The organism is Enterobacter cloacae complex sp. 394I7 (genome assembly GCF_057320345.1).
Window position 1 is genome coordinate 1 of sequence record NZ_JBXWCR010000010.1, and the last position, 57,671, is coordinate 57,671.

Annotated in this window: 45 protein-coding genes, 13 pseudogenes and 1 other annotated feature (1 of these 59 running past the window's edge); of the genes and pseudogenes, 13 read left to right on the plus strand and 45 right to left on the minus strand. The window is 55.6% G+C overall.

What is annotated here, in order from left to right; all coding sequences use genetic code 11:
* Window positions 1-372: 372 nt before the first annotated feature.
* The gene (locus AC2FAP_RS21460; protein ID WP_172686931.1) at window positions 373-1,329 is read right to left on the minus strand and encodes a GlxA family transcriptional regulator; all 957 of its coding nucleotides are present in this window, start codon (window positions 1,327-1,329) and stop codon (window positions 373-375) included.
* Between the two features lie 115 nt (window positions 1,330-1,444).
* Here AC2FAP_RS21460 and AC2FAP_RS21465 point away from each other — a divergent pair, with 115 nt between their 5' ends.
* Window positions 1,445-2,449, plus strand: a complete 1,005-nt coding sequence (locus AC2FAP_RS21465) for an SLAC1 anion channel family protein (protein WP_172686930.1) — start codon at window positions 1,445-1,447, stop codon at window positions 2,447-2,449.
* Window positions 2,450-2,511: 62 nt separating this feature from the next.
* Window positions 2,512-2,838: a DMT family transporter gene (locus AC2FAP_RS21470; protein WP_172686929.1), complete on the plus strand. Its 327-nt coding sequence runs from the start codon at window positions 2,512-2,514 to the stop codon at window positions 2,836-2,838.
* Between the two features lie 60 nt (window positions 2,839-2,898).
* Here the strand turns inward: AC2FAP_RS21470 and AC2FAP_RS21475 are convergent, their stop codons facing one another.
* Window positions 2,899-3,204, minus strand: coding sequence for a type II toxin-antitoxin system YafO family toxin (locus tag AC2FAP_RS21475; RefSeq protein ID WP_172687046.1), 306 nt, complete (start codon window positions 3,202-3,204; stop codon window positions 2,899-2,901).
* Between AC2FAP_RS21475 and AC2FAP_RS21480 the strand changes: the two genes are divergently transcribed.
* The 4 genes from AC2FAP_RS21480 (at window position 3,203) to AC2FAP_RS21495 (ending at window position 5,352) form a co-directional block, all read left to right on the plus strand.
* Window positions 3,203-3,550 (plus strand): glycosyltransferase family 2 protein, encoded by a 348-nt coding sequence (locus AC2FAP_RS21480; protein ID WP_172686928.1) that lies wholly within the window; start codon window positions 3,203-3,205, stop codon window positions 3,548-3,550. The two genes, AC2FAP_RS21475 and AC2FAP_RS21480, sit on opposite strands and share 2 nt — an antisense overlap.
* Before the next feature lie 88 nt (window positions 3,551-3,638).
* Window positions 3,639-3,923: a hypothetical protein gene (locus AC2FAP_RS21485; protein WP_172686927.1), complete on the plus strand. Its 285-nt coding sequence runs from the start codon at window positions 3,639-3,641 to the stop codon at window positions 3,921-3,923.
* A gap of 201 nt (window positions 3,924-4,124) precedes the next feature.
* Window positions 4,125-4,934, plus strand: a complete 810-nt coding sequence (locus AC2FAP_RS21490; protein WP_172687045.1) for an oligosaccharide flippase family protein — start codon at window positions 4,125-4,127, stop codon at window positions 4,932-4,934.
* The gene (locus tag AC2FAP_RS21495) at window positions 4,873-5,352 is read left to right on the plus strand and encodes an oligosaccharide flippase family protein (RefSeq protein ID WP_237363382.1); all 480 of its coding nucleotides are present in this window, start codon (window positions 4,873-4,875) and stop codon (window positions 5,350-5,352) included. The genes AC2FAP_RS21490 and AC2FAP_RS21495 overlap by 62 nt, the downstream gene beginning before the upstream one ends.
* A gap of 1,127 nt (window positions 5,353-6,479) precedes the next feature.
* On the opposite strand, the pseudogene AC2FAP_RS21500 reads toward AC2FAP_RS21495, so the two are convergent.
* The 3 genes and pseudogenes from AC2FAP_RS21500 to AC2FAP_RS21510 all read right to left on the minus strand — a co-directional run.
* Window positions 6,480-6,584, minus strand: a pseudogene (locus tag AC2FAP_RS21500) (integrase core domain-containing protein); the annotation flags it as partial.
* A 593-nt stretch (window positions 6,585-7,177) separates the two neighbouring features.
* A pseudogene (locus tag AC2FAP_RS21505) lies at window positions 7,178-7,756 on the minus strand (hypothetical protein); the annotation flags it as partial.
* Window positions 7,753-7,998 (minus strand): hypothetical protein, encoded by a 246-nt coding sequence (locus AC2FAP_RS21510; RefSeq protein ID WP_331394638.1) that lies wholly within the window; start codon window positions 7,996-7,998, stop codon window positions 7,753-7,755. The pseudogene AC2FAP_RS21505 and the gene AC2FAP_RS21510, both read right to left, overlap by 4 nt.
* A gap of 202 nt (window positions 7,999-8,200) precedes the next feature.
* Here AC2FAP_RS21510 and AC2FAP_RS21515 point away from each other — a divergent pair, with 202 nt between their 5' ends.
* A complete protein-coding gene (locus AC2FAP_RS21515) occupies window positions 8,201-9,004 on the plus strand; it encodes a hypothetical protein (RefSeq protein ID WP_172687043.1) in 804 nt (267 codons plus the stop codon).
* Entirely contained in the window at window positions 8,994-9,551 is a 558-nt protein-coding gene (locus AC2FAP_RS21520; protein WP_172687042.1) for a hypothetical protein, read from the plus strand. Before AC2FAP_RS21515 ends, AC2FAP_RS21520 begins: the two co-directional genes overlap by 11 nt.
* On the opposite strand, the pseudogene AC2FAP_RS21525 reads toward AC2FAP_RS21520, so the two are convergent.
* A pseudogene (locus tag AC2FAP_RS21525) lies at window positions 9,515-10,728 on the minus strand (IS3 family transposase). The gene AC2FAP_RS21520 and the pseudogene AC2FAP_RS21525 overlap by 37 nt on opposite strands.
* Window positions 10,331-10,447: a sequence feature (AL1L pseudoknot), on the minus strand. (Overlaps the previous pseudogene by 117 nt.)
* 51 nt (window positions 10,729-10,779) lie before the next feature.
* Here AC2FAP_RS21525 and AC2FAP_RS21530 point away from each other — a divergent pair.
* A pseudogene (locus tag AC2FAP_RS21530) lies at window positions 10,780-11,007 on the plus strand (Tn3 family transposase); the annotation flags it as partial.
* A 163-nt stretch (window positions 11,008-11,170) separates the two neighbouring features.
* On the opposite strand, the gene AC2FAP_RS21535 reads toward AC2FAP_RS21530, so the two are convergent.
* From AC2FAP_RS21535 to tssJ, 26 genes and pseudogenes are all read right to left on the minus strand, one after another.
* The gene (locus AC2FAP_RS21535; protein WP_172687041.1) at window positions 11,171-11,563 is read right to left on the minus strand and encodes a DUF4150 domain-containing protein; all 393 of its coding nucleotides are present in this window, start codon (window positions 11,561-11,563) and stop codon (window positions 11,171-11,173) included.
* Window positions 11,564-11,572: 9 nt separating this feature from the next.
* Window positions 11,573-12,178, minus strand: a complete 606-nt coding sequence (locus tag AC2FAP_RS21540; protein ID WP_172687040.1) for a DUF3540 domain-containing protein — start codon at window positions 12,176-12,178, stop codon at window positions 11,573-11,575.
* A gap of 9 nt (window positions 12,179-12,187) precedes the next feature.
* Entirely contained in the window at window positions 12,188-13,249 is a 1,062-nt protein-coding gene (locus tag AC2FAP_RS21545) for a pentapeptide repeat-containing protein (RefSeq protein WP_172687039.1), read from the minus strand.
* A complete protein-coding gene (locus AC2FAP_RS21550) occupies window positions 13,246-15,786 on the minus strand; it encodes a DUF2169 family type VI secretion system accessory protein (RefSeq protein WP_172687038.1) in 2,541 nt (846 codons plus the stop codon). The genes AC2FAP_RS21545 and AC2FAP_RS21550 overlap by 4 nt, the downstream gene beginning before the upstream one ends.
* Window positions 15,787-16,326: 540 nt before the next feature.
* A complete protein-coding gene (locus AC2FAP_RS21555; RefSeq protein WP_172687037.1) occupies window positions 16,327-16,716 on the minus strand; it encodes a hypothetical protein in 390 nt (129 codons plus the stop codon).
* Between the two features lie 7 nt (window positions 16,717-16,723).
* Entirely contained in the window at window positions 16,724-19,009 is a 2,286-nt protein-coding gene (locus AC2FAP_RS21560; protein WP_172687036.1) for a type VI secretion system Vgr family protein, read from the minus strand.
* Window positions 19,010-19,223: 214 nt separating this feature from the next.
* Window positions 19,224-19,815 (minus strand): annotated as a pseudogene (locus AC2FAP_RS21565) (protein kinase domain-containing protein); the annotation flags it as partial.
* Between the two features lie 3 nt (window positions 19,816-19,818).
* The gene (tssH, locus tag AC2FAP_RS21570) at window positions 19,819-22,431 is read right to left on the minus strand and encodes a type VI secretion system ATPase TssH (protein WP_172687035.1); all 2,613 of its coding nucleotides are present in this window, start codon (window positions 22,429-22,431) and stop codon (window positions 19,819-19,821) included.
* Window positions 22,432-22,488: 57 nt separating this feature from the next.
* Window positions 22,489-23,541 (minus strand): type VI secretion system baseplate subunit TssG, encoded by a 1,053-nt coding sequence (gene tssG, locus AC2FAP_RS21575; RefSeq protein WP_172687034.1) that lies wholly within the window; start codon window positions 23,539-23,541, stop codon window positions 22,489-22,491.
* Window positions 23,538-25,412, minus strand: coding sequence for a type VI secretion system baseplate subunit TssF (tssF, locus tag AC2FAP_RS21580; protein WP_172687033.1), 1,875 nt, complete (start codon window positions 25,410-25,412; stop codon window positions 23,538-23,540). The genes tssG and tssF overlap by 4 nt, the downstream gene beginning before the upstream one ends.
* Window positions 25,413-25,429: 17 nt before the next feature.
* Window positions 25,430-25,993 carry a type VI secretion system baseplate subunit TssE gene (tssE, locus tag AC2FAP_RS21585; protein ID WP_172687032.1) on the minus strand — a complete coding sequence of 188 codons (564 nt, stop codon included), beginning with the start codon at window positions 25,991-25,993 and terminating at the stop codon, window positions 25,430-25,432.
* Entirely contained in the window at window positions 25,990-26,442 is a 453-nt protein-coding gene (locus AC2FAP_RS21590; protein ID WP_172687060.1) for a type VI secretion system accessory protein TagJ, read from the minus strand. Before AC2FAP_RS21590 ends, tssE begins: the two co-directional genes overlap by 4 nt.
* 134 nt (window positions 26,443-26,576) lie before the next feature.
* Complete coding sequence (locus AC2FAP_RS21595) at window positions 26,577-26,771, minus strand: hypothetical protein (RefSeq protein ID WP_228718944.1); 195 nt, start codon at window positions 26,769-26,771, stop codon at window positions 26,577-26,579.
* Window positions 26,772-26,860: 89 nt separating this feature from the next.
* Window positions 26,861-27,300: pseudogene (locus tag AC2FAP_RS21600) on the minus strand (hypothetical protein).
* A 20-nt stretch (window positions 27,301-27,320) separates the two neighbouring features.
* Window positions 27,321-29,054 (minus strand): type VI secretion system-associated FHA domain protein TagH, encoded by a 1,734-nt coding sequence (gene tagH / locus AC2FAP_RS21605; RefSeq protein ID WP_172687059.1) that lies wholly within the window; start codon window positions 29,052-29,054, stop codon window positions 27,321-27,323.
* An 865-nt stretch (window positions 29,055-29,919) separates the two neighbouring features.
* Window positions 29,920-30,240 (minus strand): annotated as a pseudogene (locus AC2FAP_RS21610) (T6SS amidase immunity protein Tai4 family protein); the annotation flags it as partial.
* 2 nt (window positions 30,241-30,242) lie between these two features.
* On the minus strand, window positions 30,243-30,698 hold the full coding sequence (locus AC2FAP_RS21615) for a T6SS effector amidase Tae4 family protein (RefSeq protein WP_320711375.1): 456 nt from the start codon (window positions 30,696-30,698) through the stop codon (window positions 30,243-30,245).
* On the minus strand, window positions 30,698-31,180 hold the full coding sequence (locus tag AC2FAP_RS21620) for an Hcp family type VI secretion system effector (RefSeq protein WP_172687031.1): 483 nt from the start codon (window positions 31,178-31,180) through the stop codon (window positions 30,698-30,700). Before AC2FAP_RS21620 ends, AC2FAP_RS21615 begins: the two co-directional genes overlap by 1 nt.
* A 1,498-nt stretch (window positions 31,181-32,678) precedes the next feature.
* Window positions 32,679-34,178: a type VI secretion system contractile sheath large subunit gene (gene tssC / locus AC2FAP_RS21625; protein ID WP_172687029.1), complete on the minus strand. Its 1,500-nt coding sequence runs from the start codon at window positions 34,176-34,178 to the stop codon at window positions 32,679-32,681.
* Window positions 34,179-34,181: 3 nt separating this feature from the next.
* Entirely contained in the window at window positions 34,182-34,718 is a 537-nt protein-coding gene (gene tssB, locus AC2FAP_RS21630; protein WP_172687058.1) for a type VI secretion system contractile sheath small subunit, read from the minus strand.
* Between the two features lie 46 nt (window positions 34,719-34,764).
* Window positions 34,765-35,766 (minus strand): type VI secretion system protein TssA, encoded by a 1,002-nt coding sequence (gene tssA, locus AC2FAP_RS21635; RefSeq protein WP_172687028.1) that lies wholly within the window; start codon window positions 35,764-35,766, stop codon window positions 34,765-34,767.
* 8 nt (window positions 35,767-35,774) lie between these two features.
* Window positions 35,775-36,147 (minus strand): annotated as a pseudogene (gene tagF, locus AC2FAP_RS21640) (type VI secretion system-associated protein TagF).
* A 16-nt stretch (window positions 36,148-36,163) separates the two neighbouring features.
* The gene (gene tssM / locus AC2FAP_RS21645) at window positions 36,164-39,790 is read right to left on the minus strand and encodes a type VI secretion system membrane subunit TssM (protein WP_172687027.1); all 3,627 of its coding nucleotides are present in this window, start codon (window positions 39,788-39,790) and stop codon (window positions 36,164-36,166) included.
* Window positions 39,790-41,031 (minus strand): DotU family type VI secretion system protein, encoded by a 1,242-nt coding sequence (locus AC2FAP_RS21650; protein WP_172687026.1) that lies wholly within the window; start codon window positions 41,029-41,031, stop codon window positions 39,790-39,792. The genes tssM and AC2FAP_RS21650 overlap by 1 nt, the downstream gene beginning before the upstream one ends.
* 17 nt (window positions 41,032-41,048) lie before the next feature.
* Entirely contained in the window at window positions 41,049-42,392 is a 1,344-nt protein-coding gene (tssK, locus tag AC2FAP_RS21655) for a type VI secretion system baseplate subunit TssK (RefSeq protein WP_172687025.1), read from the minus strand.
* A complete protein-coding gene (gene tssJ / locus AC2FAP_RS21660; protein ID WP_172687024.1) occupies window positions 42,389-42,922 on the minus strand; it encodes a type VI secretion system lipoprotein TssJ in 534 nt (177 codons plus the stop codon). Before tssJ ends, tssK begins: the two co-directional genes overlap by 4 nt.
* Before the next feature lie 594 nt (window positions 42,923-43,516).
* Here tssJ and AC2FAP_RS21665 point away from each other — a divergent pair.
* From AC2FAP_RS21665 to AC2FAP_RS21675, 3 pseudogenes are all read left to right on the plus strand, one after another.
* Window positions 43,517-43,811 (plus strand): annotated as a pseudogene (locus tag AC2FAP_RS21665) (transposase); the annotation flags it as partial.
* 116 nt (window positions 43,812-43,927) lie between these two features.
* A pseudogene (locus AC2FAP_RS21670) lies at window positions 43,928-43,993 on the plus strand (hypothetical protein); the annotation flags it as partial.
* Window positions 43,994-44,112: 119 nt separating this feature from the next.
* Window positions 44,113-45,243, plus strand: a pseudogene (locus tag AC2FAP_RS21675) (IS91 family transposase).
* Window positions 45,244-45,432: 189 nt separating this feature from the next.
* Here the strand turns inward: AC2FAP_RS21675 and AC2FAP_RS21680 are convergent.
* The 7 genes and pseudogenes from AC2FAP_RS21680 to tap all read right to left on the minus strand — a co-directional run bounded on the left by AC2FAP_RS21680 (window position 45,433) and on the right by tap (window position 49,884).
* Window positions 45,433-46,008, minus strand: a complete 576-nt coding sequence (locus tag AC2FAP_RS21680) for a PIN domain-containing protein (RefSeq protein ID WP_172687023.1) — start codon at window positions 46,006-46,008, stop codon at window positions 45,433-45,435.
* Window positions 46,008-46,469, minus strand: a complete 462-nt coding sequence (locus AC2FAP_RS21685; RefSeq protein ID WP_172687022.1) for a helix-turn-helix domain-containing protein — start codon at window positions 46,467-46,469, stop codon at window positions 46,008-46,010. Before AC2FAP_RS21685 ends, AC2FAP_RS21680 begins: the two co-directional genes overlap by 1 nt.
* Window positions 46,470-46,803: 334 nt before the next feature.
* Window positions 46,804-47,385, minus strand: a complete 582-nt coding sequence (locus tag AC2FAP_RS21690) for a DUF2913 family protein (protein WP_172687021.1) — start codon at window positions 47,383-47,385, stop codon at window positions 46,804-46,806.
* Between the two features lie 68 nt (window positions 47,386-47,453).
* Window positions 47,454-47,777: pseudogene (locus AC2FAP_RS21695) on the minus strand (NIPSNAP family protein); the annotation flags it as partial.
* Window positions 47,725-48,033, minus strand: coding sequence for a DUF2767 family protein (locus AC2FAP_RS21700; RefSeq protein ID WP_172687020.1), 309 nt, complete (start codon window positions 48,031-48,033; stop codon window positions 47,725-47,727). The gene AC2FAP_RS21700 and the pseudogene AC2FAP_RS21695, both read right to left, overlap by 53 nt.
* A gap of 917 nt (window positions 48,034-48,950) precedes the next feature.
* On the minus strand, window positions 48,951-49,826 hold the full coding sequence (gene repA / locus AC2FAP_RS21705; RefSeq protein ID WP_172687019.1) for an incFII family plasmid replication initiator RepA: 876 nt from the start codon (window positions 49,824-49,826) through the stop codon (window positions 48,951-48,953).
* Window positions 49,807-49,884, minus strand: coding sequence for a RepA leader peptide Tap (tap, locus tag AC2FAP_RS21710; RefSeq protein ID WP_011201829.1), 78 nt, complete (start codon window positions 49,882-49,884; stop codon window positions 49,807-49,809). The genes repA and tap overlap by 20 nt, the downstream gene beginning before the upstream one ends.
* Window positions 49,885-49,963: 79 nt before the next feature.
* On the opposite strand from tap, the pseudogene AC2FAP_RS21715 reads away from it, so the two are divergent.
* Window positions 49,964-50,067, plus strand: a pseudogene (locus AC2FAP_RS21715) (replication protein RepA).
* Window positions 50,068-50,102: 35 nt separating this feature from the next.
* Here the strand turns inward: AC2FAP_RS21715 and AC2FAP_RS21720 are convergent.
* From AC2FAP_RS21720 to traI, 6 genes are all read right to left on the minus strand, one after another.
* Window positions 50,103-50,381 carry a replication regulatory protein RepA gene (locus tag AC2FAP_RS21720; protein WP_008324932.1) on the minus strand — a complete coding sequence of 93 codons (279 nt, stop codon included), beginning with the start codon at window positions 50,379-50,381 and terminating at the stop codon, window positions 50,103-50,105.
* A gap of 151 nt (window positions 50,382-50,532) precedes the next feature.
* Window positions 50,533-51,078 (minus strand): phospholipase D family nuclease, encoded by a 546-nt coding sequence (locus tag AC2FAP_RS21725; protein WP_016589852.1) that lies wholly within the window; start codon window positions 51,076-51,078, stop codon window positions 50,533-50,535.
* 147 nt (window positions 51,079-51,225) lie between these two features.
* Window positions 51,226-52,017 (minus strand): DsbA family protein, encoded by a 792-nt coding sequence (locus tag AC2FAP_RS21730; RefSeq protein ID WP_008324924.1) that lies wholly within the window; start codon window positions 52,015-52,017, stop codon window positions 51,226-51,228.
* Complete coding sequence (gene finO / locus AC2FAP_RS21735) at window positions 52,010-52,729, minus strand: fertility inhibition protein FinO (RefSeq protein ID WP_172687018.1); 720 nt, start codon at window positions 52,727-52,729, stop codon at window positions 52,010-52,012. The genes AC2FAP_RS21730 and finO overlap by 8 nt, the downstream gene beginning before the upstream one ends.
* A gap of 66 nt (window positions 52,730-52,795) precedes the next feature.
* Window positions 52,796-53,533, minus strand: coding sequence for a type-F conjugative transfer system pilin acetylase TraX (gene traX, locus AC2FAP_RS21740; protein WP_172687017.1), 738 nt, complete (start codon window positions 53,531-53,533; stop codon window positions 52,796-52,798).
* A gap of 1 nt (window position 53,534) precedes the next feature.
* Window positions 53,535-57,671, minus strand: partial view of a conjugative transfer relaxase/helicase TraI gene (traI, locus tag AC2FAP_RS21745; protein ID WP_172687016.1) — the 3' portion only. 1,104 nt of this gene lie beyond the right edge of the window; the window shows 4,137 of its 5,241 coding nt (coding positions 1,105-5,241); its start codon lies beyond the right edge, outside the window — the gene reads right to left on this strand; it ends in the stop codon at window positions 53,535-53,537.

A 57,671-nucleotide genomic window follows, 5' to 3' on the forward strand; every position in this document is an offset into this window, starting at 1 on the left:
CTCAAAATTAGAACCAGTATTAGACATATGTTTAAGCCTATCTCTTATTTTAAGATACATCTACTGTCTGGTGTTTCTCGGGGCCGCCCCAATCCGGGGGAAGGGAGACCAGAAAACTCTTCGGATACTAAGGTCACGAGCGTCGGGGCATACCAATGGTTTACTCAGAAAATTAACATACGGCAGAGTGTAACGCGGTGCTAAGACATGCGCCACCGAAACCGCGAAGCGGTGACGATCGCCCTGAAAGGGCGCTACGTTCCAGTAATCCACCTTTGTGATACAGGGAGGAGTGTATGGGCACACCAAGATTTACAGCTAAATTCAATCCGTCATATACCGGAAAGCTGTTATTGCGTTGCCGCAGTAACATCACACTGATGAAAAACGCTTTCGATAATCACGTGGATTCACTCCGATACGCCGCATAAATGCCCTTCTGAACCCATCCGTATTTGTATAACCGACTATATTGGCCAGGCGTTTAAGTGATACGCCAGTATCTTCAATTACCCGTCTGGCCGCATCGATGCGCGCCAGTTCGACAAATTCTGCCGGAGTCAAACCCACTTCGGTCTTAAAGATACGTGCAAAGTTTCGCTCGCTCATACCAGCGCGAGCGGCCAGCGTGGGTACACTCAAATCGGACTTCAGGTGCTCTACAACATAATCCTGCACCTCTCTGATTACACTGCGCTCGGCGGTTTGTGCCCACAATTGTGCGCTGAACTGTGATTGTCCACCAGGCCGTTTGAAGAACATCACCATTTCACGGGCAACGCTGAGCGCCAGTTTTCTCCCATGGTCTTCTTCGACCATTGCCAACGCAAGATCCATCCCCGCCGTCACTCCGGCTGAAGTGTAGATATTGCCATCCTTAATATAGATGCTGTCCGGATGAACGTGAGTTTGAGGGTGTTCCTTTGCGAGTTTTGCGCTGGAGCTCCAGTGAGTGGTGACATGTCGTCCGTCGAGCAGGCCAGCGGCGGCCAGAAGAAAAGCACCGCTACAGACCGACCCGATACGACGTACGGATTTCACCTGCCGACGTAGCCAATCTTGCAGTGCAGGATCAAGAGCAATTTCGTCGATGTGTGGACTGCCAGCCACGAGTAAGGTGTCTATCTTACCTTTATACGTTTCGAAGGTTTTGTCGATGCCAATCTTTAAACCGTTTGAGCCTTTGAGCATTCCCTTACAAGTTCCGATCACTTCGACCCTATAGGCTGCTGGATTAGCCAATTGTCTGGCTGCTTCGGCGAAGACGTCGGCAGGGCCGACAACGTCCAACAGCTGGACACGGGGGAATGCCAGGAAGGTTATGCGCATGATGTCTGTCCTCGTCGAATTATTGTCTGAATACGTCGCATAATGACTATTTCAGCCTAAATTTATTTGGCTGATAATAGCTTCAACAGCAAATTCAGTCAAACTGGAGACTACCATGAAAACTTTCACCAATCCCCCCACCGTCGCAGCTTCTCAACTGGAACAAACCAGCAAGGCGTCCATCAAAAACCTGCCTGTTAATCTGTTCGGCTCAGTCATGGGCCTTGCCGGTCTGTCGCTGGCATGGCGCCTAAGTGGTCACTATTACGGCGTCGGCGGCTTGTTAGGTGAAGCGATTGCTGCGCTGGCCGGGATGGTATTTGCGCTGCTATTCCTGGGTTACCTTATCAAATGGGCAAAACACCCCGGAGCGGTAAAGGCCGAGTTCAACCATCCGATTGCGAGCAACTTTTTTGGCACCGTCACTATTGCGCTCTTACTGCTTTCGTCAGTCGCAGCCCCCCACAGCAAATTGCTTGGACAGGTACTCTGGATACTGGGTAGCGCACTGACGGTATTGCTCGCAGGTCTCTTGGTTTACCGTCTGTTGTTGGGCAATCAGGATCCATTGAATGCAGTTCCTGCTTGGCTTATTCCGGGTGTTGCCACTCTCGACATTGCGGTTACCGGTGAGCACATGCCAATGGTCTGGGCTACTGAGTTCAAACTGTTTGCCCTTGCAGTTGGTGCGGTACTGGCACTGGTTTTTTTCACCCGGATTTTTTCACGTCTGGTGCATAAAACAGTGTTGGTCAAAGGCATGATTCCTTCGCTGATGGTTCTGATAGCACCGTTTGAAGTCGGTTTTCTTGCATACACCAATTTATTCGGCGAGATAGACCGGTTTGCCAGCATATTGTTCTACTTCGGCCTGTTTCTGTTCGTAGTGTTGAGCTTCAAAGTGTTCCGTCTCGATGTGCCTTTTTCCCCTTCATGGTGGGCAATCAGCTTTCCGATTGCTGCCCTGAGTAATGCTGCGCTTAAATATGCGCATGCAAATGACAACACTGTGCTAATGGTAATCGCTGCTCTAATTCTGCTGTTTCTCACCATGGCAGTGACCGTGTTGTTGGTGAAAACCGTGACCAGCTTGTTCAGCGGAAAACTGCTGGCCGACTGACCATTTACCTCGCTTTAGCGATCCCCAACAGACTATTTTCCTCATCACAAAGGTTCCATCGAATGACTTATAACATATCCTGGTTACTGCTGATCTGTGCCGGATTTCTGGAGATTTTATTTGCAGTCGGGTTGAAATCTGCAAACGGTCTTGAACGTCCATGGCTACTGCTGGGTACGCTCGTAACGTTGGCGGGCAGTTTGTGCTTGTTGACGATAGCGTTGCGAGTGCTACCCGTAGGAACCGCCTATGCGGTCTGGACTGGTATCGGCGCTGCCGGCACAGCCATCGTTGGAATGTTTTGGATGGGTGATGCTGTATCGTTCTGGAAACTTGTCTGGATCGGCATGATCCTGCTGAGCGTCGCAGGATTACGCTGGGCAGCTTAAACAGCGCAAATTTTTCGTTCTTTCGTCGGGTATCAGATGTGATTTTGAGGGTTATGATGCCTAAAAATCTTCTGCAACTTCAGCAAAGTAGCTGAGTAACCGGGTATGTCTCGCTGGCATACGTTCATGAGCTGGTGTTATCAGCCCCATAAGCAGAAAGCGTCCGCTATCCCACATGTGTTCTGTGTAAATGAGATAGTGATCTGAGGTACGATTGTAATTCTCTTGTCTGGCACTCAAGGTGAGCTGGAAATGCAGGTTAACGTGAATATGCTGGACGTTAGCATCGACAGCGAATGGCGGGAAATCAAAAGGGGCGTCCCTTCCAAGAATATTTGACGGTGCACCAGTTGATTTATACGTAATGAACTCTGCCTGTAACTATAATGTTGAATTGTATCTAGAGGACTGTATTCAGTCTGTACTTCATCAAAGCTTTCAAAACTATGAATTGATTTGTGTAAATGATGGTTCCACAGATAGTAGTCTAGAAATCTTAAAATCTTTTAATGATCCCAGGATAAAAATTCTCGATCAAATTAACCAAGGGCAATCAGTTGCTAGAAATTCGGCTCTTGATATAGCATCAGGTGAATATGTTTGGTTTGTAGATAGCGATGATAAAATTGCTGAAAATAGCCTGAATGCATTAGATGAAATATTGCGGCGTGAGCTGTATGAAATCGTTTTTTTAATGCGAAGGTTTTTTTGAAACTAAATCTCTAGAACAGAAAAGCTGGCATGAATATAAAAGAATAATTTATGGGGAGATTAATTCGCTAACTTTATTTGAAAGTGAAATGGCAAATGGTGGTGCTATTGTTTCGCCATGTTGTTATATTTTTAAAAGGGAGGCTTTAGATAGCCTCAGATTTATTCCTAATATATATCATGAAGATAACCCGTTTTATATTAAATTAATTTTAAGTAATCCAGCTTCATCTTGTTATGTATTAGATAAGGAGCTCTTTCTTAGACGCGTTAGATATGGTTCAGTTATGACATCAGAAAAGTCCATCAAACATGCTATTGGTTATGTGGTCGCTATTGAACGCTTATTAGAATACAAAGAAATAAAAAAATAAATAACGCACCCTATGACAAGTTTATAGCAGGGTTAATTGGCTCGTTACTCTTTACGTCAAAAGACTTAACTAACCGTGAATTTAAATTAAAATTAAATAACTACAAACGTCTGCCAGGGTTATCCTTCAAGAGAAGACTAGCCTGTAACTTACCAGGGCTATTTAGTTTTTACTTAAAAATAAAAGGGGGTATGGAAAATAATGTCTATTGTTAATGGCTTTATATGGGTCACATTGGGGCAATCCGTAAAAATATTTACGCAATTAGTTGCATTATTTTATTTAACACATCTCATCCCACCTTCTGAATATGGCTTGTTGGCCATGGCATCTGTAGTGATGAATCTAGCTAATGTCTTTAACGATCTGGGGACGGGGTCAGCCGTTATTCAAAGGGAAAACCCATCACAGGAGTTTTATAATTATATTTATAAGATTAATCTAACCACAGGGTTTTTGGTTATGCTTGTGGTTATCATCATGTCGCCACTAATTGTATTTTACTTTAATCATGTGGATTTGTATCCTATACTTTTTTTGCTTGCGCTAAGTTTTCCAATCTCTAGTATAAGCATAGTGCATAAAGCAAAACTCGAAAAGCAAATGGCATTTAAAGCTGTGGTTAAAATTGAAATTTTAGCAAGCTTTGCTGCAATAATTGTGGCTATTTTTTTAGCTAATCTTGATTTTGGCTTATATAGCTTAGTTATTCAAACGCTAACATCTATATCTATAGCTACTTTAGCCTTTTTAAAAACTTCAGACTTAAATCTATCCATAAAGAAAACAATAATTAATCAAATCGATAAGAAAGGCATCGTTAACTTTAGTGGGTACTTGTTATCGTTTAACTTAGTTAATTATTTTACCAGGAACCTGGATTCAATATTAATCGGACGTTTTTTTTTCAGTAACTACACTTGGTGCCTATTCTATTGCATATCGTATTATGTTATTCCCTTTGCAGAGTTTGACGCTTGTTACTTCGCGGGTTTTTTTACCGCACTTTAGTAAAGGTATAGAGAGCCAAAATAAAAATAAAGATCATTATTTGAAAGCGCTTAAAGTGATATTATCACTAAGCGCTCCAATGATGCTCGGGTTAGCTGCGACATCAACTGATTTTACGGAAATATTTTTAGACACCAAATGGTTTTTAGTTGGTGATTTATTGGTGTGGTTAGCGCCCACAGCAATTATACAGTCTGCTTTAAGCACCACCGGCACTGTATTTGTGGCATATGCCAAAACCAAGTGGCTGTTTTCACTCGGTTGTATTGGTGCGTTACTTTCTTTGGTAAGTTTTAGTGTGGGGGTATTTTTCGATATAAAGACATTGGTATGTCTTTACTTTTTTGCAAACTTAATAAATTTTTTACCAGTGTTTTTTTTGCTAAAAAAATTCTGGTGTTTAAGTATATTGAGTTAATTGATCTAGTGGTTAGGTCTGTCTTACCTGCAATCTTTATGTTTTCCTCAATAAAAATAATGAGCTCTTTTTGTTTTTTTAGTGATCTTGAATTGAGATTCGTAATAAGTGTTTTTTTTGGTGTGATATGCTATTTGGTGTTTTATGCTTCTTTGAACTATAAAGAAATAAAAAAATTAATAACTCGGATTAAAAGCAGGGTGCGTTAATGTCTATAACTACAATTTACTGAGGCCTTGTTGAATAAATCAAAATTTTTGATGATAATGGAAACCTAATTTTTGGCGATTCACTATCTCTTTTATTTTCCTGTACCTTCTGTGGAATTTCTCACCATTGAACATGATAATTTTTCCAACTTCAGTCAGAGACGTAAAGAGAATTTCAAACAGAACGTAAATAATAACGATAATAATTAATGTCAATAATGATTGATACATATTGCCCCCCTTTTATCGCACATTCGTTACCGCTTTACACCCCATTAAAACAATGGAATTATTTTAATAAATGAGCATTCCATGCTAATAAAGCACCTGGCCGGGGCCATCAGACAAATATGATGCTTATGGCTAATCTAGGATTTAACATCATTGCATCTTAAAACACGATGTACGTATTATTTAGATACTGGAGCGTGTGGTGCCGGGTGGCTCCCGGTGATTTCTCACCAGCATAGAAATCGCCAGCATACCTGCAGATAGCAGTTTACTGGTTCACCCTTCCGCACTGTAAGGATTCACCACACGATATAAGCTTAGCGTGCTGATGGAATTATTAATATTCAAATAAAAACAAATAAATGTTTAAAAGTGGAAAAGAATACCGCAGGTAAAAAAACCTAAGTGATGGACTATCAGGAAAATACGATGTTGTTGGCTAAATAGATGCCCTGGAACAGGCTGGTGATACTATCTGGGGCGATCCGCATGGAGAGCTTTCCTTAAGAACACTCCAACGTCTTGGCTTCCGCCCGGCGCATCAAAATATGCAACACATTGTTCTGGCAGTTCGTCCTGTTTAATTCACATTTAATGGCCTTTGCCAGCCTTTACAGCCAGCCCCTGTAAGCCCTTCCTTCATCGTGTTCATCAGAAAAGACCGCATCACTTGGGGCTGACATACGCCCAGTCATTAATGATTTTCCTAGCATGACTGACGTCGCCGAACCACTGTTCATTCAGACATTCATCGCGAAAGCATCCGTTAATGCTTTCAATAAATCCATTCTGGCACCCGCTCAAATTCCCGCACATTATTCGTCACCAGCGCGGTGCCGGCTGTTGTCGTTCCAGACAGTCACCGTGGCCAGATGCTCGGCCACCTCCCGCCCCGTGTAGCCAGACAGGATCGCCAGCGCCCGGGCGCCCGCGTCACGGGACAGCGGACTGCTGAACCCGAATCCGTCCGTCATCAGGAGCCACTGCAGACGTTCGGTCCAGTGCTCGCAAGGTTTGCGGACCGGTGAAAACACAATCTCCGTCAGTTGCCCGCGGTTGCAGTACAGCTGTCGCTGTTCCAGTTCATCCAGCAGGCTGTTCAGCTCGCGCCGGTCAGCTTCTTCCTGACTCATCTGCGGCCAGCGGATGCGGTGCCACTGCAGCTCCTGCGCCTGCGCCTGGTCGCCCGTGAACCCCGCGCGGGTGAGCAGGTCGGCCAGCGTGGCCTCCGTATATTCCTCGTATGTGGCCGCCGTGAGCGGGGCCGCGTCGCGCAGAACGTGCAGCAGGCGCGCCGGTGCCGGCAGCGCCCGCAGGGACGCTTCAGGACTGACCACGGCCAGGCGAATATCCTCAGTCAGCCCGGTGACCCCCAGCGCCTCCGGCGCGGCGCTCTCATTGATCTGCACCCGGACCGCTATCCCCGCATCGTGGCAGGCCTGCAGCCAGGCGGCGACCTGCAGGGGATCGCCCGCCAGGCGCGTCAGCTGCCCGGCCGTGTTCCACAGCTGCAGGCAGGTGGTGCCGTCATGACGGATAACGTAGTCGCCCCTGCATGCCATGTGCCAGCGATCGTCCAGCTCCACCGGCCGGTCGTCAGCCTCACCGGCCTAGCTGTGCGGGACCAGGGGCAGAACCAGGACCGCCGTCGCACGCTGCTCCGCCAGAACGCGCGCCTGTTCGTCAGCCAGAAGCGGGGCGGCCAGCGCACGGCCGGCGTCCGTCAGCTCAACGGCCAGCTGCATGTTCGGGGCGCGCAGGGTGCGCAGCCAGCCCGCGGCCTGCATGCGACGGCAGGAGGAACGGAGGTTCGGTCCGTACACCGGGGCGTCCCCGCCCTGCTCCAGTACCCGCTCAATATCCCGAGTGGCCACCGGTCCCGGACGTTTCGCACCGAGGGCGGCCAGCACAATCAGCACCCGGCACTGCAGCGGTGACGGGCGGCGGCTTTTTGTATCTGTCACGCCCTTGTCTCCCTGAGTGCATGGATCAGCCCCTCAAGGCGCTGCCTGTCAACATCATCAATGCGCTCCATGTCCGGTACTCGCGGGTACCCGCCCATCGCTAGGATAAACCAGAACCGGAGAATGTCTGGCGCCCTGTTCAGCTCCTGGACGTAGTAGGGGCCATCCTGGCGAAGGTCGCATTTCCTGATTTCTTCCTCTGCTTCCTGCGTCAGCAGCTCATAGCTGAATGAAAACATCATTTCTTCGTCCATTCTGCACGCACCATCTGATAATGTCAGGTTAAGTAAAAATGATACTTAGAATGTTTTTTAACGAATTAAGTAAACATCATATCAGGTATGATTTTATGGCTAATGATAACTATCATATTAGATATGATTTTATTGGTTTTGTTAAATAATCATATACTTTACGGGTTTTCTCCCATGCAGATCCGAAAAGATGCAGAAAAGGAATGTGCCCCTGAAAGAGGTTGTCAGGCGACTTCTGAATTCAGACCTTGTCTATCCCACTGGCGCACACGGTCGCCTGACGTTTTCGTTCAAGTCAGTCACTGATATTATTGACAGCATCATCAGGCTGGAACACCGAAGTAACGGGAGTGAAGACGGCTGGTACGAAATGCTGACCGGACTCATAAGAACATTTTCATCATTCAGTGATACCGAAACCATTTCCGGTGTTATTTATATGGGCACCTATGAAGATATCAGGAATATTTACGGCAGTTACGCAGATATTGTTTTTTATCTTTCCGCTGGGCCTCTTACTGTCAGCAGGCGTGTACAGGATGCGCTGGATGAGAATATCTTCACGTATTATACAAAGCAGCAAATTATCAGTCGGCTACAGGGAATGAAACGTCGTGAAGATGCCCCCTCTGACGGGTATTTAATGCCAGAGAAAGATTTCAAGGCGAAGATAACGGCTTTCAATACAACGCTTGATGCCTATATTCTGGCGTTCAGTCAGAGTATGCGGGATGAACTTATTCATGCTGAAGTCGATACAGAACGCCTCAGAAAGACCGATCTGACTCTCAGTCACGGGCTGCCTGACATGCTTGCTCAGGATGCCCTGCTTTCCCGTTTTTCCTTCAGCAGCGTTGAAAACAGGGATACAGCATGGGAGGCCAGGTCAGTTTGCGGAACCATGCCAAAAATTATCATTGCCCGGGGCATTAACAGCAATGTATACGGCGAGTTGAAAGCGCTCCAGGAAGTCAAAAATTATCATGCTTCATGACGTTTACCGCATCCTGAGCCATCTGCCGCCGCAGCGGACCGAAAACGTTCGCAACGTGGACGAACTGCTGCAGCATGTCAGGGAGATGACCGCCGACAAGGACGGCTTTACGCTTATTTTCTTCGGTACCCGCCTGGGGAGCGAGCTGCGTGAACTGACCCACCACATTGACAGGCATGCAGAGCTGGGGATCACGGTGGACCTGACGTCACTCCGCGACGGCCTGATGCCGGTCAGAATCAACGGCTGTGTTGTCTACCAGGTGTGGGGCTATGAAGGATACTATTCCCTGCTCGTCAGGAACAGTATCTTCGTTAACTTCCATCTGCGAAGAGATCCTGATGGTCTGCTGTTCAGTTCATCGTGGCAGACGGACAGTGAAGATCCCCTGACCGGTTCGGTGACCACCATCTGGCATCAGATGCTGGAAATCAACGGTGCTGTGGTGGCCCGGTTCGAACATCGCTGTGAACTGCCCCGGTTTTCCGGGAGAGTATTTTGGTTGGGAACTCAGGCTGCCAGATCCTTATTCCCGATGGAAGCATAATATGCCTGTTCGGCTTCTGCCGGTGGGATATGCCCCAGCCTTTCCAGCAACCGGCGATTGTTGTACCAGTCCACCCACGCCAGCGTCGCCAGCTCAACCTCTGCACGGCTTTTCCAGCTTTGTCTGTGTATCACCTCCGCTTTGTACAGGCCGTTGATGCTTTCGGCCATCGCGTTATCATAAGAGTCACCCGTACTTCCCGTTGAAGCCAGAAGCTCCGCCTCCTGCAACCGCTGTGTCTATGCCAGCGACACGTACTGTGAACCTTTGTCGCTGTGATGGATGGTGCCTGATGGCCGGCGGGCCCACAGCGCCTGCTCCAGCGCATCCAGCACGAACGTGGTTTCCATCGATGACGACACCCGCCAGCCCACGATGGCTCCGGCGAACACGTCGATGATGAACGCCACATACGCGAAGCCCTGCCAGGTACTCACGTATGTGAAGTCTGCTACCCAAAGCTGATTGGGACGCTCTGCCACGAACTGACGGTTGACCCGGTCGCCTGCCGCAGCTTCTTTCCGGCTGACGGTGGTCCGGACCTTTTTGCCCCGGCGCACCCCGGCAAGCCCCATGTTTTTCATCAGTCGCGCGATGGTGCATCGGGCCACGCTGAAGCCCTCCCGCAGCAGCTGGCGCCAGACCTTGCGAACACCATAGACGCTGTGGTTTTCGTCGTACACGCGCTGTATCTCCTGCTTCAGTTGTTCATCACGCTGGTCGCGATGGCTGCGTCTGTCAGGATGCAGCTGATATTCACGGTGGCGGTAGTATGAAGACGGGGCGATATCCAGCTCATGGCATACCGGTCCGACCCCGTATTCATCGCTCAGGGTATCCACCAGGAGGGCTATTTTTTCCAGAGGCGGTCGAACTCCGCCTTCGCAAAATAAGCTGAGGCCTGTCGCAGGATATCATTGCTGCGCCGTAGCTCGCGGTTCTCCCGCTCCAGCTCTTTCAGACGCTGACGCTCAGTGGTGGTGAGGCCACCATCACCGCCACCGGCATCACGTTCATACTGACGCAGCCAGATACGCAGGGTCTCGGGCGTACAGCCGATTTTAGGGGCGATGGAACTGATGGCCGCCCACTGCGAGTCATAGTCATTCTGGCTTTCAATAACCATACGAACGGCCCGCTGACGAATCTCAGGGGAAAAGCGAGTATTTTTAGTCATCCTGTTTACCTCTCTCAAGGAGTTTAGTCTCCAGGATTCCCGGGGCGGTTCAGTTCCAATGCCCGGCTGGTTGATTTTCCGTCGACACTGAAGCTTGCCGGCCACAGGGGCGGTGGTGAGGTGGCTTCAGCTGATGGAATGCGCTTTGTCACGCCGGTGGAAAGGCTCAACGCCGGACCGAACAAAAATTTTGGCTAAGGACGTGGCATCACCTGGTACAACTTCATTTCAGATCAGTACACCGGGTTCTACGGTGTTGTCATTCCAAGCACATTTAGATAAAAAGCGCCTCGCATCACTGAGTTCTCAGACAATTCGCACACTATCTGACATCTCGATTAGCATCATTTTGTTCAACGCACGTATCATGGCCGTAACCTAATTTAACTCCACATCTTAGTCACGCAAAATCGAACAGTTGTTTAAATAGATGTGGAGCAAATTAAGGCGCAAGCATCAGCACCTTGAACTGGCTGGGCACAATACGCATGCCAATAGCATTGGTGGAGTTTTGCAGGGTAACGCTGGTAAGCCGCGTGGCCGGGGTGCCCTTAAGCAGCACGGTAAAGGCCCCGGTCAGATGGCGCGACGGCCCCATTACCGTGCCGGAAGCGACGCCGGTCGCCACGCCGGGGTTATCACCATTCGTCAGCGGCGTCACCGTTGCCATGTTGTGCGCGGGCATTCCCATAAACAGAATATTTAGCGCATTAGGTATTGCCGTCGGCCCCAGCGCGATATCCGGATAAGGAACCGGCGTCGGCACCGGCATCGGCGTCAGGCAGACGTCGGGAAAAGCTAGGTCAACGCCAGACAGCTGGCAGTTAGCAAACATAGAAGCTCCTCAGCCCATATGGATCTGTTCAGAATCGACTTTAGTGATCGCCTTCGAGGTGATCACAGTGTTGTGCGCATGCAGGCGCGCATAGTCCTCGGCCTTCATATCCAGCTGCCCGGCGCGCACCTGCTCGGTGTTGCGCGTAGTGCGCAGCAGGTTGTGGCTGATCTGGCTTACCGTCTGCCAGACGGACTCGGCGCGTTTGCCGACGATGCGCGACAGGCTGACCCACGCGGAGAGCTTGTCACCGCTGTAGTTCATCGTGCTGACATGGCAGTCGCCCTCGTCAGCCGTAACACGCAGCGCAGCGCTGCTCAGGCTCAGCTCACCGCTGCTGCGAATATGCAGGTCGCCGGGCACGCTCAGCTCCGCCGCCTGCGGATTGACCCGCTCCAGCACCGCCAGCAGCCAGATCTGGTTATCGACGTGGTTGATTAACACCCGATCGCCCACCTGTGGGGCAATCACGCAGCTTACCGCACGCTGACAGTGCCAGCCGCGCCCTTCACTCTCAACGTTCAGGCTTCCATCGGCAAAAACGTGGGTAATGCTGCCGGAAGCCTGCACCGGCAGCATTACCGCCTGCGCCAGTTTGTGATTGATATTGTTCATAATTTCTCCTCAACTGCTGCTCTGCCGCTCAATACTCCAGGCTTCGGCAGCCAGTAACTCTTCATCATATTCAAGAATGCCCTTACGGTCCGAAAAGTGGGCATTATCCTGGCGTGCACGGTGCATGTGGGTACGGGAAAATGTGGCGCTGCGAAAATCCGCCTGGCGTAAATCGGCGGCGGAAAAATCGCTGTAGGTTAGGTCGCACAGGGCGAACGACGTCTTGCATGCCATGACCTGCTGCAGAATGCTTTGAAACAGGCGGCTGTGGCTGAAGTCGGCCCCGCTTAGCGTGGCCCCGACAAACAGCGCCTGGTCAAAGAGGCTATGCTGGCACTGCGCGCCGCTCAGGTCCGCCGCCATAAACAGCGCCTGACTGGCATTCACCTGGCGCAGCTGAGCCTGCTTCAGCGAGGCACCTTTGAAGTTGCACTGCGTCAGCTGGGCACCGTTGAAGTTGGCGCCGTCCAGTTGATTGTCGGTAAACTGGCAGCCGGTAAACTGCTGCTGCGCATAGTTTTTTCCGCGCTGGTCGCAGTTAAAGAACACAACGCGTTCAAACTGGCTGCTGCTGAGATCGGTGCTGCGCAGGTCAATGCCAAAAAAGGTGGTCAGCAGGGAGCGGCAGCCGTTGAAATGCGCTTCTGTCAGTGGGGATTCGAAAAAGGTACTGCGCTCAAGCCGTGCCTGGCTGAAGCGGCTGTGCGCCAGCGCGCAGCGCATAAACTGGGTTTTATCCAGAACGCTGCGCGCAAAATCACTGCCGCTAAGCGCGCACTGGTTAAACACGCATTCGCTAAGCGTGCTGTCGCTGCTATGCAGCGGCGCCATCCCGCACTGGTTAAATACAGTCTGTTGCAGGGTAGCGCCCGTCAGTTCTGCGCCCTCCAGTTGGCACTCGGTAAATACAGTTTCATGCAGGTTAGCGCCACGCAGGTTAGCCCCCTGCAGTGAGACCTCCTGTAAGATTCCGCCGGAGAGATCACAACCGCTAAGGTCGAGGCCGTCCAGATTGATCTCACTGATCGGTTCGCCGCTTTTGATCTTCTGCTGCAGTTCGGCTGCATTCATATCACTTCTCCGTCACGCTTTGGCAAGGTTTTGACCCGCCTGATAAAGGCCCCCGTCAGCGCGGTTGTATCATCAGTGAATGACTGCGACAGATCGGCGCGGAACAGGTTAGCACCGTGGAAGCGGGCGCCGCCCAGCTGCGTTTTCTGCATCAGGGCGCCCATCAGATTGGCATCGCTAAAATCGGCGCGGCGGAAATCGGTGCGCATAAACAAACTGCCGACCAAGTTGGCGCGCGTAAAGTTGGCACCCTGGCAGTTGGCTTCGCTGAGGTCACTGTTCTCTAACTTCGCCAGCGTAAACTGTGCGCCGTTTAGAACGGTCTGGCGCATATTGCTCTGCTTCAGCGTTGCACCGTTGAAGTCGGCCCCGGCCAGCGAGCTTTCCGCAGCCAGCGCGCAGGTAGTCAGTGTCGCTTGGTCAAAGCGCGCCCCGTCGGCGTTGCTCTCCACCCAGGAGCAGCTCTCAAGATCTGCACCGCTGAATCGCGCTGCCTGCAGCTGACATTTCAGAAAGGTGGTTTTGCGCAGCGTTGCCTGACTGAAGTCTGGCTGCGCCAGCGTCATCTCCATAAATATGCAGCCCTCAAGGTTGGCCTGCTGGAAGCCGCAGCCGCTGATTCCGCTTTCGCGCAGCAGGAGGTTCTCCAGCGTGGCGTGGCTGAAATCACAGCCGTCGAGCAGCGCATGCTCCAGTTGCGTCTCTTTCAGCTTCGCACCGCTGAAACAGCTGTTCTGGCACTGCGCCAGCGCCAGGCTGGCGCTGCTCAGGTCGCAGCCGCGCAGCGAAGCATTGTGCAGGTTGGCACGTGCCAGCATCGCTTCAGTGAAGCTGGCACCGTCCAGCTGGCAGCCGCTGAGGTCGGCGCACTCCAGCAGGGTTTGATGAAAATTGGCGCCGCGCAGATCCATCCCGGATAAGTCCGCCCCTGTCAGATCCAGCCCGCTGAAGTCGCCACACTGCGCCATGGTGCGTTCTGCGCGCTGGCGGATAATCAGCGCGAGATCGCCGGTCAAGCGCAGCGCCGGCTGCTGACTCTGCACCGACATCAGGTACAGCTGGTGCATTGCCTCGCGGCTCTGCTGCAGTTTCTTCTGCGTCATTTTATCGCCATGCTGGTGCTGCATCTCCTGCATTCGGTGCATTGATTCCGGGCCACGCGGCAGGTTATCGCGGCTGGCTGCATCGGGATATTTTGCTTCCATCTCCCGCTTGCGTGCTTCGGCCTGCTGCTGCATCTCTGCCGCTTTACGCTCCATCTTCTCGATAAACTCGGGCAGCTCGTCCAGCTTTGGCATCTCCGGCTCTTCAACCTCGGCAAGCAGGGTGCTGATATCCCCCCCTTGCGCCTCCAGCCTTGCGCGGTGCTGCTCGCACAGCTGGCTGGCGCGATTTACCATATTGTTCTGCATCGGGCACTCGCTGGCCTGCGCTTCGCTGTCCAGCCAGGGTCCGATGGCGTTTTCCGGCACAAGATCTTTTTCACGGAAGGCAAACAATGCGCCCTTCTCTTTATCCAGCCGCTGCGCCAGCACTTTGCGATAGTGATTCAGCGAGCGGGTAGCACCAGTGGTTTCCAGCGCGGGCATCAGCTGCTGCACGTCGGCGGCGTCATCTTCGTTGATGCGCCGGTTGCCCTGCCACATAAGCACCATCTGCTCCTTATGCGGGAAGAACCAGACGGTGGTGGCGCGCAGCTGGATCTCTTCAAACAGCAGCTCATCGCCGCGCTGGCGATTAATAAAGCAGCGCGCCTGCCACGGCGGCAGCCTGCCATGCAGCAGGGCTTTCTCCGGGTGCATATTCCAGATGCGCCACTCCGCTTCATCGGGCAGGCTGTCGCGATCGTCCCACCACTGGTCAGGGCTGGCGGCGTTAAATACCCGCCAGTCGATATCGCGCGCGAAGCCGGGAAACTCGTTCTGCATCCAGCTTGCGTCATAGGCCTTACCCATACGCTTCATGCGGCGCGGCCACTGCATATCCAGCGGGCCAAAGCTGACCGGTTCCGGCTGCTGGAGTGGTGAGGTAATGCGCTGGTGCAGCGGTTCAATATTCGGCAGGCGGCGATACTTGAGGCCATCCTGAGTTTCCTCCAGCGCGCCGATGCCGTGCGGATTATCGGCATAGCCTTCGCCGCCAAAGGCGCGGCTCCAGTCAAGGCGCATCTGCTCAAACGGGCGTGGCGGCGTGGGGTGTGAACCGGACCAGATTCGGTCGCCGGAGATTACGAGCGTTTTGCTGCGCGACTCGACATCTATGCGCGCAGCGCACAGGGTTTTATCCTGCTGATGGTGGGTATAAGCAAAGCCTGTTGCCAGAAATTCGGCGCGGGCCTTGGGGATCGCCATATCCAGCACTCCGCCGCTGGTCTGCAACTCGCTGGCCGCCAGTTGCCACATTTCAACTTCCGGGCGCAGCTGGGGTTTTGTCCCCATATCCGCCAGCGCCAGCACCGTAACACCAAGATGGTATTTTCCCTGCAGGCGAAAGGGGCGATTTAGCACGCTGAGGCGTAGCGGTTTAATAATCTTCATGGAATACGTCCTTAGGAAGATCTGTTTTTCCGTTTCATTAGGGTATTGGGAATATCAACAAGCGTTTTCCGTGCATCGGTGCGGGTATAACGAATGTTGATGCGCTGCCCGAGTTAATATTTCGCGCTGTCCATGGCGTCGATCTCCGCCAGTTACTGCCCGTTCAGCTCTTCACCACGTTAGTTTTGATAACGAAACTCTATGGAGATATTGATACACCCTGAATTACCGCCAGAGCAACTGGCAACCTGCATGATGACCGCTGTGGTATCAACCCCATCCCTCAAGACTTCGTTTTTGATTTTTGTTTCTGAGATCTCTGCGATACAGAGAAATCAAAACATAAATAAAAGTCAAGGAAAATGCTGAACATATGAAGTAGGCAATTATCACCATAATAAAACCATTAACAAATCAATCCAACAAGAATGAAATTATATTATTAACTAGGGTGACATTACATTGATTAAGGGAGGGGCGACCATCAAAACATCGAAAAAAAAGCAACGCCCCTAGCGTGTTTCATTCAACCTCTGAGTATTAAAAATTTATTTTTAATACTGCAACCCTTCCCTTTTCACCTTGTTTCACAATTATATCTAATCCTTTTTTAAGTAGGTGCATATCGCTCAGAGCAACAAGTGCCTTGGCTGATTTCAATTCCGAACCGTCACCTGTGTAAAAGAATACATCGAAAAAAAGGTTATTCCCATGACTCAAATTGGTTTTTTGCCATGATTCCATTTTTGTACTGATAAGGTCTCCTGCCCATGAATCATGTTTAATCAATCGGCAAGCATCAACAACTCCTTTAGACTTGATCTTAAAGAAAAAAATGTAACCGATAAATATTATAGGAACAATAATCCCGGCTATCATAAAAAATAATTCAATGCCTGAGATCGATGCGATCACTTTCTTGATATCCATAATCAACCTACGTAATTATATGCAATGCGGAATTGATAATATTTGTGACAGAATAGAATATCTTAATCCCCTCTCTGGTCACATTAACGCTATTAATTTCCGCCTTGAATAGAGTTTTTGACCAGTCTTTGACCTTAATTGAAGATGTGGCCAGATTTGCGGAGTTAGACATGATACCTAGGCTTGAACTAATTCCCGAAAATGATACATTATTTACCGTCACAGTCTCACTAAGTCCTGTTACTGATAAATTATGTCCCGTCACACTCTCATTAAATGCTGTCACTGACAGAGAATGAAGTTTAGGCTTAAACTGGGCAGCTGGAGCTTCCATTGTTATTGAAGTCCCACTGGTCAGTTTTATTTCATTTGGACTATATATGTGAATAGTACCATCATTAACATTCTGCTCCCAGTTACCGCCGTTCACATTTACTTTCATGCCACCTGAAGCAATTGTCGTATCCTGACCACCATCATAATTTTCAGTTATCTTACTGGTGACATGATGCTCTTCGTTACCATCAACAATAGTTGTCTTATCGCCTTTGACTGTGATCTTATCCCCTCCGCTGGTAATATCCAGCACACGACCGTTAGTAATACTGGTTTTCTCACCCTCCTTAAAGATCTTTGTCTCCAGTTTATCCACGGTGGTGGTGCGCTGGGCTTTGTAATCAAAGGTCGCGTTTCCGGTCACAGCATCCTTCTGCTCTTTTTTGATTTCAGTGATGCGGTTGCCATGCACCGTCACGACCATATCATTCTCGACCGAGATTTTCATGTCTTTCTCGGCGTGCATGTCCAGCTTTTCACTGCCCAGCTTATCCTCAAAAAACAGATAGCTGGCATTGTCTTTCGTGCCGTCTTTACTGCGCGTCATAAATCCCATCTGAGTAGCGGCGGCCGGCAGCGCCCACGGCGGCATGCTGGATTCATTATAGACGCGGCCCGTCACCATCGGCCGGTCCGGGTCACCGTTGATAAAGTCGATCACCACCTCGTCATTGACGCGCGGGATCTGCACCCCGCCGAACCCCTGACCCGCCCACGCGCTCGACACGCGCACCCAGCACGAGCTTGTGTCGTCCCCCTTCGCGTGACGGTCCCAGTGAAACTTCACCTTCACCCGACCATATTTATCGGTCCAGATTGACTCGCCCTGCGGTCCCACCACTTTCGCCGTCTGCGGCCCATGGGTGCGCGGCCACGCGGTTCGCTGCGCCGAGCGGAACTGCGTGGCCGACGGGATCACCGTAAGCCACACCGTGTGGTTGCTCTCGCCCCCGCCGGACGCGTAGGTGTTCTCTTCAAAGTGGTACAGCGCGCTGAGGATCAGGTAGTCGTCGGCGTCGCTGGCGAACGGCGGCTGGGTCAGCGTGAAGGTGCAGCCCGGCACGATGCCTGTCGAGGTCGCCTTAGCGTCGATGCGCTGGTGCTCTGCCTGCCACTCCTCCTGGCGGATGCGCGCGTAGAACTCGCCGTGGCTGTGCTCGACAAAGCGTCCCGGCCACTCGTAGTAGTCAATCTTGCCCGGCTGCGGCGACGACGGGTTCTGACGCGCATGGAACATCCACGCGTTCGGCTTGCGGAAGTCGTAATCGTCCAGGCTGTAGATGCCCGGCGTGACCTGCTCGGCTATCGACCATGCACCAATTCCTTCTTCATCCGTCGAGCCGCCAGAGGCGGTGGCGTGATAAGGAATGGTCTCATAGCCGGAGAACGGCTTGTGCTGCTGAGGTGCGTCGAACATCACCAGCGTGTGCTGCTCCGCGTCGTGGCGGAAGAAGAAGTAGATCCCCTCCAGCTCCATCAGACGCGAGATAAAGTCGTAGCTGCTCTCCTGGTACTGCACGCAGTACTCCCACGTCCGGTAGTCGCCCGCCAGCCTGTCCTCCACGTTGACCCCGTACTCGCCGAGCACGGTTTTAATGATGTCCGGCAGGCGCTGGTTCTGGAAGATGCGCTGATTGCGGTCGCGCTTCAGCGGCCACAGGTCGGACTCCATCACCAGGGTGTACACCGCGTAGCGCGTGCCGTTAAGGTCGGCGCTGTGAACCTTCACCGAGGTTATTTTGCCGTTGAGGTAGCGCGGCGCAGCGTTCAGCGCGCTGGTCGGAATGGTCAGCGTGATCGGCTGGCCGAGCATCGCCCGGCGGTCAAGGCGCGCGTCGGTGCTGAGCAGCGTCACGGTAAGCTCAAAGCTGCGCGAGACCACTTCCATACCCTCCAGCTTCCAGAACTGCAGGGTGCCGTCTCCGGCGGGGGTAGTGGCGGTAATACGATCAAACATTATCTTGCTCCCTTAATGTGGTGCCCGCACGCTGCAGGCGTTAGCGTCAGTTCTGCGGGTTCAGCAGCTACGCACCTTTCTGCTCAATAGTAATGCTCTGACTGCAGGTTTCACGGCGATTGCTGACCTCAAACTGGTAGTTGCCAGGCGACTGCGCGCCCACCGGGGCATCATCGCCGCCGGATGCCCCCTTAAGCACCCCTGCGGCCACCAGCTTGAGCATGGTTTCGGTTTCGTCGGCCAGGTTGCCGATCACCTTAGGCGCCGAGCCAAAGTCGAGCAGCACCTGCACCCCGTTATCCTGGGTCTGGATGTTATCCAGCGAGATATCACTGTGCAGGTAGCCCTTCTGGTGGATGGCGTTAATCGCGCCAAACAGCGGCAGCAGGCGGCGGATCCAGACCTCGTAGATGATCTGCGGGCGCAGCTGATGCAGCTACGACAGCGTGGTGCCACTGTAAAAGGCAGTACACATATAGGCGGTGTCGTTCTGCATCCAGAAGCGCAGCACGTGCAGCAGATTCGGGTGGTACTTCCTGAATAAAGCTGTTCAGCCCGGCGTGGAAGGTTTTACTGAAGTGCTCAATGCGCTGCACCAGCGTCAGGTCGCTGTTACGCGCCGCCAGCGAAGCGGGCATAAACTCTTTGATAACGATGGTGCGCTCCAGCTGATGGTCGCGGGCGCGGTAGAAAATGCCAAAGCGGCAGCCGCCCATCACCTGCTCAATCTCAAACTCATTGAAGCGGTAGCCGACCGGCAGTGCGTTCGGCTCCGTGCGCTTGTTATCATGTTTAGACTCTCTGATGGCTTAAGAAAATTGACAGTGGAACTCACCCTCAAGCACTGAGACGTGCAGGCGTCGATACTGTTCGTCGCGCGAGCTGGCAGACAGCAGCATCTGGCTCATTTGCGGCAACAGGGTATTGGTGAGGATGGCGTCGACCATGCGGCCGCCGGACTCCACTTCGGTGCATCGCTGCACAATCTGCGAAATCACGCTGTCGTCGACCACCGAGGCGATACCGTGGTTCTCCTCCAGGCGGCGCTGAATGCGCTGCAGCTGCATGCGAACAATCTGCGCCAGCATCGCATCACTCAGCGGGTAGTACGGCACCACCAGCAGGCGACCGAGCAGCGCAGGCGGGAACACCTCCAGCAGCGTTGGGCGCAGCGCCCCGGCCAGCACTTCCGGCTCCGGTATCAACTCCGGGTCGGCACACATTGCGTCAATCAGCTGGGTGCCGACGTTGGACGTTAGGATGATAATGGTGTTGCGGAAGTCGATATGCCGCCCTTCACCATCCTCCATCCAGCCTTTTTCAAACACTTGGAAGAAGATCTCGTGCACGTCCGGGTGCGCTTTTTCAATTTCGTCGAGCAGCACCACGCTGTAAGGACGGCGGCGGACCGCCTCGGTCAGCACGCCGCCTTCGCCGTAGCCGACATAGCCGGGAGGCGCGCCCTTAAGAGTGGAGACAGTGTGCGCTTCCTGGAACTCGCTCATATTGATGGTGATGATGTTCTGCTCGCCGCCGTACAGCGTCTCCGCCAGCGCCAGCGCAGTCTCGGTTTTACCGACCCCTGACGGGCCGCACAACATAAACACGCCGACCGGCTTGTTCGGGTCATCAAGACGCGCGCGTGAGGTGCGCACGCGGCGGGCGATAAGCTCCAGCCCGTGGTGCTGACCTATCACCCGCAGGTTGAGGGTATCGGCCAGCTTGAGCACCGCGTCAATCTCATTTTTTACCATGCGTCCCAGCGGGATACCGGTCCAGTCGGAAACCACCGCCGCCACTACGTTGGCATCCACCGCGGCAAACAGCAGCGGGTTTTCCCCCTGCAGCTCGCGCAGCTCCTGCTGCTGGGCTATGAGCTGCTGGTGCAGCGCTTCAGGCTCTTCCACACTTTTATCGTGCAGCTGCGCCCGCAAGGCGATAATCGCATCGACCAGCGCCTGTTCCTGCTGCCAGCGCGCGCTCAGTTGGTCACGCAAGGCGGCCAGCTCGCTTAGTTGCTGCTCCAGCGCCGCCACGCGCCCGCTTTCACCGATTCCGAGACGCGCTTCACGCCCGGCGATATGGCGCTCGATCTCCAGCGCGTGGATGCGGTGCAGGCAGTCTTCCAGCTGCGGCGGCTGCGCGCTTTGGCTGACAGCCACGCGCGCGCAGGCGGTATCCAGCAGCGCCACGGCTTTATCCGGCAGCTGGCGCGCAGGAATGTAACGGTGCGACAGCTTCACCGCCGCCGCCACCGCTTCATCCAGCAGCAGCACGCGGTGATGTTTCTCCAGCGGGCTGACGGTGCTGCGCAGCATCAGCAGCGCTTTCTCTTCGTCAGGCTCGTGGACCTGTACGGTCTGGAAGCGGCGGGTCAGCGCAGGGTCTTTCTCAATATACTTTTTGTACTCCGCCCAGGTGGTGGCGCCGATGGTGCGCAGCTGGCCGCGCGCCAGCGCCGGCTTCAGCAGGTTGGCGGCATCACCGGTGCCCTGCTGGCCGCCCGCGCCGATCAGGGTGTGGATTTCGTCGATAAACAGCACGATCGGCGTCGGGCTGGACTGCACTTCTTTAATCAGCGCCTGCAGGCGCGCCTCGAACTCGCCTTTCATCCCAGCGCCCGCCTGCAGCATGCCGATATCCAGCAGCCACAGCTGCACCTCCTGCAGCGGGGCCGGAACGTCGCCGGCAGCAATACGCAGCGCCAGCCCTTCAACCACGGCGGTTTTGCCGACGCCCGCTTCCCCGGTCAGCAGCGGGTTGTTCTGGCGGCGGCGCATCAGGATATCGACCATCTGGCGGATCTCCTCATCACGCCCGTCCACCGCGTCAATCTTGCGGTCGCGCGCTCGCGCAGTCAGGTCCTGCGCATACTGCGCCAGCGTGCCCTGATGCTGCGGCACCTCACCCGCGTTTCCCTGCGGCGCGGCAGCAACCTCCCCCGCCTCTTTGCTGCCGTCGAATACCGCGTCGAACTGATCCAGCAGCACGTCCATGCTGATGCGGCTGAACTGAGGCGAGATACCCTTCAGCAGGTTGGCGAGGTTGAAGGTTTTTAGCATGCCGATCAGCAGGTGGCCGCCGCGGATCTTCTGCACACCAAACTTCAGCGAGCAGTAAACCCAGGCGCGCTCCACCGCGCTGTCGATATGTTCAGCAAGGTCAGAAACCGTGCTGGCCCCTCGCGGCAGCCGGTCGAGCGCCTCGACGATGTCGCGTGTCAGTGCCTCTTCATCCAGTGAAAAATAGCGGATCAGCTGCTGTATATCGCCGTCCTGGTGCTGCATCAGCTGATGCAACCAGTGAACCAGCTCCACATAAGGATTGCTGCGCAGCTTACAAAAGGCGGTGGCGCTTTCCAGAGAGGTAAATAACAGCGTATCCAGTTTGCCGAACAGTACGGCGCGGCTTATCTCTGACATGATTATTCTCAGTGGTTATAGATCTAATGGGATAGGATCCTGCCCTCAGGCAAGGGGTCAGCTGACGGTTTCTTCCTGCGCTTCAGGGCTATAGATTAAGTCACTGCGCGGCTGCGGCGTCGCGGGCTGGCCAAGCCAGCTGCTGTAGCCCAACCGCCCGTTTCTGCCGAGGATGATGCCCTGAACGTCCGACGCGGCCATCGTCAGGCGCACGTCCCAGACATATTCGATGCCGAGATACTGGCGCACCCAGTCGCGCAGCTGCACGGCCCAGTGTTCGCCGGGCAGCAGGCGATTATACTTATCCAGCTGTAGCGGCCCCAGCTCGATACGAAACTTATGCTGCACGTCGCGCACCGCTAAGCCGAGGAAAGCCGACTCGCCGAGGCGCGGTTTACGTCGTCCGGCCCCGAGGCTGGCGCGTTCTCGCTCGTCAATCGGCTGCCAGTGCGGCACGTTCTCCACCAGCTTTACCGGCACGCGAAAATAGTGGCGCAGGACCTTCTCCAGCCCTTCTCCGTCGCGCCCCTGACGCGCCAGGTGCCCGGCAACGGCGAAGCGGGCGTGGTCGCTCAGGCTGCCCTTTTTCAGTTGGCCCGGCTGGCCCATGCCGATCAGGCTGGCGATGTACTGCTCAAAATGGCGCTGCTCAGCGCGATCCAGCGCCACCGTCGGCTGCGCATCGGCCCAGGCGCGGTAGAACAGCAGCGTCAGGCGGTGGTGAAACATGTCGGCAAAGGCGGTGAAGCTGTAATCCTGCTGGTGATAGATGCGCTCGCGCGCGTACTCGGTCAGGTGAACCGGCAGCGGTCCGTTAGGGCCAAACAGCCCGAAGCTGTAGATCGACACCTCATGCAGCGTGCTGCAGTCGCGCGGCGTAACGCTGGCAATGGTCGAGGGAGAAAAGGCCAGCGAGGGCAGCTGGCCGATGCGCAGCGGTTCATGGCGCGGCAGCGGCGCACGCCCCAGCGGATAGCGCTCACCGCCCTGCGCATCGATGCGCCGCAGCAGCTGGAACAGGTCGTAACGCCAGGGCGCGGCCTGCAGCACGTGCCAGAAGTCGGCGGGCAGGCGCTTCAAACGATGAATTTCTGCAGCCTGCGCGGTCATATCAGCGTCCTTTTACCCATACGCGGCGCCCAGTAGCCGACCTCCCCACGCTGCTGGCTGTTGAGCGTCACTTCGGTGAAGGTGTTAATCGCTACAAGCCGTGAGAAAACCCGCTCCAGCACGCTGCCCAGCAGCCAGGGGCTGGCGCCGGAAAACGCCTGTTCATCCATCTCCAGCTCAACGCTAATGCCGCGGGCAAACACAATCGGTCCCGGCTCCGGCATCCGCCGGAACACCGGCTTGAGCTGGCAGTGGCGAATGCCCTCAATCTGGCGGGCCACCGGGGCATCGGCCAGATTGGCGTACAGCCCAAGCATCTGGCGCAGCGCAGCAGCTCCCTCGCCGTCATGACCGTCCATCAGGCTGAGGTAGTTCATCTGCAAATGGCTGATCAGCCGCCAGGCGATTTTGCCCTCGGCCAGCGCTGCACGCGGCGGCGTTGGCCCTTTGCGCAGCGTCAGCTGGCGGATCGGCACCGAGTCCGGCATCACAAAGTTGCCCTGCTGCTCCTGCAGCAGCAGCGGCAGGTCTCGGCTGGTACAGAGCACTTCAGCACTGAGGTGGCGCAGATCTTCATGCCACGGCGCATGCTGTTCATCCACCAGCGAGAGAAAGACTTCCGAGCCGACATAGCCGGTGCGTGTGCCGTAGCGCTGCGCGTGTTCCGACAGCATGCGCTGCTCGCGGCGCAGCGAAAAATAGGCGCCGTAGTTACCGCCGTCATCGCTGAAGGTGCTCCAGAACGGGCGGAACAGCTGCTCCTCGTGCTGGTTATGACCGCTGGCATACAGCTTCTGCACCGAGAAGATCTCGTAATCGAGCGGGCGAATGTTATCCACCACTAGGTGATACTCATGCACGCTGTCATTCAGCTTCTGGCGCGCTGCCACCTTAGGGAACAGGTTGATCACCGGGGTGCAGTGCAGCGCCAGGTGGCTGCGGTCAATCACCCGCTCCAGCCCTTCGCTGCTTTTATCCAGCAGCAGCACGATGTCAAATTCACGCTCCCCATCCCCTGCGCACTGCAACAGCGGGCGCAGCTGACTGATGCTTATAAACTGGAAGCGCGCCGGGAAGGCAAAATACTCCTGCAGCAGGCGGTAGCCATCAAAGTTACGCAGGTCATCCGGCAGCAGCGCCTGCTCCGGCGCGAAGCCCTCCTGCTGCACCGCGCCATCATCCAGCAGCGTGCGGCGCGGGCTGGCCGTCACGCTCTGGCAGAAGCCGCCCACGTAGTGCTGCATCACCAGCTCCAGCAGCTGCTGCGCCTGCATATCCGGGCCGCTGAGGAAAAACATCAGGCTGTCGAAGTTAAGGTGCGCCAGCGTCACCGCTTCATCGCACTCCAGGCGGATGCGCAGAGCGCTCACCGCCCCCAGCTGGCTCAAACCAAGCTGGCCGAGCGAGATATTAGCAGGGATGCCGCCCAGCTCGACCTGCTTGATTTCCAGCGGTTGCAGCATCACGTCGTGGGCGGTGGTGTAGCTGCAGGTCACGCCGCTCTGCTTGAGGATCTGGCTGTCCATCATGGTGCCGCGTGGCACGCAGAATCCGCCGCTGATATCGCCTTTGCGGCTGTCCGGGTGCAGCTCGGCGATGGCCATCGACGGCGTCGGCGCGAGATAGTTCGGCGCGATCATCTCCAGCATTCGCTGGGAAAAACGCGGGAACTCCGCATCCATCTTCAGCTGTACGCGCGAGGTGAGAAAGGCGAAACCCTCCATCAGCCGCTCAACGTAAGGGTCCGCCACTTCATCGCCGCGCATCCCCAGACGCCCGGCAACCTTGGGATAGCGCCCGGCAAACTCTGCCCCCATCTCACGCAGGTAGGTCAGTTCTCGGTTGTAGTAATCAAGCAGCTTGCTGTCCATCACAATGACCTTCTTTATTAATCGATATCTTTCAGCTCAAAGTGACCGTTTTCCAGGTCCACATCGGTACGAAACAGGAATTCAAGCGGGTACGGCACGCACCACAGGCGGCCCTTAATCTCTATAGACAGCACGTTGTGCAGGTCGAGCGATCCCGTGTCGGAGACGCAGCGGACCTGCAGTCCACCTGGCAGAATGCGCGGCTCAAAGTTGAGGATCGCCGCCGTCAGCTTGCGCTGAATATCCAGCCACTCAATGTCCGACATGCGCTGTCCGGCCAGCGGCGCGATACCAAAGTTGAGCGTGGAGCGTTTAACCTGCGGAAAGGCTTGCAGTACCTGCTGGGCTTCGTTGTTGATGGTGTTAAACAGCCACTGCAGGTCGCGCAGTACGTTACGGCGCAGCGAGCTGTGTGAGATCAACGTGTGGTAAGCCGCTTCCTGCTGCTTATCGGGCGCATTATCGGTCAGGCGGTCGAGCAGCGAGGCCTGCATTTTGTCGCGCGCGCTTAAGCTTTGCTGGCACCGCTGGCGATAGCCGCCATGCAGCAGGTCGTACGCGTCTCTGCTGTGCTGGCTCATGATGCAGACTCCGCAGTAGCAAAGGTCAGCGTCTCCAGGTTCAGCAGCGGAAAGTCATCCTGCGCGCTGAGCCAGCTTTTCTGGCCGTGCCCGCTCAACTGCTGCTCATCGCCGCTCAGGGGCCGCCATTCGGTCAGCGATCCCAGCCGGTAACGGTCATCGTCGCCCGGCATACGCGGTGTGGCCAGGCCTCTGAACACCAGGGCGCGCTTTAACTCACCGCCGATCGCCTGCTCCAGCAGGTTGACCGCCGGCTGCGCCTGCGGCTTCAGCGCCCGCCAGCTTTTCAGCTGGGTCAGAGCCCGGCTCCAGTTCCCAACTAGGCACAGCAGCTGGACGAAGCTGGCGCGCAGGTCGGCATCTGCAGGCTGACGTTTGATCTGGCCTTCCACTTGGGCCAGCGCTTCATTCAGCGACTGTCCGGCCACGAGCTGTTGTAATGAGTGCATGGTCTTTCCTTGATGAAGCGTGCTGAATGCCCCGGCTTCCGGGTCCTGCAGCTGCGGATGCAGCACGTCAAGCAGTTTGTTGGTCAGGTCGGTGCTGTTACCCAGGTACGGTGACCACTGATTGCGTATCTCATTCAGGCGCTTTTGCAGCAGCGTTTTATCCGCCGCACCAGGCTGGCAACGCGCGGCTGAAAATCACCCAGCAGCGCCGTGTCTTTCTTGCCGTTGGCGATGATGCGCAGCGGCAGCTCGCGCGCACACAAGTTTTCCGGACTGTTGCTTTTAACGTTGTCGATCCAGATATCCAGCTTGAGCGAGTGGGGCTGCACAATCTGATAATCCTGCGCTCAGGCGCTGGACGCGAGCAGGAATGTGAACGCACCTGACAGCAAATATTTCATAACATCCTTTTCCTGTTTCAATCACGCAGCGCAATAAACTGCGCCGCTTCCGACAGAGAGTGCAGCAGCATGGTGTCCTGCGGCTCCCCGACACAGACGGCAAAGGCGCTTTAGTTATCCTGGCTGCCCTCCGATCGTTGTTCGTTTTTCTTAGTGACCTGCAGCATCAGCGTCAGCCACTCGTCCGTCGGCACCACGTTGCTGTAGCTGGCATGGCGGTCTTCATCACCCATACCGAGGGCAAAAGTTCGCTTTTCTGCTGCTGGCGGATCAACTGGACATTCAGATAGTGCTGCACGTCAAAGCGCTGCATCATGGTGTTACGCGTCATGCTCGCGGCGATATCGCCCGCCGGAAGCCCCGCAAAGCTATAGCACACCACAAAGCAGGCCGAGCGCCCACCGACGATCTCGCCGATCTTATCCTGATTGCTGACGCGTTCATATTGGTTCGACATTCAGGCAATGGTGATATTCATCATTCTTCCGATCTGATCTGAGTGTCTTTGTACTGGTTCACTTCCATGTCGTAGGCGTGGAGAAAGGCTTCGCCAAACAGCGTGTGGAAGTCGTCTTCTATCTCACCGGTGGTTTCGCCATAGCGTTTGGTGAAGTGATCCCACAGTGCGGCCTTGCGGCTGCTGGGCAGCGACAGCCGCGAGGTGGCTCCCTCAGCCCATGCTTCTTCCTCCAGCTGCTGCGGGTTGAACAACTGCAGCATGGAGGCGATCAGCGCGCGGATCCCGGCGATCATCCCCAGCTGATGCGCCTGCAGCTCCACAAGCGCATCGCGCACCGACTGCTTCGGCGGCATAAAACAGGGCATGCGGCTGCCAAACATCTGCATCAGCACCGATTTACCGGAAGGCAGCAGCTTGAAAGGGTTGTTGGCCTCGTCGAGGCTCACCGTCATCTCTGCTTTCACCGCGCGCTTAAGGATCGAACACGACGACAGCAGCGCAACTGTGCCCTGCGAGAACATGCTCAGCATCTGCCCCAGCTCCTGGATGGAGTCGTGGTCAAAACGCGGCGTCGGCTGCAGGTCCTGCAAACCCATGCCGCTGATGAGCGCATTGAGCAGGTCGCCATCCAGGGTTTTACCGCCCGCTGCGGCGCTGCTCTGCTGGCTGCTGTTGGCGACTGGGTCAATGCGCAGGCGGCCTTTTGGCACCGGGGCGTTCTGGCGCACTATCGCCTGCGGGATCGGCAGCGCAATCCCGCTGTACTCCGGCGGCGGCGGTGCGGATGCGGCATCGACAGGCTCATCAAACAGCGGCGAGCTGGCAAAAGTGACGTTGTCAGGCTGCTGGCTGGCATCAGCTCCAAACAGCGAGAAGTTACTGGCGAGCGGCGGCAGCGGATCGTCGGCTGGCGCGCTCTGCTGGCCCGGCTCCTCATACAGCAGTGCCAGCGGCACGGCGCTACCCATCATCAGACACAGCGGGTCGTCGCTGTTAACCTGCGCAGGGCTGCTGCCTACGCCAAACAGTGCCAGCGGGTCCTGCTCAACCTGCGGCTTGCTATCCGGCAGCGGACTTTTAGCACCGGGCTGCTGGAACAGCGTGCTCGGGGTGCTGTCATCGAAGATGCTTTCCTGCTTGAACAGCGGGTCAGACTCGAACAGGCTCTCCGGCGTCTGCTGGCGGCGATCGAATTTGAGCGGCTCGCTGGACTGCACCAGATGCGCCAGCGGGTCGGCCGGGTTACGCTCTTCGGCAGCGGGCGCGGTGAGCGGGTTTGCATAGCTCTCTGCACTTTTATTCTGCTGGCGGCTGGATAGGTTATCGGAGATGGAGAACTCCTGCGCCAGGCTGTCCCAGATCTCGCTGGGAATGGCGGCAGTCTGCGCGGCCTGTTTTGCCACCGGGGCAGCGGCACTTTTCGGGCGCGCTACATCGCCCAGCTCGCTGACCTGTAGCCGATAGTCATCAATGCCCAGCACATCGCCATCCTGCAACTCCACCTGACGGCCGCGCTCCAGCGGAATATCGTTAAGTAGCACGCGCGTCACGTTGCCACGGTTGGTGATACGGCACTCACCGTCATCGCTGATGTGCACAATCGCCTGTAACCGCGAAATGGTGCGATCGTCATCCGGCAGCACCAGGTTGTTATCCACGCCACGACCAATCGTGCCGCCGGGTGGCAAGAAATCGCAGCTGCTTTGCGGCGGCTGATGACCCTGTTTGGTGTTTATAATCGTAAATCGCATAAGATGTTCCTGCTCAGGTGTATTCGGCATCTGCACTGTGCCCGTCTCGGCAGGGAAACTAAAACGGGCGAAATTCAGGTAGCGGTGGGCGCGGAGAAATCGGTTTTGAGAATGTTATCTAGTTGCTTAATGCTTTTCATGCGGGTCACATCCGGCTGTAGTTGGCTGACGAACATTTTCCAGCGGAAGTAGCGGTATTAATAAGGCCGCGCTTTATCGATAATTAAAATATATTTCTGTCCTGCCTTACAGCTTAATTACCTGTTATCGCTGTTTAAGCGAACGATCAGGCTTTTCCTGTAAGGTTCAATAACCAACAGGCTTTGCCGCCATGAATAACGCAGGAACTATAATCGCGAGGGAATGTTTCAGAAGCTTTATCTTCTGATAAGGGCGACAGACAATAACTGCTTATTCATTAAAGATTGTATCGTCGATTATTACTTAAAATACTTATGTCACATTGTAATTCATCACTTTAATTATCTTTTGCGTCATAAATAATTAATTTTATATTTTTAAATACGTCGAGGCCCCATTATTCTTTATTTCCGGATAACAGTGAGTAGCGATAGGGGCCATTTGGAACTTGTAGCCATGAAAATCACACACTGCAGCGCAGTTTCAATTCACAGTCTTACCTGCCAATGTGATACTCTTGCAATTCTTATGATTTTGGCGTGACAGGTCACAACTAACATTGCCTTCATCACTGTGACTGGTAATAGTTTTAGTAAATTTTCCACCCTGAATCGTTACCTTATACTCTGCCAAAACGTTTGTTGATCAGACGACAAACAAAATGCGTCACACCAGCAAAGAGTTCTTTTTCATTAGAGACCCTGTCAATATAGAGTTTAATTATCCTTTTGTCTTTAAACTCTTTCTCCAGCGCGGACAGCTCCTGACTGTGGTAAAAGTGTCGATGCATTTCGCCAGCGTCATCATATCACCGGACTGGATGTCGTACTTTTTATGCAAATACGCCTGCACAACCTTTCTTACTCCCGCGTGGGGCAGCGGCGGCATCATTCTTAACTTCTTTTGACTGGTAGCCCACAGCCGCACAGGTGCTTAATGCGTAATTCTTCAGATACTGCTCAGGACGGTAGTGCGGATTGGCGACAGCCTGAAACGAGAAGATAGCAGGCAAAGCGGGCAGAATGACCTTTAATGTAACAACCATATTCAAGCCTCACTGGGCATTGGAAAATAGTAGTGATCGGAGCAGGTTTTACCATTCCATAATGTTGCATGGCCGCTGGCATCGCTCCAGCCGTTAACAGTAAACACCATTATTCCTTTCATATTTTCGAAATCACTGACCTTAGGATTTTCCACGGTTTTATCAGGTTTACCATACATCTTATGCAGATAAATCAGTAAGTCCCGAACCTGATATATACCAGTTCTAATCTGCCCCAGACACAGTTTTCCAGCTGCCGCGTCGTATTTTAGCACCAGGATAATTATTGCTACCCACATTGCCGCCAATAATTTCTCCAACGGCAGGGACATCCACATTGACCACGGTGAAGTTTTGCCAGGCCAGTAAGAACACCGGTCTTGCTGCCATAACTCTTCCCTCTGCAATAATTGCGAATTAATCCAAAATGCCCACTCGTAACGAGTGGGCTGCAGCATTACACTTCTTTGTTCTCTTTGATGTTCCAGCCACCGCTGCTTTCTGCGCCTTTGCCACCGGAAGTGCTTTGTTCCCAGTACTGCTGTTTAACTTTAGAGGCCTGGAAAGCATAGGAGACACCAATGGTGTCTCCTGACTTAGCACCGGTATACTGCACGGAAGTCACCAACACATCTTCCAGAGTGATTTTTGCGTATTCAACCTGAGTACCACCCGCTTTACAGACAGACAGCTCTACCTTCGCCAGATGCTTACCACTGGCGCAATTTTTAAGCAAGGCAGTAACTGATTTATCGATCAGTGCGTTCACGTGCAGATCGTTGAAGTTCACTTTGCCGACACCGCCGCCACCGCCCACATACATGTTGCCAGGTTGAGAAGCACCCCAAGAGAATGAATCAATATCTATCCAGCCAGTGTGGTTAGAATCTTTTGATTCGCCAGTCACGCCGTCAACCTTCATATACATATCAATAGCCATTGTTATCTACTCTCATTAGTTAAAGTATTTGCTTTTACCCTTCTTCCTTCAGGAAAAATTTGGGTATAGATAAAGCACTGATATGGCAAACAGTAAAGCAATGGGTCGAATAAAACAGTCCATATTTTACCTCTGCCTTTTTCTGAATATCACCAAATGGATATATCAGAAGAGATAGCTATTAACAACGCTCTGCAGTTAATAACTAAATTTTTTACCCACCAAGCAACATCCCCTGCGTAGCGCTAACTGGCAGATAGTAAAAATTATGAAACCCACATTCTTGCGCAATGTTTTTTACTATACACGGCGGTATAAAAAACTACCACTATAAGTCAATAGTGAATTAACAGACTTCTCTCTTCACTGTGCGGCCAGCCATACCAAAATGGAAAATTAATCCTGCACGCAAACAGGAGAGAGAAGCAATATAAGACAGTATTTTTTGCAATCCATCCAATAAAAGAAATTATCATTTCTGCCTACTGCCTTGTTAATTATTAGTCACCCACTCCTTATTCTAGAAGGGTTGTTGCTGATAAACATCTTTTTCTAGTTGTGACTATTCCCTTGTTATTCCTTTTAAAAAGCAAGAGAAAATATTAACTTCTTGGACTAATATTCTCGCCAAAAGAGTAGACAACAACCGATACAATAATAAGTAAAGTTAATATTATCGCGCGAATTAATTTATTTATTAACCCCACCACCAATCAATCCAGAAGATATAATAACACAAGACCAAAAGGAAAATAAACTGGAAAGCGTAAAATAAAAACCAGCCCCCCTAAAAACAATAAACTAATAAATAAAATAGTTAAAAACTTTATTGATGATTTTATCATTCGTTTCCTGATGCTTTATTCCATACAGGAAAGGCTTTGCATTATATTACAACATAAAACAAAGAAAATCTAAATATCCCATACCTCAGAGCATATTATATGCATCAAAATCCAGTTCATTGAGCTCGTAAGTTTTTAGATTGACTGGAGACTGATATTTCTACACTTAATATTCCCGTCAGTTCTGTAGAAACCAGAAACTTTGAAATAACTTGCGATGCAAACAGTGAAATAATCTGTTTCACAAAGACAAGTTTTAAACTAATTTCCTAAATGCTGGATGGGCATTTAAATTTAAAAATGTGTACATTGGTTTACAGAGAGTCCATATACATATTTTGTAATCACTGTGGTGATTATTTTCCGCACACCCTATGAGATAATCTAGTTTTTAAACAGCGACAACAGGCGTATAGTTTCGGTCTGATTACTCCAACGATTATCACTGTCTAGATAGTTTTTGGTCAACAACCACATATCTTCAGGGATATCCATGAAGCCTCTTGCAAGACCCGTAAAAACCTTCTGCATCAGTTTTTCCGGAGCTTAAAAATAGCAGCCATGCCTTTGTGCATCGAATAATGTTCACTCCTTATCAAGCTCACTTTGTAACCCGGTGGCACCTAATGGCCACCGGTACATTCAGCGTAGACTTACGCGTCGTTCGACTTCAGCGATGGCAGTTTGGATACCAGGCGCAGTGACACGGTCAGGCCTTCCAGCTGGTAGTGCGGGCGCAGGAAGAACTTCGCGGCGTAGTAGCCAAGGTTGTCTTCAATCTCTTCCACCTGCACTTCGGCGGAGGCCAGCGGCTTACGCGACTTGGTCTCCTGTGAGGAGTTAGCCGGGTCGCCGTCGACGTAGTTCATCACCCAGTCGTTCAGCCAGCGCTCCATCTCATCACGCTCGCGGAAGGAGCCGATCTTGTCGCGCACGATGCACTTCAGGTAGTGCGCAAAGCGGCAGCAGGCGAACAGGTACGGCAGGCGAGCGGCCAGACGGGCATTTGCAGTGGCATCGGGATCGTGGTACTCCGCAGGTTTCTGCAGGGACTGTGCGCCAATAAAGGCGGCAAAGTCGGAGTTCTTGCGGTGAACCAGCGGCATAAAGCCGTTCTTCGCCAGCTCGGCTTCGCGACGGTCGCTGATGGCGATCTCGGTCGGGCACTTCATGTCCACACCGCCGTCATCGCTCGGGAAGGTGTGGCACGGCAGGTTTTCCACTGCGCCGCCAGACTCCACGCCGCGAATCGATGTACACCAGCCGAAGTCCTTGAACGAGCGGTTGATGTTGGCGGCCATCGCGTAAGCGGCGTTGGTCCAGGTGTAGTTGCCGTGATTCGCACCGTCGGTCTCTTCCTCAAAGTCGAAGCTGTCCACCGGGTTGGTACGGATGCCGTAAGGCAAGCGCGACAGGAAGCGCGGCATCACCAGGCCGAGGTAGCGGGCATCTTCCGACTCGCGCAGGCTGAGCCACGCGGCGTACTCGGTGTTCTGGAAGATCTTGCTCAGATCGCGCGGGTTTGCCAGCTCCTGCCAGGACTCCATCTGCATCACCCCCGGTGCGGTACCGGTTATAAACGGGCAGTGGGCGGCCGCGCCAATGCGGGCCATCTCGCTCAGCAGCTCAACATCCTGCGGGCTGTGGTCGAAGTAGTAGTCGCCGACCAGGCAACCAAACGGCTCGCCGCCGAACTGGCCATATTCTTCTTCGTAGACTTTCTTAAAGATCGGGCTCTGGTCCCAGCCCACGCCTTTATAGCGCTTGAGGGTACGGCCCAGCTCCTGCTTGGAGATGCTCATAAAGCGGATTTTCAGCATCTCGTCGGTGTCGGTGTTGTCCACCAGGTAGCTCAGACCGCGCCACGCCCCTTCCAGCTTCTGGAAATCGTCGTGGTGGATGATCTGGTTAACCTGCTTTGACAGCTTCTCGTCGATCTCGGCGATCAGCGCCTGAATGGTGCGGTAAGCATCGTTGGAAACGGTAACGGTGTTCTCCAGCGCCTGTTGCGCCAGAGTTTTGACAGCGCTCTCGACGGCATTACGCGCTTGATCACTTTTCGGTCGGAACTCTTTGTTCAGCAGCGCGCTGAACTCGTCTTGGCTCCAGGTCTGCTGCTCCTGCGCCAGCGACTGCTGGGATGGGTTGCTCATCAGTTACTCCTCTTTAGCACTGCTGTCTACTGCGGCATCGTCTGATTTCGGCAGGTGGCTGAGGGATTGCAGCAGAGTGGGATCCTGCAGGATTTTGGCGATCAGCTCCTCTGCACCGTTTTTGCCGTCCATATAGGTCAGCAGGTTAGAAAGCTGGGTGCGCGCTTCCAGCAGCTTGTTCAGCGGCTCAACCTTGCGTGCCACCGCATCCGGCGAGAAGTCTTCCATGCTGTTGAAGGTCAGGTCGATGTTCAGACGCCCTTCCCCGGTCAGGGTGTTATCAGCCTGGAACGCCACACGCGGTTTCAGTGACTTCATGCGCTCGTCGAAGTTATCTATATCGATCTCTAGGAACTTGCGCTCGTCGACGCCCGGCTGAGCGTCGACGGGTTTACCGACTAGGTCGGCCATCACGCCCATGATAAAAGGCAGTTCGATTCTGCGTTCTGCGCCGTAGATCTCCACGTCGTACTCGATCTGTACGCGGGGCACGCGATTACGGGCAATGAATTTCTGCCCACTGGATTTACTGACTGGCATGGTGTTCTCCATTGGATATGCGCGTACAAATATTGCGCCGCAAGCGTTAGCTATCGCGACGCCCGAAAAGAGTTTCCAGCTGATGCACGCCGTCCGGCGCGAGGTCGCGGATGATCTCCATAAAGTCCAGCTCAACCATACGCTGCACCCGCTCGATCATCAGCGGCGCAGGGTGGCTGGGTTCGTGCCGGAAAAAATAGTGTTTCACCTTCTCCAGCATCATCTGCGCATCGGCGCGTGAGCTGAGCTGCACCGTGTGCCAGTCGGCGGACTGCGGCGCACTCTGAGGCGTTGGCTCAGCGGTGCTGCTGCTGGCAAGCTGTGGGATCAGGCTGCTGAGATCGGTGCTCTGACAGGCGGAGGCAACCGTGTTGACGGTTTTCAGCAACTGCTCCATCTCCGGCATGCCGCCGTTACCCAGTTGCTCGGTGACAGTTTCACGAATGGTCAGCAGGCGTTCGGCTATCAGCACCACCGCTTCAGGGCCTGGACCGCCGCGCGCCAGCTCATCCTGCAGGCGGGTCAAACCGCCGGGATAGCCGGGGCAGTCGGTCTTGCTGCCGTCGAGCAGAGAACAGGCATCACGGAGGCTGATCTCATCGGACGCATGGCGTATCAGCGCGGCCTGACGCAGGGCGGTGCTGAGCGCAGATTTATCACTCAGCGCCGCCAGCGCGTTAACGCGGTAGAACGGGTCGTGCTGCCCGTCCTGTTCCAGTAGCGGCCAGAGCGGCTCCCAATAGAGCAGCAGCGCCTGCTGCACCAGCAGCAGGCCGTTGGCATAACCGCGCAGCCCTTTCAGCTGGGTCCAGGCGCGGGTCAGCGCCAGCATCACGCGCAGATCTTTACTGCGCTCCAGCAGGCTGAGGGCCAGATGCTCGACTTTGTTCCAGTCGGCGGGTTCCGCCGGGATGATGGTATCGCCAAACTGCTGCTCGGCTTTACCCGTACATGCCTGCTCCATCGCCATATAGTCGGCGTCATATTCGAGGTTTTCGCCGCAGGGCTGCTCGCTGCTGACAGGGATAAGAAGCGTATCGATATTCATCGGATTTCCTATTCAAATATCGGCGGATAAAGGCTATTCCGAGCGGTTCTGGCACCCGTCGCCGTGTCGAACAGCATCGGAAAAAGCAGGCTTGTGAAGTTGCCGCTGTGCAGATGTGGGTAGCGGCGGCCCATGCTGTGTTTAACCGGCAGCAGGCAGCCCATCTGCACCTGCTGGCTGCCCAACATGGGGGGCACCACGAAATTCCATACCGGGGTATTGGCAAACTGAAGGCTGCTCTTCACCGTTCTGCCAGTTAAGCAGGCCAACCTGAAACCAGTCGCTCCACTGGTTAAACAGCACATTGGGAAAGCGGCGCTTGAGAAAATCTCCGGCGCTGGGCAATTTGCCGTACCAGCTAATCACGTACGTCTGGCTCATTATCTTCTCCTCACGGCTACGGGCACGAGAACCCGGGAAGCTGGAACGGATTGCGGATACTGTTCGGGGTGAACTCCAACGTCACACTGTGACCATCGACATTAAAGGTGGCCTGGCGGCTCAGGCTGCTGCTGCCTGCGCTCTGCTGGGCGCGGTCAAAGAAGCGGTTCAGCGCCCAGGAGCCGTTGGTCACCAGCGTCAAGGTGGTGCCGTTGGCCAGCCCGAGCTGCATACGCACCTGGTTGGTGCCGCCGCTGCCCGGCCAGCTCATCAGCTTTACCGCCTGCGGGCCGTGGCTGTAGCGCAGCAGCTGACCGTCAACATCCAGCGTCATGGTGAGGATGTCGTTATCCATCCGCACAGTGCGCACCGTCACGCGGAATGACGTCGTGGTAGAGCCGTTGGCAAAGAAGGAGTCGCGAATACTCTGCGCCTGCTGGAACGGGCGCAGAATACTCTCGCCGCCCGGCAGGGTTTTGCCATCAATGCCTGGAGTAAAGCGCCACGCCGACTGGGTGGTATCAACCTTGTTGGCCAGGTTGTCGCGGAAGAAACTGTCCATCAGGCCGCTGCCCGGGGCGAACATGCGCGCCAGATCGTCCGGGGTTACTTCACTGCGCCCGGAACGCACCAGCGGATAACGCCCGGCTATCGCTTGGCGGCAAAAGCTGCCGACTTCGACGTTGATGCGTTTACGCACGTTGTCGAGATCACTGCGCTGGGTATCGCTGCTGGCGCCGACCGCAATACTGGTAAACATGTTTTGCAGCGAGCTAGGCAGCCTGCCCGCACTAGCGTGTAGGTGGCTGATCGCCTCACCCGCCGGCGGAGACATGCCGCTGTTGGCGGCGTCCTGCACCGCCGTCAGGTAGCGATACAGGTCGTCAATCTGCTTAAGGAAGTCGTCGAAGGCGATGATTATCCCACCCTCCTCCAGCGGATCGGCCAGGTCAATAATCGGCGCGAAGTGGTTAGCCACTGCCTGCTCCGGCGTCTGCTGTACCGCCGCGCCAGTGCTGTTCTGGCGCGAGCGGAACAGCCCCTGCAGGGTCCGCGTGGCGCTGTTATCGCTGACGCTGTAGGCGGGTTTAGCGGCTTTTTCAACGCCCTGCGGCACTTTTTCCAGCACCAGATAGTGTCTGAGGTTAATCACCAGCTTGCGCAGCGGCGAGCTGCTGCTGGAGAGCAGCCGCGCACTGTTGATTCGCTGCGCCAAGTCGGCACTGCTGTTGAGCTGGATATCCTGCAGCAGTCCGTCCCATTGGCGAATATAGTCGCTGATATAGAGCTGGCGCACTGCCGCATCGGTCTGCTGCTGCGTCTCGCCCTTTACCTGACCGCCGAGCACCCACAGGTCATCGTCATGCAGCGATTTGGTAACCGCAGCGATGTTTTTGTCGAAGCTGTTCCAGTAACCGTCCGGGGTGTACAGCCCCGGGATTGTGTCAGCAATCGAGCGCCCGCTCTTGCGCGAAAACACCAGTTCGCTCTGCGGCCCGCCGAGCGAGGCCAGCGACACTGCCCGTAAGCTGTCATCACGTTCCAGCAGGCGCTTCAGGCGTCCGTAAACGCGCTGCGACAGCGGCATCTGATTAATCAGCGCCTGTTCGCGCTTTAGCAGCGCATCATCCCGGGCATACGGCGAGGCCTGAATCTGGTTCTCCCACAGCTGGCTGAGATGCCACTCCAGTTGTTTCACCTGCGCATGAGTAACGTTTTGCGGCAGAGTGCGTTGGATATTCCACATCATCCAGGCGTGCAGGAATTTGCCGTCGTAGTGATTCGGCTGATACAGCATCTGATACGCTTTCAGCGCTTCATAGCTGTATTCGACATCGCTGCCGTTATCGTTACGCAGCCAGGTGGTAATCAGCTGCGCCACATGCGGCATCAGTATCTGCTGCAGCGATTTCTGGTACAGCGCCTGGGTGGCATCGCTGACTTCCGCTCCGCGATACAGCCCCATGCGGCGGTTCAGCGGCGGTGAGTTAAGGTCAAACTCGTCGCTCTCCGGCAGGTGCAGCACGCTATTAAGGAACGGCAGCAGCGCAAAGAGATCGCGCGGGTCGCTGCTCTGCAGCGCCGTGCTCTGGCGCACCACTTCCGGCACCCGCGCCTGGACTTGCTGCAGGTAGCTTTTGTTGTTGACGTAGCTGGTGAACCACAGCAGCGAGGCAAGCACCACTACGGCGGCCAGAGCGATATAGCCGGACCACAGAAGCGCGCGGTTGCGCAATTCCCACCAGCGGTTGCTGCCCGCAAGACAGGCTTCAGCAAACACCACTTTTTGCAGCATATCCTTCAGGAAGAAGCTCTGACCTTTGTTGCCGGGGATTGGCGCCTCTTTACTGACCTGCTGCCAGCTGCCCTGAACGCCGCTGTCATCCTGCGGCAGCTGCATGGCGCTATTCAGTTCGCCCATCACGCGGTCAAACGGCAGCCCCTCTTGAGTGCCGCTGGCGAAATAGATTCCGCGCGGCGAGAACTGGGTTTCAAAGTTGGAGCGGGCAAACACGGTATCAAGGTAGTCGGCCAGCAGCGGGCGCAGCGCGGCGAACTCCTGCGGGAAGAGGAAACTTTCGGCGCGCACTTTGGCATCGCTCTCCTGCAGTAGCGTGTCCGGCAGCCCTGCATCTAGCCGCTGCTGCAGCAGGGCGAACTCCTGAGAGAAGGCCGCCATCAGATCGAGATCGGCCAGCCGCGCTTTATCCCACGGGAAGGTGAAGCCCCAGATCTGCTCGCGCTGCGCCTTATTGAATTTGGCGAAGTAAGCGCGGAAGCCCTTCAACAGATCCGCTTTTGTCACCAGTACATAGACCGGGAAGCGAATGCCAAGCTGTTCGTGCAGCTCCATCAGGCGCTGGCGCAGTGCCACCGCCTGCTGCTGCGACGCCTCCGCCGACAGGGTCAGCAGGTCGGAGATGCTGACGGTGACGATCACGCCGTTGATCGGCTGGCGGCTGCGATATTTGCGCAGCAGGCCGATAAAGACCTGCAACTCGCTGGCGTTCTCCTCCTGCTGGCTCTCCTGGGTGGTGTAGCGCCCGGCAGTATCCAGAAGCACCGCTTCGTTGGTGAACCACCAGTCGCAGTTGCGCGTGCCGCCAATGCCGCGCAGCGCGGACTTACCAAAGCGGTCGGCGAGCGGGAACTGCAGGCCGGAGTTAACCAGTGCTGTGGTTTTACCCGCCCCGGGTGCGCCGATAATCACGTACCACGGCAGCTGATATAGATACTGACGGCTGAAGCGCTGCGCCCAGAACGGAGAGCGGCCGCTGTCGTGAGAGAAGTGTGCTTTTTTCAGCAGCTCGGAGGCTTCGTTAAAGCACTCCACCAGCCCCCGTTCTTCGCTGGTAAGACAGGGGATCTCCCCATCTGGCGACTCCCCTAGGGTGGTTTTCAGGCTGCCCATCAGCTTACGGTTCAGCCAGCTGTTATAGAGGCGCGGCACCATGTTGCCCAGTGCCCACACCAGGTAGAGCAGCCCAATACTGATCTGGCGATTGACTTCCGGCTCCAGCGGGCGTGAATCGACAATCGAAAACACCGGACCAATCACCCAGATAATAAGCGACAGCGCGGTTATACCAACAAAGCCCCACAGCAGGCGGTTGGTTAAGACGGCAAACAGAAGATTCAGCATCAGTGAGTTCCTTGCACCTGGCCGTTAAACTGGGCATGCGTATTTCCCGGTGCCACTAGCAGGGTGATCTCGACCCGACGATTGCGCGCGCGGTTGGCGGCGCTGTTGTTCGGCGCGATGGGGTTGCTATCCCCACGCCCTTCCGCTTTGACGCGCTGCGGCTGGGAGAGATGCTTCTGAAGCTGTTCAGTGACCGACTGCGCACGCGCCAGCGAGAGTTCATAGTTCGAGGAAAAACGGGCGCTGCGGATTGGCACATTGTCACTGTAGCCCACCACCAGGAGGCGCCCGCTGACTTTGTTCATCGCCGCCGCGATGCGGTTGAGCACACTGGCGTAGCCGTCGCTTACCGATGTGCCGGCAGAGCTGAACAGGCCATCACCTTTTAGCGTCACCACGCTGCGATCGGCTTCGTCACGAACCGACACCAGACCCTGTTCGATCTCCGGGCTCAGGAAGGTTTTCAGGTCCAGCGCGGTAGGCGGCGCTGGCGCCGGATCGTGGATAGTGACTTCCGGGAGCGCGGTCTGATAAACCGAGGCCAGCACCGGGCTGGTGTAATAACCAAGACGCCAGTTGAGCAGGATGTAGAGCAGGCAGGCGAGGAAACCCACCACTGCGGTGCAGGCCCAGAGCGGCACCACCGGGCACCAAAGCTTGCGCGTCACAGGGTGATCCTTCCGGTGGACCGACAGCGGCGGCGCATAGCTCCCGCGCACTGAGCGGATCATCTGCAACAGGCGCTGCTTGATGGTTTCCAGCTGCGAGCGACCGTTATCCATGACCCGGTAACGTCCTTCGAAGCCCATCTGCAGGCAGAAGTTAATCAGCTCCAGCAGCGCAATCTGTTCACGCGGCGTCTGCGATAGGCGTGCCAGCAGCTGGAAGAATTTCTCACCACCCCAAGTTTCATTGTGAAACGTCACCAGCAGGCCGCTGCCCGGCCAGACGCCCCCCCCGCCCCACGGAGTGAGCGCAGCGGCTTCATCCAGCGCGGTGCACAGGCAGTAACGGGCGCCGATAATCGCTTCATACGGCAACCCGGCGCGCTGGCAGTTTATCTCAAACTGGCGGATCTCATCGATCAGGCGCAGGCGTAAGCCGGCGGGATCGGGGTGGGAAACCGAATTACGGATTTGCGGGATAGCATTCAACAGCGGATTGGCAGCCGCCACCAAGGGGTTATGGCTGTTGGCCCCGGAAACCCAAGCTTGCGCATCGGCGTATAGTTCATGTTTCATGATGATTCATTCCCTGCTCAGACCCCTTGACTGCGGATTGCCCAGAATTCCATCTCCAGCCCCGGGAACTCCCCTGCGAGATGCAGGGCAAAGGCCCCGGACTTTTCCATCTCTTTCCATAACACCCCTCCCTTCTCCAGCTGGAAGTAGTTGTAACCGGCGTGCCAGGGGATTTGCGGCGGTGCTGACGGCATCGCACGCAGCACCATACCCGGTAGCTGCAGCTGCACCAGATCGCGAATTTTGGTCACCGGGGCGACTTTCATCTGCGCCGGGAAGTGGATTTGCAGCACTTCGGCCGGTACGTTAGCGCGCACCGCCAGCACGAAGCCAAACTCGCGCACCATTGAAGCTTCGGTAACCGTCGCCACATTAAGGCCGTGGGAGCGCTCGGTCAGCGGCAGCTGGATGGCGCTCTCTTCCATCACCAGCGACAGCCCCTGGCGCAGCATCTGCGTCAGTCGCCCGAAGCAACCTGCCAGATCATCATGGTTATACACCGGCAGCGTATTGTGCGGCCCGCGCTGCGGCGTCCAGCTGGTGAGCTCGCTGGCAAAGGCCAGCCACTGCTGGAACAGCGCTTCCGGGTGCAGTAGCGGCAGATTTTTAACATGGCTGATGTGGCCCAACTGCTGGTTGATCAGTGCCAGCAGCATAAAGTCGACCATATCAGCGGTATTGAAGCGCCCGGATTGCTGCAGGCGCTGGCTGATCTGCTGGCTGCGCTGCTCCAGCAGGCCGTTAATATCGCCGACATATTCGTACAGCAGCGGCTGGCTGATGGCGTTAAGCATCGGCGGGATATAGCTGCCGTCGAGGTGCAGCTGGTTGTCGCTGCGCTTATCGCTGACACGCGCCACGCCAATCGCCGTCCATTCCGCCGTCAGTTCGCTCTCCAGCATTAGCCGCAGGCGCAGGCGCCCGAACTGCACGGTCGCCTGCCCGACCGAGATGGTGTTGAAATCATCTACTTCGCGTTCGAAGCTGATAAAGCGCGCTAGGGAATCTCCCGCTTCGCTGAAAATCACCTCTTCGCGCCCGCCGCGCCGTACCGGCAGTGCCAGCACCACTTTCACGTTGGTTTGGTTGTCCGGAATGCTTAGCGGTGGCGGTGACTGACGCGCATCGCGAAACGAGAAGGCGGTGCCATCAGGCAGCAGCCCGCTGGCTGAGACCAGCGCCACTTTGCCCTGGCGCAGCATCGCCTCGTCGAATTCGATATCGTGCAGCCCCCACAGATAGGGGCGCTGTGCCAGACCCCAGTCACGCAGGGTGCTGTGCAGGTGGCTTTCAGACTGCTGGAAATGGTGCGGGCGCAGGAACATGCCTTCAGTCCAGACCACTTTTTCTGCTTTGCTCATGTTGGCTCCTGTCTCCGGCGCTGTAAGTTTTTCACCACGCGGATGCCGCTGATATCGGCAATGACTTCGGCATGTAGCTCATCATCCGCCCCCTTCCAGACCTCATAAAAAAAGCTGTCTGAAGACTGCGGTAAAGGTAGAGAGAGACGCCATCTCTTGCCATCCAGCGCCTGGTATTCCGCCATGATGGCGATGTAGCGCACGCCAGGGTTGTTATGCCCGACGATTATATTATTGGTTTGACCCGGCATCAGGAAGAACTGCTCGCTGTCCAGTAGGTTGGCGCCCAGCATGCTCTGCGCGTTGTTTTGCAGAGAGTTAAAATCAGCCGACATGAAATCCGCATCGGATTTCAGCCACAACACGCGCACTTTCAGAGGTGCCGACTGGTTAATTTGCGGATGCGCCTGGAACAGCAGACTGTATTGGGTAGGTGTGTCTCGTGAAGATGACCCGCAGCCTGCCAGCAGTGCCATCGCGGTGAGGCAAAGCACCTGAAGGCTCAGGCGGAAAATATTCAGTCTGTTCATAATCGGGATACCATTAATGCATTGTTATATATGAATAATTCAAGCTGCAGAAAGGCGGCAAGCGCTGGCCCGCAGCGTGAGTCTCAAGGATGAGACTAATAATCCCCGCTAACAAAGATCGCTATGTGCCCGGGATGAACTGACTAGGCCAACATATCTGAAGCTTGAAGTAGGATGAGATTAATCGACGATCCAGGTTCCGCTGTTGCTGCTCTGGTACGCTTTGCTATGGCAATCAACCGCAACAACATTAGGTTGCAAAGATGAAGCGCGCTGGAATTTGGATATAGCTACCGCATGAGGCTGACAAAAATCATCTCGAAAGCGGAATAGGAAGTTTTTGTAAATTTCGTGTTAATTTTACCGATTACAATCAACAACTCAACGTAATTAATTCAATTAATATATAATCAAACATTTAATTGTTCTTTTTTAAATAAGAAATCATTTTTCCTAAACACTATTATGGTTAATCATAGAAAACCTTATTGATTATTAACCAGACTGAGTAATTTACAGGCTTTATTGCTTAAATCGAACTTTAGCTGAGCTGACAGAGCAGATCACGTATATCCTGACAACCCAGGTCGATCCGTGGCAAAGCAAACATTCAATATCACCAACTGGCCTTCATACCACAAAGCCCTCATTCAACGTGGCTCTCTGACCTTCTGGCTGGATGCGGAAGCCATTTATGCTTGGTATGACGCTGCCCCAACATCACGTGATCGACCTCAGTGCTATTCTGACCTTGCAATCAGCACTGTTCTGGTAATTAAACGCGTATTCGGCTGACCCAGAGGGCTCCTCAGAGATTTATTGATTCCCTTTCTCTCTGATGAAACTGTTACCGCACTGCCCGGATTACACCTCCGTCAGCCGGCGTGCGAACAGGGCAGCCTGACGGCTGCAAATCGAACACCCAGCCAACTTCCCGCCCCTGAGTTGCCATAACCCGATTTGAATATGTATGATGTGACGATATTTTCCTCAGGGCCTTTCTCCATGATGCCCCGTAAAAGTATCGATACACTTCTGCTCTCCGTTGGTGCGTATAAGCTCTCTCAGTATTAATGGGACTGGATGAAGATGCTAAAATCCATGAACAGTAGCGCCCTTTCAGGGCGAGCGTCACCGCTTCGCGGTTCCGATGGTTTGCATGTCCTGAGCACCGTTTTATACTCTGCGGCATGTATATTCCACGCCCTGCAAAACTGCTCTTCACCGTCGATGACGGCTGGAACAGGTACCTAGGTTCGAACGGCGACGGCGTCAGCCCATGGGCCCGCCTTTGCGTCGAGCGCATGCTCGCCTGTGGCACCGCCAGTATGGGAGTCCGCCGCTACTGCTGCGCATCGGCCGACTGCACCCACTCCCGCTTTTTCTGCCAGAGCTGTAAGTCAAAAGCGTGCAGCTCCTGCGGTTTTAAAGCCACTGAGCAGTGGGTCTCGCAGCAGAGCCACATTCTGCCCGACTGCGACTGGCTGCACATAACCTTCACCATGCCCCACCTGCTGTGGCCCTTTTTTAACAACAACTGGCCTCTCCTCAACGCCCTGTTCGGCGCCGCCACCCGCGCCATGCTCTGCTGGGCCCGAAAACAGGGCGTGGAGGTCGGCATCTTCTGCGCCCTGCATACGTACGGCCGCCAGCTCAACCAGCATCCGCATATTCATCTGTCCGTAACCCGCGGCGGGCTGGATGTTAAGCACGGCGTCTGGCGCAGCCTTTTCTTTAAGAAGCAGCCCGTGGAGGAAATCTGGCGCGGGGCGGTCATCCGGCTGCTGCGCCACACAGTACGGACGCCGCTGGAAGGTCCACTTCGCGAAGAAGACCCGCGGCGCCTGGCGGAGCGTCAAATACCTGGGTCGCTACCTGAAGCGGCCGCCGGTGTCGGCGGCGAAGCTCAGGCACTACGGCGGCGGCGCCGTAGTGCACCACTATTACGACCACCGTACGCAGCAGCACCGGCAGCAGACGCTGACGCAGGAAGAGATGATCGGGCGCTATATCAGTCACGTGCCGGCCAGGCATTTTAAAATGGTGCGCTACTACGGCTTTTTGTCTAACCGGAAACGGGGTGAGTTGCTCCTGAATGTGTACGAAGCCCTGCAGATGGAGGCGCGGAAAAACCGGAGCAGCCGGGCTTCGCCGCGCTGATCAAAGCGTTCCTGCGTACGGACCCGTACAAATCCATCCTGTGCGGCAACCGACTGCGTTTTACCGGCGCGCAGGTCGGAAGACACGCCACGGATTTAGTGGCTGAAAGGCTGCATAACATCGACCGGAAACGATGGCTTCTGGCCCAGACAGCAGGATAGGTTAGCGTGAAAAACGGGCTTCAGGTTAAAAATGCGACGGAAACAGCATTTTATTGCCATAACTCACACGGCCTCACGTCATCACTGCGTTTCTGATAGCGGTTTTCATGGTCAGGATATTTTTGAAACGATTTTCCAGTCTCCTAACCATCAAGCTATAGCCAGTAGCTTTATCGGCTACTTAGCGCCCTAAATCAGCATGCGGTATTTGCTTAATTCTTTTACGGTTTGCGCCATACCTTGCCTTAGCAACGCTTCTAAATATTCATCAACCGACACGGGCGGTTTCCGTAAACTACTGCGCTGCGTAGTTACGGCCGAAAGCACAAGTGCTCTATTTAAATCAAATAAATCCATAACAAAATCGTCAGGATGCAACACTTCGATACCAAAGGCATCAAGAGCAGGTGCCGGAAAATCTTTAAGATTCAACGTCACAATGATTTCAGCATTGCTACGGACAGCAGCTGCGGCAACATGCCGATCATCTACATCAGGTAAATCAATGCTATCAATCAGAGGCTCAAAGCCGGTGACCAACGCATCAGGAATGGCTTTATTCATTAGCGTGGCAGTGCGTTTAATTTGATCTTCAGTTAGAACCGTTCTGTTTGCTAACAGGTTACGTTGCCACTCATTTTCGATACTGGCTGACCATTTTGGTTGGTACAATCCGGTCAGCCCCAATCGAATCAGTAAATCCCGTAGAAATGACGGGTACAGTACGCAAGCATCTAAAACTACAGGATAAGGTGTGTGGTTCATTAGTAAAGTCCAAGCTCTTGGCTTAGATCTGCCAACTCCTGCATAGCTTTATTGCTATCGCTATCTCGCTGATCCTTGTACTTCATCAAATCGGCGAAAAGCACGCGGCGATGGCGACCTGTTTTATGAAAAGGAAGCTTCCCATCTTCCAGCAGTTTCACCATATGAGGGCGTGAAACATTCAGAATATTGGCGGCTTCCTGCGTGGTCAATTCAGCATGCACAGGAACGACTTGCACCGCGTTACCAAGTGCCAGTTCACCCAAAATCGACATAAGCAACGTCAGTGAAGACGTAGGTAGTTCGATTTGATGAGTTACGTTATCTGCATCCTGAATCGAAATTTCCTGTGTTTCCATTTTTGTGGAGAGGTAGGCGGCAAGCTCCCTTTGTCCACGTACAGCTGCCTCAATCTCCCCTTTAGCCGGAAGGCTAAGGCTATCAAGAATTGAGTTTGTCATTGTTTAGTATTCCAATTGTTTAGGTTTCGGTTTTTCGGTTTCGGTTTTTCGGTTTTTCGGTTTTTCGGTTTTTCGGTTTTTCGGTTTCGGTTTTACGGTTTCGGTTTTGATATGACGGCAACTGTTATAACTGAGGTTATACGAAATAAACGGAAAACGCAATAAACGAAAATCAGGGTAAATCCTGCTCACTGCAAAGTTGTAGGTTGCGGTGTGGAGAGAAGATTGGATTTGGGGTTTCGGGAGCAACGTAACTGAACCGCTCCGGAAATCAGGAAGACAAAAGTATCAGGGATAGAGGTGTACAGAATAACTGATTAAAATCCGGTGCATTTCAGCCTGTGCGGATAGTCATCAGTATCCACTGGTCGTCGTTGCTGACGGCCTCCCAGCCACAGGTTTTCAGCAGCGCATTCAGCCCCTCAGCGCGCCCGCCAATTCTGGCCGGAACCGGCATAACCTGCGTCCCGTCATCATTAAAACCGATTTCCAGCGCGCTTTTCAGCAGAAAGATGCTGTTTACCGACGCCGTCGGCTGAATCTGACGCCGGCCGCTCCACTCACTGTCGCTCAGGACGTGATACACCCAGTCGTACTGCTTAGCCAGCTCCAGCGCGTAGGTCAGGCGAAAAAGATCGTTCTGCTCTGACAGTTCGCCTGTACAGCTGCGCCAGAGATAATCCAGCTTATGGCGCAGCCGCGCACGAACGCCGAGCGTACGGCCCTCACGAATTACCCAGTCAATATCGGTAGCCACGTCACGCGAGAACCGGCGCTGTTTTTTCGCCTGCGCAAACCAGCGGCTGATAAACAGGTTTTCCTGCGACTCTGACAGCACCAGTCCGTCTTCCCGCGCCGTGTGCAGGGCAACAAGGGCACACCATGCCAGATGGCCCGTTTTTTCCATACTTCTCATCAATATTCTCCCGCCAGCGGCAGAGCGTTGTTTCCTTTCAGACCAGAGGGAGACAGGTTATGTTTGCCGCGAAGCTTTTCCACGCTTTCCGCAGGCAGCCTTATCACCGTTTTGATGCAGCTGTCGATACAAGGAATAATGTCTTCTCGCGGACCATGGCGCCAGTCATCGCCTGCATAAAAAGCATCAAGCGCAGCAGACATATTTTCCGGGCTGTCAAAAGCGCGCACCAGAATGTAGTAATCCGGATCATGCAGAGCCGGAGCAGACCACACAACATCGATGCCGTGGCGCTGATGAAGCGGAACGCTGATATCCCGCATTATTCGGTGAAAACCGTCACCGCTGTCGCTGTGTAAGGTGTACTGCAGTATTTCGACCGTTCGTGACATTCTGGTGTCTTCCCCTGACGTTAGCAGTTTCCCTGCCCGGCAGGAAGTGGGCCTGTTCCGGCAGGTCGATGGCCAGCTGCAGATAAAGCACCTGGTCAGGCTCCCGTTTTCCTGTTTCCGCAATCTCACTGTGCACCACGGCGACAATGTTTTCGCGGCGCGAATCATGGCCGGCTTCGGCCAGCGCAAAAACAATGCTGCCCACCACCTGGCACATCTCTTCATGCTGTCGCATGAAGGCGTGTGAATACTCCATTCTGCTCTTCCTTAAACGATACGTGGCGTCAGGTGTGATTATGCCGTGAAACGGCATGGAGGCGCAAAGCGCCGGAGGCCCCGCAGCGAAGCGAGGACAAAAAAAGTATTACGGCTAAAGCCGTAATAACCCCCCTCCTGCCAGACCAGAACAACCCAGCTAGAAGCAACGCAGAAGCTGATGTGCGCCACCGGAGTGGTCACGACAAGGCGAAGCCGCAGTCGGGGCGTATCTCCGCGTTAGCGGGCCGTCAGGGCTGCTTACGGGCGTGTCACTCTAAACTTCCAGCAATACCACTTACAGCGACTCAAAAGCCTAGTTACAACATCCATCATTAAAAGCGACATCATTCCCGGCCCTTTGGGCCGGGGGCGGCGGCGCTTTTCAGGGGTGGGTCCCGGCTCAGGTGCTGCCGCTGTGCACGGTGACTCTTCTGAAATCTTTAGTATGTTGTAACTATAAGCGCGCGACAGCGCCCGCTGCAACGCGGCGGGACCAACCTGAGATGTTCACCGAACCGGCGCGGACGTTAAGTCCGCTGCAAGGGCGTGCATTCTCCTGAGCCTGTCCACAGGGCAGGCGATGAACAGGTTATTTATTTATAAGAAGTAATCTTATTTATTTAAAAGGAGTACAGAGCAGGTTTTTAAAGGAAACCACGCACTTTGAAATCACGTCGGCTGGCGCTCTGTAAGCTATACGGTTGTAACCTTACGGAAAGGGCCCTTGCAGTTAATTGTGGGTAAATAAATTCAGCGACCGCAACGGGCTTCGCCGGTCAGATTGACGGCCGTTCTGATGGCCGGATGACGGGAATGCCGGTGCAGCTGGCGACCGTTCCGCTCAGATAATGAGCGCCGGCGTGCTGCGGGCGTGCGAAATCCTCCGGCGTCAGCCGGATTTTCCACGAAGGGGGGTTATATGGGGACGGAGGCCAGACGCGAGTAGTTGTTCCCGCGCGACATCAGCATGCGCTCTTTCACGCGCCGCTCAAGCTCGCGCTTCATTGCGTCCAGCCCGCCGGTAAAGCGGCCGCTGGCGTACTCGCGCGTCAGCTGCTGTTTCACCAGGGTGACAATGTCCTGGCGGGTTCTGCCCGCGTCACGGCGGGCACGTGCACGCTTCAGCCCGTGCGACTTGCGCTCGGTCTGGTAGCTGCGGAAACGTTCGCGCACAAAACGCCAGGCCTTCGCTATCAGCTCGTCCATCCCCAGCGGCTGGAGGTGCTGCTTTTTGCGCTGCTGGTTTTCCCATTCGACGCGGCTGCGGCGCGCGGCCACCACGGCCACGTCTGAGACGTCGAGCGCCGAGAACAGCGCCGGCGTGAAGGTGATATCGGTCGGGATATTGCACCCAATCTGCGGGTCATACTCCGTCTGGTAGGTTATCAGCCCCAGCTCTGCCATAAACCTGAGCGCCCGCGTGGCGCGGGTGATGGAGAGGTTCCCACTCTTTGACTCCGTCGCCAGCCCGCACTCGATGGCCAGATTGGTGATGGAGCGCTGGACGCGGTTGGCCAGCGGGTCATAGTGGAAGCACAGCCCCTGCAGCAGCGCATCGATGGCACGACGGCGCAGCACCGGCGGCATGCGGTGACGCTTACCCAGCGATCGCACAAACGCCACGTGGACGCAAAAATCGAAACGGGACGTGAAGCCTTCGGCTTTCGCCATCAGCTTACGGCAGAACGGCAGAGTCTTCTTTCCTTCACGCGGCGTGAATGCCGGATGCGGGTTTTTGACCTGACGGTAATGGGAGAACAGGGTCTGGGCGTCAGTCACACCTTCCCGCACTTATGTTGCACGGAAGGAGTAAATGGCACAGAAACGGGTATTGCAGTTTTCTGAGCATAAAACTATACTCCCTGCATAGAGCAACAGCTTCTATACAGTTTAAGTAGGCCCCGTTAATCTTCTCTTAGTCGCCAAACCTGGTGAAGATTATCGGGGTTTTTGCTTTTCTGGTACCGGGTAGACACCTCATCAGAACCAGTTCCCTGCCACCTTATGGCGTGGCCAACCAAGAATTCACTAAAACGATCAGTAATCTAGCATCCAATGAGAAAACGTTCAAGAATGTGAAGTCTTTACATCGAGAACGCCGCGTTCAGAAAGTTCACGTTCGAGTAAGGTCTCAATAAACTGAGCTTGAGTGAGCCCTTCCTCTTCACAGATCGTAATCATCCAATCTTTAAGAGGATTTTTAACAAAAACCTTCACTTCTTTATGTGTTTCACGTTTACGCGCAATCGCGGCAAGCTGTCTTTCACTCGCCGACATCGGCTTACCTTTTCGGTAAGAACGCTTTTCTTTCGATGAGGAAGTTACTGCATTTTCGATCTGCGACATCTCTGCCTCCTCAAGGATCAAACTTGGATCGTTTGCAGAGAATACTACAGATATCTGAAATCAGCGACTTAACTTTACGCGTAAGTGTGAGCCATGTTGGCGCATGACTCACCTGGATGGATGTAGATTGCGGATCAAATGACGATGCGACTTAGTATGAAGAATGCCAGTCCGTTCCTCCGTCCCAGCGCGACTGCCAGTGCTGAAGGTAGGTTTGTGCCACTTCCGGCACCTCATTAATAACCAGCACATTCTCGCTATTCCGCGATGCAGCAGAGCGAGTGTAGTTAAAGCTACCAGCCTCAACTGTATGATTATCAACAATAATGACTTTGTCATGCATGATGGCGTAGCGACCGTTGGTGCGCAGCGGAATTCCCGCGTTCACCACGACGTTCATCGCCGCCTGGCTGGCTTTGCTCCGGTTGCCCTTTTCATCAAGCACTATCTTCACATCCACACCACGACGTTTTGCCCTGACAAGCGCACTAACCACCTCCGGAGACGTAAATGAGTAGCCCATCAGCCGAATTTCCTGCTGTGCTGACTCAATCGTCTTAAGGACCAGCTGCAACGCGCTGCCTTCAGGTGAAAAGCCGACCTGAACGGAGGATGCCGCTGCTGCAGGCTGAATACAGCTCAGCGAAAGACATACCAGACCGGACACGGCCAGCTGGCGAAAGGTGAACTTACGCATTAAATAACCTCAGAAATACTGTTCGGATGTGTTAGCCAGAAACGCCGGAGACGGGGAAAACTTGCTTTTACCCTTCTCCGGGGTTGGACAACTGAGCACGGCGAAGGCGTCAGTCTCTTTTAGCGGTATCAGTTGGCGGACGCCTGATTATTTTTTGGTATCACCGGCAGCATGACTGATGGCCTGCTGCAGGGCCTCCGCGCTGGTGTATCCCGGAATAACCGTCACGTTATCAGCACTGGCGCCGGCTGACGGGAGAACCACCAGGGCCGGGGTACCGCTGAAGCCCAGCTGCTGCGCAAGTGTGTTTATGCCATCCAGGGTCCCCTGAACATCTGGGGCTGTTTTCGCATCGAACTTCACGGCTTTTGCGGCCGCGCTGATATCAGCATCGGTCAGCTTACCCTCGTTGTGGGCGGTAGCGTAAATCGCGTTGTGATAGTTAAGGTAAGCATCGGCCCCCTTCTGCTTCCAGATCTGAAGCCCGGTTTTCGCCGCACTGAGCGACGCCGGCCAGCGCTGGCCAAATATCGGGAATTCCTTGAACACAAAGCGCACGTCCGGGTTAGCTTTTATTACCTTCTCCAGTTCCGGCGCCAGGCGGGCACAGTAGATGCACTGGTAATCAAAGAATTCAACGACCGTCACTTTCGCATCAGCAGGACCATATGATGGTGTGCCTTTATCGTTCAGCAGCGCTGCCTGATTCTGAACCACGGCGGCCGTCATCGCCTGCTGCTGCTTCTCCTGCTGTTGGGCCTGCAGCTTCTGGCTGACCTCAACCAGCACTTCCGGATGAGCCAGCAGGTAGTCTTTCGCGATTTCACCAATGCGGGCTTCCTGCTCCGGGGTAAAGGCAACGGCAGGTTTCTCTGCTGCCCCCGCCACGCCGGAGACCAGAAGGCCTGCGGCAAGCATGACTGAAAGGGTTTTATTCATGTTCATCCTGTGTTTTTCTCTTCTCGGTTGTTATCAGTTCGTTCCGTGCACGGGTGGCGACGCTTCTGACCGCCCTGCGCTGTCGTTTAGCGTGCTCCTGAGCCCTGCGCTCCACGGCATACGCCGCCTCCTCCGCACTCACCGCTGCGACCGGTTCACCGGCAAGGTTTTTACGCCACGCGCCCACCGTCATGGCGCCCAGATACGCATCCGAGCGGGTGACGGCGGCAAGGCAGCGTTTCAGCGTCTTCACGGAAATCTCCAGCCCGCGCCGGCGAATGTCATTGACCATTGCCTCCCGGATGTTGACCGCCAGGAGCTGCGGCTGGCCGTCCGTCACCAGGGCTGGCCAGCAACGCTTCAGGAGCGCGAGCGCGTCCGCAAGCGGCATGACCTTCCGGTACACCGGTTCCGGGGCAGGTTTGCGCCTGGCCGCCCGCATGGCCTCCCTCTCCTGGGCCTGTCGCTCAGCCCACTGCCGGGCTTTCTCTGCTTTTCTGGCGGCCTTCTCGTCCGCCTGCGCCTTTTTCGCGCTCTCATCCACCGCCTGCTTCCTGACCTTCCAGGCAGGCGTCGTGTTCACCACCACGGTCTTTTTACGCGTGACCCGGCCCGGACCCGCACCGTCCGGTTCACTTTTGCTTACTGCACGCTGACCTTCTGGCTCCGCTTTGCGGCGCAGCGTCAGCGTGGGGCGCCCCTGCTCTGTCATCCTGCCTCCGGATAAATCTGTTTCACGTATACTCCCCTGACTGACCCTATTCTGACACGGCAGATATCACATCACCATCAGTCCGATGACGGCAAGGTGCACCGCGTAGAACAGCGGGAAAAATTCGCGCGGCCAGAACCTCGGCACGCGGCAACAGGTCCGACTCAGCACCGTCAGGGTAACGCCGGGTATTACCAGACCCGCGATGGCAAAGGCGGGGCTGTCCGCGGCATTCAGCGCGAGTATCGCCAGTGCCAGACACAGCGCCAGCCCCGTGCGCGTGGTGCGCCGGCCCGTCATACATACGCCGCAGGCCAGCATCAGCATCACTACCCCCGCCAGCCCGTAGCTTCCCGCCGAAAACGGCAGCCAGGCCAGAACCAGCATCAGGGAGAGCGGCCACGTGCGCGGCCCGTGCCGCTGTATCAGCGCCAGTGCCTGTCCGCTGACCGCAAAGGCAAACAGAATATTGCCCAGGTCCGGGCGCAGCCCGGCCAGTATCCAGCCGCCCTGCGCCACCCCGGCCCATATCCAGAGCCGGTTCAGGGCGCGCTGCTGAATCTGCGGATGGCGGGCGAGGTTCATGGCCCAGACCAGGCCAAAGAGCGGAAACGCTCCCCGACCGGCAAGACGCAGCCAGTCATTATCCAGTCCGCACAGCATGCTGATGTGGTCGGCCACCATCAGGAGGAGCGCCACGGTTTTGATAAGGTCGGTCTGGCCCGGCGTCCACACAAGCAGACGCTGCAGCCAGCAGTCTGCCACCACCACAAGGGGGAAGAGCGGATGGTTTTCAGCGCGCATATCAGTCGCCTCCCAGGGTCTTTTCACGCTCAAGGTCTCGCACCGTTTCGCGCTCCATCTGCTGCAGGCGGTCCCGCTGCACGCTCTCGCGCACCACCTGAGACACCGCCTCATCCCGGCGGCGTTCTTCCGGCGCATCCGGCAGCGTGAGGGGAGATGCTGGCGTTTCTTTTATCCGATCCATATCCCGCACCACATCCCGGACGGCGACGTCAGCCCCTCCGGCCGGCCTGTCGCCGCTGCGGGCCATCTCGCGGACCGCCTCTTCGGCACGCTTATCCAGCTCCCGCTGCACCTCAGCCTCCCGGGCCTGCTGTGCCAGCACCTCCGGCGGCACCGTTTCTGCGGGCTGCGTACCGGTGCCATCGGGCAGGCCGTCGGCCCAGACCCGACCGCCGGTAATGGCGCCGGGGTTCCACGGTCGCACCTCGCCTTCGAGCCGCACCACCACGCCGCTCTGCGGATTCTCCCTCGCGAGCCGCACGCCCTCTTCCATATCCCGCGCCAGCAGCGACTCGCCGTTACGGCTGGCCTGCAGACCCGCAAACGCCGCGTCCCCGCTGCCCATCACCCGGCCTTCACCAGCGAGCCCCTTAAGCTGCCCGTCTCCGGACGTCAGGGCGCTCAGCCAGACGCCCGCCTGCCTGCCGTTGCGGTCGAAGGCCGGGAGCGCCACGTGCGGCTGCGGATATTTACGCCCCGGCGAGATAAATTTCGCCATTGAGCCCTCAGGCTGCAGCCCGGCCTGGCGCAGCGCGGCGCGACCGGCAGGCACCTCACCCTGCGCTTTTGCCGTCGCCGTCAGGCGGACGGCATTCGCGACGGCGCGGTCGCCGCGCGGCTCCAGAATGTCATGCGCCGTACTTTTCGCCTGCGATTTTTCCATCGCGGCCACCCACTTGTCCCGGTTGTCGGTATAGACCTGCGCGTGCTGCTTCATGCGGCTCAGCGCCACGTAGGCCGACTCGAAGCTCACCATCCGCTTACGTCCGCCGTCCGTGCCCTGCAGGGAGATGGAGAAGGGTTCGCTCGCTCCCTGTGAGCCTTCAACGGTGACGGCATAGGCCAGGTCGATGTGCTGCTCTGCCTGCTCGGCTGACGGCGTGAGCGTACGGGTCTGTTTCCCGTCCGACAGCGTGACGCTGTCACCTTTTATCTCACTGACCGACCAGACGCTGTTGGCCACGAAGCCCCGCTCGTTGTCGCTTTTCGAAAAGCGCATCCGGTCGCCTTCCGACACGGTAATGGTGTCCTGACGGTAGAGCGTGACGCCCTCTGTCGCCGCCTGCGCGGGCGACAGGCTGCGGGTGTTGCCCTGCGCATCCTTCAGCATCACCAGGTGCGCCTCCCCGTCCAGCGCCTCAATGCTGTAATAGGTGCTGTCCAGCAGAACCAGGCTGTCGCGGGATGCCTCCCACGTTGCCATGCGCCGCAGCTCCCCGTCGCGGATATTGGCAGGCGTGAGAACCGGCAGCGTGACCTCTTTTTCGCCCACCTCGCCGGCACCCTGACGGGCGTCATGAATCATGGCGTTCACCTGGCGGCGGTCGGCGTTCAGGGCGGTGATAACGATGGTCTGCGCCTGCGCCTCTGACGTGCGCCCCGTGTAGTCCTTCACGATGGCCTCGAGCAGCGTCGCGGGCTCCCCGCCGGGCAGCAGGTCACCGGCCGCCATGGCTTTCGCGATGGCCTCCTCCCGTTCGCGGCTGAACTCCATGACCGAGCTGTCCGGCTGCCAGGAATCCGCCCTGCGCGGCACCTGTGCCGGCGCCACGCGCTCAATGGTCGTCAGGGCGCTGCCGATATCGCGGCTAATCAGGCTGTAGACGGCAGGTTTAAGCTCCGGCGTCTGGCGGACAATCTCCTGCATCACCGCCACGTCAATGGCGCTGCGCTTCTGCAGCAGGCGGAAGGGCTGGCCCGGGGCGATGGACTGCAGCTGGTCGGTATCGCCGCTGGAGACCGCGCGACCGCCGCCCCCGGCAATCAGGCTGTACGCCTTCGCCATGTCGGCGTTACCGACCATTGAGCTTTCATCCACGAGAAACAGCACGTTGCTGAAGTCCGGTCGTTCGCCGCCGCGCAGCTGCTGCTGCGTGTCGTGAATAAAGGCCGCCAGCGTCTGCGTTTCGGGTACGCCCGCGTCGCGCATCTCGCTCACCGCCCGGTGGGTGGGGGCCACGCCGATAACCCGCGGCTGCTCCCGTTCCGGCAGCGTGCCGATGGCCGACATGACCGCCTTAAACTGGGTGGTCTTACCCACCCCGGCGTAACCCTGCACCAGGGTAAAGCGGTCGGGGGATTCAAGTATCATGCGCGTGGCGTTCCGCTGCCCGTCGGTCAGCCCCGCCAGCTGCGCGTCCGGAACCTTATCCATAAGCGGGGTGACGGCCTCCTTTCCCTCCAGAACGTGGCGGAGGATACTTTTCTCCGCATTGTACGACTGGCGTGAGACCAGCAGCTGCAGGCCGTTTCCAGGCGATACCGGCACCGACAGCAGGGCGCCGCTGCGTATCTGCCGGTCCGCCTCCTTTTCGATGACCTGCAGGCTGAGGCTGTCCTGCTCAAATTCTTTCGCGGCGGCCATCAGCTGCGGCTTCGTGAACGCCAGGCCGTTCCCCTCCAGCACCGGAATGGCCAGGTGGATGGCCTGCTGCTCCGGCGTGTGCAGCCCGGCCTTCTGGTGCGCCAGGGCATCATCGAGCCTGTCATGCCCCGCCGCATCCTTAATCTGTTCAGACACGACGCTCCAGGCAGACTGACGCGACAGCTTCTCCGTCGTTTTCTGCGCCGTCTGCGCGGAATAGAGCTGCACCGCCCTGCCGCTGAGCGCCAGTTTGTTCAGCGTGGTGTTATCCAGCTCGCGCTGCGACAGCGAGGCAAAGACAGTGGCGCTGTCGCTCACCGAGCGGCCCGGCGACTCCACCCAGCCCTGCCCTACCTTCGCGGCGGTAAACGGGCTGTCGCCGGCGGGCAGGACCACGTCAGCCTTACGCCCGGGCAGGCTGACGACGAGCCCCGCCTCCCCGAGGGCCTTAACGGTCACCGTATCGCCTCCCTTCAGCCGCGTCCCCTGCGCCTGACCCAGCACCGCCAGGCGGTCGCCTTCGGCCACGTGCAGCATTCCGGTGCGGTACAGCGACCAGCTGCTGTTGAGTTCAGACAGGCGGGTCACCCGCGTCTCACCCTGGGCGTTGCGCAGCGTCAGGCTGTTGTTGCGGCCCGTCACGCGGTCAATGACAAAGCGTTCCCGGCTGCGTGCTTCGGCATTCCAGCGCTCCATGACCATCCCCTCCCGGTAGTGGTCGCGCACCTGCTGATGGCGGCTGTCGAGCCAGACCGGCTCCAGCGTAGTGATACTGACCTCCCGCTCGCCCAGCACCTTTTCCGCCTTAAGCGCCTCGCGGACTACGCCTGCGAGCACCGCCTGCTCGCGCGGACCGGTGACCTGCGCCACGCTGTGTTCACCTGCGCGGACGCTTCGGGCAAAGTCAGCGGCCAGGCGGTCATACCGCTGCCGCCGGTCAGGCTCGCTGATAACCGAGACCTGCGTCTTCTCACCGCCCTGCCACGCGAGCGTGCTCACTCCCGCTTCCTTCATGACGGTGAGGGCGCTGCCGGTCCCGGTGCGCTGGCCGCTGTCGGCTATCAGCAGCTGGACGTTATGGCGCAGCGCACCGTCGAGCAGCGTGAGCGTTTCTTTCAGGGTCAGCTTCTCCCCCTGGTCCACAATCAGCATGCTGCCGGGCGTAAAGGTCATGCCCTCCGTCAGCTCCCGCCTGTCAGTGATATGCTCGCCGCTGAGGCGCTCATCCTGCATAAGGGCGCTGCGCGAGCGCCTGTCGGCGGCGATAATCTGCACGTCACGCCCCTGTTCGCGCGCCATCATCGTCAGTTCCGCCACGCGCTCACGCTGACCGGCCGCCCCGCCCTGACCCGAAATGATCGCCACGGGCGGACGGTCCTGGGCCAGAACGCTCACGGCATCACTGTATGACCGGCTGCGGGGCACGCTTTTATCCGGAAAAATGTCAGCCTGCCCCGTCCGCTGTAAATCGCGGGTCATCGCCGACACCGACAGCTCATCCAGCACGTGGATGTTCGAGGTAAACAGCCCCTTCTCTTTATCCAGCGGGAT

Bases quoted from the DNA above. Each gene is read 5' to 3' on its own strand.
- AC2FAP_RS21470 (WP_172686929.1), top strand. From the start codon at position 2,512: ATGACTTATAACATATCCTGGTTACTGCTGATCTGTGCCGGATTTCTG.
- AC2FAP_RS21510 (WP_331394638.1), bottom strand. From the start codon at position 7,998: ATGATGTTTTCATTCAGCTATGAGCTGCTGACGCAGGAAGCAGAGGAA.
- tssH (WP_172687035.1), bottom strand. From the start codon at position 22,431: ATGTCAGAGATAAGCCGCGCCGTACTGTTCGGCAAACTGGATACGCTG.
- AC2FAP_RS21520 (WP_172687042.1), top strand. From the start codon at position 8,994: ATGCTTCATGACGTTTACCGCATCCTGAGCCATCTGCCGCCGCAGCGG.
- tssB (WP_172687058.1), bottom strand. From the start codon at position 34,718: ATGCCAGTCAGTAAATCCAGTGGGCAGAAATTCATTGCCCGTAATCGC.
- tssK (WP_172687025.1), bottom strand. From the start codon at position 42,392: ATGAGCAAAGCAGAAAAAGTGGTCTGGACTGAAGGCATGTTCCTGCGC.
- AC2FAP_RS21650 (WP_172687026.1), bottom strand. From the start codon at position 41,031: ATGAAACATGAACTATACGCCGATGCGCAAGCTTGGGTTTCCGGGGCC.
- AC2FAP_RS21480 (WP_172686928.1), top strand. From the start codon at position 3,203: ATGAACTCTGCCTGTAACTATAATGTTGAATTGTATCTAGAGGACTGT.
- tssE (WP_172687032.1), bottom strand. From the start codon at position 25,993: ATGAGCCAGCACAGCAGAGACGCGTACGACCTGCTGCATGGCGGCTAT.
- tssJ (WP_172687024.1), bottom strand. From the start codon at position 42,922: ATGAACAGACTGAATATTTTCCGCCTGAGCCTTCAGGTGCTTTGCCTC.
- AC2FAP_RS21460 (WP_172686931.1), bottom strand. From the start codon at position 1,329: ATGCGCATAACCTTCCTGGCATTCCCCCGTGTCCAGCTGTTGGACGTT.
- AC2FAP_RS21540 (WP_172687040.1), bottom strand. From the start codon at position 12,178: ATGAACAATATCAATCACAAACTGGCGCAGGCGGTAATGCTGCCGGTG.
- AC2FAP_RS21495 (WP_237363382.1), top strand. From the start codon at position 4,873: ATGTTATTCCCTTTGCAGAGTTTGACGCTTGTTACTTCGCGGGTTTTT.
- AC2FAP_RS21725 (WP_016589852.1), bottom strand. From the start codon at position 51,078: ATGCGTAAGTTCACCTTTCGCCAGCTGGCCGTGTCCGGTCTGGTATGT.
- AC2FAP_RS21730 (WP_008324924.1), bottom strand. From the start codon at position 52,017: ATGAATAAAACCCTTTCAGTCATGCTTGCCGCAGGCCTTCTGGTCTCC.
- AC2FAP_RS21515 (WP_172687043.1), top strand. From the start codon at position 8,201: ATGCAGAAAAGGAATGTGCCCCTGAAAGAGGTTGTCAGGCGACTTCTG.
- AC2FAP_RS21720 (WP_008324932.1), bottom strand. From the start codon at position 50,381: ATGTCGCAGATCGAAAATGCAGTAACTTCCTCATCGAAAGAAAAGCGT.
- AC2FAP_RS21535 (WP_172687041.1), bottom strand. From the start codon at position 11,563: ATGTTTGCTAACTGCCAGCTGTCTGGCGTTGACCTAGCTTTTCCCGAC.
- tssF (WP_172687033.1), bottom strand. From the start codon at position 25,412: ATGGACAGCAAGCTGCTTGATTACTACAACCGAGAACTGACCTACCTG.
- tssA (WP_172687028.1), bottom strand. From the start codon at position 35,766: ATGAATATCGATACGCTTCTTATCCCTGTCAGCAGCGAGCAGCCCTGC.
- tssM (WP_172687027.1), bottom strand. From the start codon at position 39,790: ATGCTGAATCTTCTGTTTGCCGTCTTAACCAACCGCCTGCTGTGGGGC.
- AC2FAP_RS21550 (WP_172687038.1), bottom strand. From the start codon at position 15,786: ATGAAGATTATTAAACCGCTACGCCTCAGCGTGCTAAATCGCCCCTTT.
- AC2FAP_RS21465 (WP_172686930.1), top strand. From the start codon at position 1,445: ATGAAAACTTTCACCAATCCCCCCACCGTCGCAGCTTCTCAACTGGAA.
- AC2FAP_RS21545 (WP_172687039.1), bottom strand. From the start codon at position 13,249: ATGAATGCAGCCGAACTGCAGCAGAAGATCAAAAGCGGCGAACCGATC.
- AC2FAP_RS21555 (WP_172687037.1), bottom strand. From the start codon at position 16,716: ATGGATATCAAGAAAGTGATCGCATCGATCTCAGGCATTGAATTATTT.
- AC2FAP_RS21680 (WP_172687023.1), bottom strand. From the start codon at position 46,008: ATGAACCACACACCTTATCCTGTAGTTTTAGATGCTTGCGTACTGTAC.
- finO (WP_172687018.1), bottom strand. From the start codon at position 52,729: ATGACAGAGCAGGGGCGCCCCACGCTGACGCTGCGCCGCAAAGCGGAG.
- AC2FAP_RS21560 (WP_172687036.1), bottom strand. From the start codon at position 19,009: ATGTTTGATCGTATTACCGCCACTACCCCCGCCGGAGACGGCACCCTG.
- AC2FAP_RS21620 (WP_172687031.1), bottom strand. From the start codon at position 31,180: ATGGCTATTGATATGTATATGAAGGTTGACGGCGTGACTGGCGAATCA.
- tap (WP_011201829.1), bottom strand. From the start codon at position 49,884: ATGCTCAGAAAACTGCAATACCCGTTTCTGTGCCATTTACTCCTTCCG.
- AC2FAP_RS21485 (WP_172686927.1), top strand. From the start codon at position 3,639: ATGGCAAATGGTGGTGCTATTGTTTCGCCATGTTGTTATATTTTTAAA.
- AC2FAP_RS21490 (WP_172687045.1), top strand. From the start codon at position 4,125: ATGTCTATTGTTAATGGCTTTATATGGGTCACATTGGGGCAATCCGTA.
- traX (WP_172687017.1), bottom strand. From the start codon at position 53,533: ATGCGCGCTGAAAACCATCCGCTCTTCCCCCTTGTGGTGGTGGCAGAC.
- AC2FAP_RS21615 (WP_320711375.1), bottom strand. From the start codon at position 30,698: ATGCTGCAGCCCACTCGTTACGAGTGGGCATTTTGGATTAATTCGCAA.
- tssG (WP_172687034.1), bottom strand. From the start codon at position 23,541: ATGACCGCGCAGGCTGCAGAAATTCATCGTTTGAAGCGCCTGCCCGCC.
- AC2FAP_RS21590 (WP_172687060.1), bottom strand. From the start codon at position 26,442: ATGCACTCATTACAACAGCTCGTGGCCGGACAGTCGCTGAATGAAGCG.
- tssC (WP_172687029.1), bottom strand. From the start codon at position 34,178: ATGAGCAACCCATCCCAGCAGTCGCTGGCGCAGGAGCAGCAGACCTGG.
- AC2FAP_RS21700 (WP_172687020.1), bottom strand. From the start codon at position 48,033: ATGGAGTATTCACACGCCTTCATGCGACAGCATGAAGAGATGTGCCAG.
- tagH (WP_172687059.1), bottom strand. From the start codon at position 29,054: ATGCGATTTACGATTATAAACACCAAACAGGGTCATCAGCCGCCGCAA.
- AC2FAP_RS21685 (WP_172687022.1), bottom strand. From the start codon at position 46,469: ATGACAAACTCAATTCTTGATAGCCTTAGCCTTCCGGCTAAAGGGGAG.
- AC2FAP_RS21690 (WP_172687021.1), bottom strand. From the start codon at position 47,385: ATGAGAAGTATGGAAAAAACGGGCCATCTGGCATGGTGTGCCCTTGTT.